The sequence below is a fragment of the Mycobacterium sp. ACS1612 genome, assembly GCF_001667505.1.
GTDB lineage: Bacteria > Actinomycetota > Actinomycetes > Mycobacteriales > Mycobacteriaceae > Mycobacterium.
In genome coordinates, this window is record NZ_LZHZ01000027.1 from 114,649 (window position 1) to 170,427 (window position 55,779).

59 protein-coding genes and 1 pseudogene (2 of these 60 cut by a window edge) are annotated in these 55,779 nt (G+C 65.7%); 27 read left to right on the forward strand and 33 right to left on the reverse strand.

Going from position 1 to position 55,779, the window contains the following annotated elements; translation table 11 throughout:
- The 3 genes in view from A5724_RS11430 to A5724_RS11440 are tightly spaced (at most 8 nt apart) and all read right to left on the reverse strand, a layout consistent with a single transcriptional unit that may run on beyond the window.
- On the reverse strand, positions 1–87 hold the beginning of the coding sequence (locus tag A5724_RS11430) for an ABC transporter permease (RefSeq protein ID WP_067801238.1). Its footprint begins 918 nt before the window's first position; only the first 87 of its 1,005 coding nucleotides appear in the window; the start codon lies at positions 85–87; its stop codon lies beyond the left edge, outside the window.
- Positions 88–95: 8 nt separating this feature from the next.
- Positions 96–962 carry an ABC transporter permease gene (locus A5724_RS11435; protein WP_067800961.1) on the reverse strand — a complete coding sequence of 289 codons (867 nt, stop codon included), beginning with the start codon at positions 960–962 and terminating at the stop codon, positions 96–98.
- Between the two features lies 1 nt (position 963).
- Positions 964–2,913: an ABC transporter ATP-binding protein gene (locus tag A5724_RS11440; protein ID WP_067800964.1), complete on the reverse strand. Its 1,950-nt coding sequence runs from the start codon at positions 2,911–2,913 to the stop codon at positions 964–966.
- A 170-nt stretch (positions 2,914–3,083) separates the two neighbouring features.
- On the opposite strand from A5724_RS11440, the gene A5724_RS11445 reads away from it, so the two are divergent.
- Positions 3,084–3,761, forward strand: coding sequence for a TetR/AcrR family transcriptional regulator (locus A5724_RS11445; protein WP_067800967.1), 678 nt, complete (start codon positions 3,084–3,086; stop codon positions 3,759–3,761).
- On the opposite strand, the gene A5724_RS11450 is transcribed toward A5724_RS11445, so the two are convergent.
- The 3 genes from A5724_RS11450 to A5724_RS33705 are packed head-to-tail and all read right to left on the reverse strand — an operon-like array spanning position 3,758 to position 6,168.
- A complete protein-coding gene (locus A5724_RS11450; RefSeq protein ID WP_067800970.1) occupies positions 3,758–3,949 on the reverse strand; it encodes a hypothetical protein in 192 nt (63 codons plus the stop codon). The two genes, A5724_RS11445 and A5724_RS11450, sit on opposite strands and share 4 nt — an antisense overlap.
- Before the next feature lie 33 nt (positions 3,950–3,982).
- Positions 3,983–5,293 (reverse strand): NAD(P)/FAD-dependent oxidoreductase, encoded by a 1,311-nt coding sequence (locus A5724_RS11455; RefSeq protein WP_067801241.1) that lies wholly within the window; start codon positions 5,291–5,293, stop codon positions 3,983–3,985.
- A gap of 17 nt (positions 5,294–5,310) precedes the next feature.
- Entirely contained in the window at positions 5,311–6,168 is an 858-nt protein-coding gene (locus A5724_RS33705) for a maleylpyruvate isomerase family mycothiol-dependent enzyme (RefSeq protein ID WP_156752231.1), read from the reverse strand.
- A gap of 69 nt (positions 6,169–6,237) precedes the next feature.
- On the opposite strand from A5724_RS33705, the gene A5724_RS11465 reads away from it, so the two are divergent.
- The 5 genes from A5724_RS11465 to A5724_RS11485 all read left to right on the forward strand — a co-directional run bounded on the left by A5724_RS11465 (position 6,238) and on the right by A5724_RS11485 (position 9,924).
- Positions 6,238–6,846 carry a TetR/AcrR family transcriptional regulator gene (locus A5724_RS11465; protein ID WP_067800973.1) on the forward strand — a complete coding sequence of 203 codons (609 nt, stop codon included), beginning with the start codon at positions 6,238–6,240 and terminating at the stop codon, positions 6,844–6,846.
- Positions 6,847–6,860: 14 nt separating this feature from the next.
- Positions 6,861–7,667 (forward strand): hypothetical protein, encoded by an 807-nt coding sequence (locus A5724_RS11470; RefSeq protein ID WP_067800975.1) that lies wholly within the window; start codon positions 6,861–6,863, stop codon positions 7,665–7,667.
- A gap of 151 nt (positions 7,668–7,818) precedes the next feature.
- Positions 7,819–8,124 carry a hypothetical protein gene (locus A5724_RS11475; protein ID WP_067800978.1) on the forward strand — a complete coding sequence of 102 codons (306 nt, stop codon included), beginning with the start codon at positions 7,819–7,821 and terminating at the stop codon, positions 8,122–8,124.
- A gap of 65 nt (positions 8,125–8,189) precedes the next feature.
- Complete coding sequence (locus A5724_RS11480) at positions 8,190–9,140, forward strand: ankyrin repeat domain-containing protein (RefSeq protein ID WP_067800981.1); 951 nt, start codon at positions 8,190–8,192, stop codon at positions 9,138–9,140.
- Between the two features lie 10 nt (positions 9,141–9,150).
- Positions 9,151–9,924, forward strand: coding sequence for an SGNH/GDSL hydrolase family protein (locus A5724_RS11485; protein ID WP_067801248.1), 774 nt, complete (start codon positions 9,151–9,153; stop codon positions 9,922–9,924).
- Here A5724_RS11485 and A5724_RS11490 read toward each other — a convergent pair.
- The 4 genes from A5724_RS11490 to A5724_RS11505 all read right to left on the reverse strand — a co-directional run bounded on the left by A5724_RS11490 (position 9,921) and on the right by A5724_RS11505 (position 11,951).
- Complete coding sequence (locus A5724_RS11490) at positions 9,921–10,256, reverse strand: DUF732 domain-containing protein (RefSeq protein WP_067801251.1); 336 nt, start codon at positions 10,254–10,256, stop codon at positions 9,921–9,923. The genes A5724_RS11485 and A5724_RS11490 overlap by 4 nt on opposite strands.
- A 41-nt stretch (positions 10,257–10,297) precedes the next feature.
- Positions 10,298–10,861, reverse strand: a complete 564-nt coding sequence (locus A5724_RS11495; RefSeq protein ID WP_067800983.1) for a hypothetical protein — start codon at positions 10,859–10,861, stop codon at positions 10,298–10,300.
- A gap of 67 nt (positions 10,862–10,928) precedes the next feature.
- A complete protein-coding gene (locus A5724_RS11500) occupies positions 10,929–11,111 on the reverse strand; it encodes a hypothetical protein (RefSeq protein WP_067800986.1) in 183 nt (60 codons plus the stop codon).
- Positions 11,112–11,150: 39 nt separating this feature from the next.
- On the reverse strand, positions 11,151–11,951 hold the full coding sequence (locus A5724_RS11505; protein ID WP_067800988.1) for a nuclear transport factor 2 family protein: 801 nt from the start codon (positions 11,949–11,951) through the stop codon (positions 11,151–11,153).
- A gap of 108 nt (positions 11,952–12,059) precedes the next feature.
- On the opposite strand from A5724_RS11505, the gene A5724_RS11510 reads away from it, so the two are divergent.
- Positions 12,060–12,488 (forward strand): hypothetical protein, encoded by a 429-nt coding sequence (locus tag A5724_RS11510; RefSeq protein ID WP_067800991.1) that lies wholly within the window; start codon positions 12,060–12,062, stop codon positions 12,486–12,488.
- Here the strand turns inward: A5724_RS11510 and A5724_RS35115 are convergent.
- Positions 12,489–12,898: pseudogene (locus A5724_RS35115) on the reverse strand (SRPBCC family protein).
- Positions 12,877–13,866: an esterase family protein gene (locus A5724_RS11520; protein ID WP_067800994.1), complete on the reverse strand. Its 990-nt coding sequence runs from the start codon at positions 13,864–13,866 to the stop codon at positions 12,877–12,879. Before A5724_RS11520 ends, A5724_RS35115 begins: the two are co-directional and overlap by 22 nt.
- A gap of 122 nt (positions 13,867–13,988) precedes the next feature.
- Here A5724_RS11520 and A5724_RS11525 point away from each other — a divergent pair, with 122 nt between their 5' ends.
- On the forward strand, positions 13,989–15,131 hold the full coding sequence (locus A5724_RS11525; protein WP_067800997.1) for an SRPBCC family protein: 1,143 nt from the start codon (positions 13,989–13,991) through the stop codon (positions 15,129–15,131).
- 2 nt (positions 15,132–15,133) lie between these two features.
- Here A5724_RS11525 and A5724_RS11530 read toward each other — a convergent pair whose 3' ends face one another.
- Complete coding sequence (locus tag A5724_RS11530) at positions 15,134–16,333, reverse strand: lipocalin-like domain-containing protein (RefSeq protein WP_067800999.1); 1,200 nt, start codon at positions 16,331–16,333, stop codon at positions 15,134–15,136.
- Positions 16,334–16,388: 55 nt separating this feature from the next.
- Here A5724_RS11530 and A5724_RS11535 point away from each other — a divergent pair, with 55 nt between their 5' ends.
- Entirely contained in the window at positions 16,389–17,852 is a 1,464-nt protein-coding gene (locus tag A5724_RS11535) for an aldehyde dehydrogenase (RefSeq protein ID WP_067801002.1), read from the forward strand.
- An 18-nt stretch (positions 17,853–17,870) separates the two neighbouring features.
- Here the strand turns inward: A5724_RS11535 and A5724_RS11540 are convergent, their stop codons facing one another.
- The 5 genes from A5724_RS11540 to A5724_RS11560 are packed head-to-tail and all read right to left on the reverse strand — an operon-like array spanning position 17,871 to position 21,915.
- Positions 17,871–18,293 carry a MaoC/PaaZ C-terminal domain-containing protein gene (locus tag A5724_RS11540; protein WP_067801005.1) on the reverse strand — a complete coding sequence of 141 codons (423 nt, stop codon included), beginning with the start codon at positions 18,291–18,293 and terminating at the stop codon, positions 17,871–17,873.
- Positions 18,290–18,763: a MaoC family dehydratase N-terminal domain-containing protein gene (locus A5724_RS11545; protein WP_067801254.1), complete on the reverse strand. Its 474-nt coding sequence runs from the start codon at positions 18,761–18,763 to the stop codon at positions 18,290–18,292. The genes A5724_RS11540 and A5724_RS11545 overlap by 4 nt, the downstream gene beginning before the upstream one ends.
- 53 nt (positions 18,764–18,816) lie before the next feature.
- Positions 18,817–19,230, reverse strand: coding sequence for a nuclear transport factor 2 family protein (locus tag A5724_RS11550; RefSeq protein WP_067801010.1), 414 nt, complete (start codon positions 19,228–19,230; stop codon positions 18,817–18,819).
- Positions 19,231–19,246: 16 nt separating this feature from the next.
- Complete coding sequence (locus A5724_RS11555) at positions 19,247–20,803, reverse strand: AMP-binding protein (protein WP_067801257.1); 1,557 nt, start codon at positions 20,801–20,803, stop codon at positions 19,247–19,249.
- Positions 20,803–21,915 (reverse strand): aromatic ring-hydroxylating dioxygenase subunit alpha, encoded by a 1,113-nt coding sequence (locus A5724_RS11560; protein WP_067801013.1) that lies wholly within the window; start codon positions 21,913–21,915, stop codon positions 20,803–20,805. Before A5724_RS11560 ends, A5724_RS11555 begins: the two co-directional genes overlap by 1 nt.
- Positions 21,916–22,019: 104 nt before the next feature.
- Between A5724_RS11560 and A5724_RS11565 the strand changes: the two genes are divergently transcribed.
- Complete coding sequence (locus A5724_RS11565; protein WP_067801016.1) at positions 22,020–23,261, forward strand: cytochrome P450; 1,242 nt, start codon at positions 22,020–22,022, stop codon at positions 23,259–23,261.
- A 3-nt stretch (positions 23,262–23,264) separates the two neighbouring features.
- Here A5724_RS11565 and A5724_RS11570 read toward each other — a convergent pair whose 3' ends face one another.
- Positions 23,265–25,538 carry a CoA transferase gene (locus tag A5724_RS11570; protein WP_067801018.1) on the reverse strand — a complete coding sequence of 758 codons (2,274 nt, stop codon included), beginning with the start codon at positions 25,536–25,538 and terminating at the stop codon, positions 23,265–23,267.
- Positions 25,539–25,627: 89 nt separating this feature from the next.
- Between A5724_RS11570 and A5724_RS11575 the strand changes: the two genes are divergently transcribed.
- Both A5724_RS11575 and A5724_RS11580 read left to right on the forward strand, forming a co-directional pair.
- Positions 25,628–26,437 carry a FadR/GntR family transcriptional regulator gene (locus A5724_RS11575; RefSeq protein WP_067801021.1) on the forward strand — a complete coding sequence of 270 codons (810 nt, stop codon included), beginning with the start codon at positions 25,628–25,630 and terminating at the stop codon, positions 26,435–26,437.
- Between the two features lie 10 nt (positions 26,438–26,447).
- On the forward strand, positions 26,448–27,176 hold the full coding sequence (locus A5724_RS11580) for an SDR family oxidoreductase (protein WP_067801024.1): 729 nt from the start codon (positions 26,448–26,450) through the stop codon (positions 27,174–27,176).
- Here the strand turns inward: A5724_RS11580 and A5724_RS11585 are convergent.
- The 4 genes from A5724_RS11585 to A5724_RS11600 all read right to left on the reverse strand — a co-directional run bounded on the left by A5724_RS11585 (position 27,154) and on the right by A5724_RS11600 (position 30,169).
- On the reverse strand, positions 27,154–27,579 hold the full coding sequence (locus A5724_RS11585; RefSeq protein WP_067801026.1) for a hypothetical protein: 426 nt from the start codon (positions 27,577–27,579) through the stop codon (positions 27,154–27,156). The two genes, A5724_RS11580 and A5724_RS11585, sit on opposite strands and share 23 nt — an antisense overlap.
- Complete coding sequence (locus A5724_RS11590) at positions 27,557–28,711, reverse strand: amidohydrolase family protein (RefSeq protein ID WP_082964971.1); 1,155 nt, start codon at positions 28,709–28,711, stop codon at positions 27,557–27,559. Before A5724_RS11590 ends, A5724_RS11585 begins: the two co-directional genes overlap by 23 nt.
- Positions 28,708–29,751, reverse strand: coding sequence for an amidohydrolase family protein (locus A5724_RS11595; protein ID WP_067801033.1), 1,044 nt, complete (start codon positions 29,749–29,751; stop codon positions 28,708–28,710). Before A5724_RS11595 ends, A5724_RS11590 begins: the two co-directional genes overlap by 4 nt.
- 61 nt (positions 29,752–29,812) lie before the next feature.
- Positions 29,813–30,169 carry a Rieske (2Fe-2S) protein gene (locus A5724_RS11600; protein WP_067801260.1) on the reverse strand — a complete coding sequence of 119 codons (357 nt, stop codon included), beginning with the start codon at positions 30,167–30,169 and terminating at the stop codon, positions 29,813–29,815.
- Positions 30,170–30,242: 73 nt separating this feature from the next.
- On the opposite strand from A5724_RS11600, the gene A5724_RS11605 reads away from it, so the two are divergent.
- Together A5724_RS11605 and A5724_RS11610 are read left to right on the forward strand one after the other, a co-directional pair.
- Positions 30,243–31,460: a cytochrome P450 gene (locus tag A5724_RS11605; RefSeq protein ID WP_369830623.1), complete on the forward strand. Its 1,218-nt coding sequence runs from the start codon at positions 30,243–30,245 to the stop codon at positions 31,458–31,460.
- A 2-nt stretch (positions 31,461–31,462) separates the two neighbouring features.
- Entirely contained in the window at positions 31,463–32,617 is a 1,155-nt protein-coding gene (locus A5724_RS11610; protein ID WP_067801036.1) for a Zn-dependent alcohol dehydrogenase, read from the forward strand.
- Positions 32,618–32,622: 5 nt separating this feature from the next.
- Here A5724_RS11610 and A5724_RS11615 read toward each other — a convergent pair whose 3' ends face one another.
- Positions 32,623–33,687 carry an amidohydrolase family protein gene (locus A5724_RS11615; protein WP_067801039.1) on the reverse strand — a complete coding sequence of 355 codons (1,065 nt, stop codon included), beginning with the start codon at positions 33,685–33,687 and terminating at the stop codon, positions 32,623–32,625.
- Between the two features lie 35 nt (positions 33,688–33,722).
- On the opposite strand from A5724_RS11615, the gene fadD1 reads away from it, so the two are divergent.
- On the forward strand, positions 33,723–35,318 hold the full coding sequence (fadD1, locus tag A5724_RS11620) for a fatty-acid--CoA ligase FadD1 (protein WP_067801042.1): 1,596 nt from the start codon (positions 33,723–33,725) through the stop codon (positions 35,316–35,318).
- On the opposite strand, the gene A5724_RS11625 is transcribed toward fadD1, so the two are convergent.
- From A5724_RS11625 to A5724_RS11645, 6 genes are read right to left on the reverse strand one after another with little or no spacing between them, the layout of a single operon-like run.
- Entirely contained in the window at positions 35,285–36,769 is a 1,485-nt protein-coding gene (locus tag A5724_RS11625; protein WP_067801045.1) for an AMP-binding protein, read from the reverse strand. The two genes, fadD1 and A5724_RS11625, sit on opposite strands and share 34 nt — an antisense overlap.
- Positions 36,770–37,636 (reverse strand): enoyl-CoA hydratase/isomerase family protein, encoded by an 867-nt coding sequence (locus A5724_RS11630; RefSeq protein WP_067801048.1) that lies wholly within the window; start codon positions 37,634–37,636, stop codon positions 36,770–36,772. It lies immediately after the preceding gene.
- Positions 37,637–37,644: 8 nt separating this feature from the next.
- Positions 37,645–37,881, reverse strand: coding sequence for a lipoyl domain-containing protein (locus A5724_RS11635; protein WP_067801058.1), 237 nt, complete (start codon positions 37,879–37,881; stop codon positions 37,645–37,647).
- Complete coding sequence (locus tag A5724_RS33710; protein WP_156752232.1) at positions 37,874–38,038, reverse strand: hypothetical protein; 165 nt, start codon at positions 38,036–38,038, stop codon at positions 37,874–37,876. The genes A5724_RS11635 and A5724_RS33710 overlap by 8 nt, the downstream gene beginning before the upstream one ends.
- A complete protein-coding gene (locus A5724_RS11640) occupies positions 38,035–38,343 on the reverse strand; it encodes a DUF4286 family protein (RefSeq protein WP_067801265.1) in 309 nt (102 codons plus the stop codon). The genes A5724_RS33710 and A5724_RS11640 overlap by 4 nt, the downstream gene beginning before the upstream one ends.
- 2 nt (positions 38,344–38,345) lie before the next feature.
- The gene (locus A5724_RS11645) at positions 38,346–39,212 is read right to left on the reverse strand and encodes a mycofactocin-coupled SDR family oxidoreductase (protein ID WP_067801062.1); all 867 of its coding nucleotides are present in this window, start codon (positions 39,210–39,212) and stop codon (positions 38,346–38,348) included.
- A gap of 156 nt (positions 39,213–39,368) precedes the next feature.
- Between A5724_RS11645 and A5724_RS11650 the strand changes: the two genes are divergently transcribed.
- Genes A5724_RS11650 through A5724_RS11665 form a run of 4 tightly spaced genes read left to right on the forward strand, consistent with a single transcriptional unit; the run spans position 39,369 to position 43,628 of the window.
- Complete coding sequence (locus A5724_RS11650; protein ID WP_067801065.1) at positions 39,369–40,502, forward strand: acyl-CoA dehydrogenase family protein; 1,134 nt, start codon at positions 39,369–39,371, stop codon at positions 40,500–40,502.
- The gene (locus A5724_RS11655) at positions 40,499–41,563 is read left to right on the forward strand and encodes an acyl-CoA dehydrogenase family protein (RefSeq protein WP_067801068.1); all 1,065 of its coding nucleotides are present in this window, start codon (positions 40,499–40,501) and stop codon (positions 41,561–41,563) included. The genes A5724_RS11650 and A5724_RS11655 overlap by 4 nt, the downstream gene beginning before the upstream one ends.
- The gene (locus A5724_RS11660; protein WP_067801072.1) at positions 41,560–42,780 is read left to right on the forward strand and encodes a CaiB/BaiF CoA-transferase family protein; all 1,221 of its coding nucleotides are present in this window, start codon (positions 41,560–41,562) and stop codon (positions 42,778–42,780) included. Before A5724_RS11655 ends, A5724_RS11660 begins: the two co-directional genes overlap by 4 nt.
- A gap of 14 nt (positions 42,781–42,794) precedes the next feature.
- Positions 42,795–43,628, forward strand: a complete 834-nt coding sequence (locus A5724_RS11665; RefSeq protein WP_067801268.1) for an enoyl-CoA hydratase-related protein — start codon at positions 42,795–42,797, stop codon at positions 43,626–43,628.
- Between the two features lie 60 nt (positions 43,629–43,688).
- Here A5724_RS11665 and A5724_RS11670 read toward each other — a convergent pair whose 3' ends face one another.
- Positions 43,689–45,353, reverse strand: a complete 1,665-nt coding sequence (locus A5724_RS11670; RefSeq protein WP_067801075.1) for an FAD-binding protein — start codon at positions 45,351–45,353, stop codon at positions 43,689–43,691.
- Entirely contained in the window at positions 45,347–46,708 is a 1,362-nt protein-coding gene (locus tag A5724_RS11675; RefSeq protein WP_067801271.1) for an SRPBCC family protein, read from the reverse strand. Before A5724_RS11675 ends, A5724_RS11670 begins: the two co-directional genes overlap by 7 nt.
- A 79-nt stretch (positions 46,709–46,787) precedes the next feature.
- Here A5724_RS11675 and A5724_RS11680 point away from each other — a divergent pair, with 79 nt between their 5' ends.
- From A5724_RS11680 to A5724_RS11710, 7 genes are all read left to right on the forward strand, one after another.
- Positions 46,788–47,036, forward strand: a complete 249-nt coding sequence (locus tag A5724_RS11680) for a DUF6457 domain-containing protein (protein WP_067801079.1) — start codon at positions 46,788–46,790, stop codon at positions 47,034–47,036.
- A gap of 44 nt (positions 47,037–47,080) precedes the next feature.
- On the forward strand, positions 47,081–47,734 hold the full coding sequence (locus A5724_RS11685; protein ID WP_067801083.1) for a TetR/AcrR family transcriptional regulator: 654 nt from the start codon (positions 47,081–47,083) through the stop codon (positions 47,732–47,734).
- 112 nt (positions 47,735–47,846) lie between these two features.
- Positions 47,847–48,275, forward strand: coding sequence for an MmpS family transport accessory protein (locus tag A5724_RS11690; protein WP_067801085.1), 429 nt, complete (start codon positions 47,847–47,849; stop codon positions 48,273–48,275).
- Between the two features lie 13 nt (positions 48,276–48,288).
- The gene (locus tag A5724_RS11695; protein WP_067801088.1) at positions 48,289–51,195 is read left to right on the forward strand and encodes an RND family transporter; all 2,907 of its coding nucleotides are present in this window, start codon (positions 48,289–48,291) and stop codon (positions 51,193–51,195) included.
- A gap of 17 nt (positions 51,196–51,212) precedes the next feature.
- Entirely contained in the window at positions 51,213–51,542 is a 330-nt protein-coding gene (locus A5724_RS11700) for a DUF732 domain-containing protein (RefSeq protein WP_067801091.1), read from the forward strand.
- Between the two features lie 10 nt (positions 51,543–51,552).
- Positions 51,553–51,993, forward strand: coding sequence for a DUF5078 domain-containing protein (locus tag A5724_RS11705; protein ID WP_067801094.1), 441 nt, complete (start codon positions 51,553–51,555; stop codon positions 51,991–51,993).
- Positions 51,990–52,628 (forward strand): class I SAM-dependent methyltransferase, encoded by a 639-nt coding sequence (locus A5724_RS11710; protein WP_067801097.1) that lies wholly within the window; start codon positions 51,990–51,992, stop codon positions 52,626–52,628. The genes A5724_RS11705 and A5724_RS11710 overlap by 4 nt, the downstream gene beginning before the upstream one ends.
- Here the strand turns inward: A5724_RS11710 and A5724_RS11715 are convergent.
- Positions 52,625–54,115 (reverse strand): hypothetical protein, encoded by a 1,491-nt coding sequence (locus A5724_RS11715; protein WP_067801100.1) that lies wholly within the window; start codon positions 54,113–54,115, stop codon positions 52,625–52,627. The two genes, A5724_RS11710 and A5724_RS11715, sit on opposite strands and share 4 nt — an antisense overlap.
- Before the next feature lie 1,645 nt (positions 54,116–55,760).
- Here A5724_RS11715 and A5724_RS11725 point away from each other — a divergent pair.
- Positions 55,761–55,779 carry the start of a hypothetical protein gene (locus tag A5724_RS11725; protein ID WP_067801105.1) on the forward strand. The gene runs 1,226 nt beyond the window's last position, so the window shows 19 of its 1,245 coding nt (coding positions 1–19); it begins with the start codon at positions 55,761–55,763; its stop codon lies off the right edge, out of view.

Genomic DNA, 55,779 nt, shown 5'->3' on the forward strand with positions numbered 1-55,779 from the left:
GATGTGCTGCAGCACAAACATGACCGCGATCAACGCGACCAGAATGGCCGCCATCGCGAGCACCCGGTACAGGATGAATTTCTGCATGCCCACGCCTAACTCGTCTTCATCAGGTTGCGCAGGCCGTCGCCTGCGAGATTGGCTGCGAGCGCGAGTACCAGCACCGCCACACCGGGCATCACCGGAATCCACCACTGCTGCAGGAAGTACGTCAGGTTGCGCGCCGTGTCGGCCCCCAATTCGGGGGCGGGCGCCGCCTGACCCAGCCCAAGGAACGAAAGCGCCGCGAGCGTGAGGATCAGGTTGCCGATGTCGAGGCTTGCCGCCACCAACGCGTTGGGCACCGCGCCGGGCAGCAGATGTCGGGTGGCCAGTCGGATCGGCCCGACTCCGGCCAGCCGGGCGGCCTCGATGTGTGGGCGGGCGGCCAGCCGAGCGACCTCGCCTCGCACCAGCCGGGTGTAGAACGGCCACCACACGATCGACACCGCGATCAGGGTGTGGACGAAGCCGGGACCGAGTGCGGCCACCACCGCGATCGCCAACACGGGGGCGGGCAGCGACAGGAACGCGTCGGTGATCCGCATCAACAGGCTGTCGAGCCATCCGCCCGTGGCGCCCGCGATGAGCCCGACGAGCCCGCCGATCAGCAACCCGACCGCAACCACGACCAAGGCCGCGAACCAGCTGGCCCGCACGCCGTAGAGCACCCGGCTGAAGATGTCGCGGCCGATCGCGTCCGTGCCGAGGAGGAAACCGCCCTTGCCCGGGGCCTGCAACGGCATGCCCGCAGGAATCAGCGGATCGTGCGGTGAGATCAGCGGCACCGCGACCGCGACGATCGTCACGATGAAGACCAGGCTGACGGCAGCCCAGTTCATCACCATCGGAGAGGGTTTCGGCAGCGACGGGAGGCGCAGTCGGCCCCGGGTCAGCGCGCCTGCCGGTAATGCGATCGCCATCTCAGCTCGCCTTCCGTTCGATACACGCCACCTGATGCGGGTGGCCCGGCTCGCCCTCGAGCCTGACGTCGAGCTGGGTGTCGGCGCAGGTGTCGATGGCGATCGGGCAGCGCGGATGGAATGCGCAACCGGTCGGCGGCGACAACGGACTGGCGGGTTCGCCTGGCAGCACGCGTGATTCACGTCCGAGATCGGGGATCGAGTCGACCAGTGCCCTGGTGTAGGGGTGCACCGGGTTGTTGATGACGTCGTCGGCAGGCCCGATCTCGACGATGCGGCCCAGATACATCACCGCGATCCGGTCGGCGACCACGCGAGCCACCGAGAGGTCGTGCGTCACGAACACCACAGACATGTCCAGGGTGCTGCGAAGGTCGCCGATGAGATTGAGCACCGAAGCGGCCAGCGAGACATCGAGCGCGCTGGTCGGTTCGTCGCACAGCAGCACAGACGGCGGCACCACCGTCGCCCTGGCCAGCGAGACCCGCTGCCGTTGTCCGCCGGACAGTTGGCCCGCCCGCGACTTCGCAACGTCCAGCGGCAGGCCGACACGCTGCAGCACCTCAGCGACCGCGTCCTGTCTTTGGCTGCGCGACAGGCCTTTTCCGCGCAGCCGTTCGGAGATCAGTTCGCCGACCGACAGCCACGGCGTCAGCGATGCGCCGGCGTCCTGGAACACCATCTGCGGTCGTTGGTCACCTGCCAGCACCACGGAACCCGAGGTCGCCTTCTCCAGCCCCGCGATGACGCGCAGCAGGGTGGACTTGCCCGATCCGCTCTCCCCCACCAACGCGACGGATTCGCCGTGTCCGACGGTCAACGAAATCCCGCGCAGGGCTTGCAGTTTCCCAAACGCCTTGGCCACGTCGTGCAGCACCACCACGGGTGGCTCTTCGGATTGGGTTCCGGCCGTCTCCTCGGCCACGTCGGCGGTACTCGTCGCCAATCGCGAACCCAGTTCGGTGGACACGGTTTCGAACGGCAGGATGCACGCGCTGACGTGGTCAGGTGCGATGGTGACGGGATCCGGTGGGGTCGTCTCGCAGGCCGGGGTGGACAGCACACAGCGCGGCGCGAACGCGCATCCTGGCAGCGGAGCGACCGGGCTCGGCACCGATCCGGCGAGTGCGGCGAGTTTGCGGTGCCTAGCGGTGTCCAGAGTCAGCCGTGACCTCAGCAACGCGTGCGTGTAAGGGTGCGCGGGGTTGCCGAGAACGTCGGCGGCAGGCCCGATCTCGGCGATGCGACCGGCGTAGAGCACGGCGATGCGGTCCGAGATCTGCGCCGCGACGCCCAGGTCGTGCGTGATGAACACGATGCTGCAGCCGATCTCGTCGCGCAGTCGCAGCAGCAACCGCAACACCTGTGCCTGCACCGTGACGTCGAGCGCGGTGGTCGGCTCGTCGGCAATTATCAACTCGGGGTCACCGGCGATCGCGATCGCGATCATCACGCGCTGCCGCAACCCGCCGGACAATTCGTGCGGATAAGCCCGGAAGCGCCGCTTGGGGTCGGGGATGCCGACGGCTGTCAGCAGCTTGAGTGCCTGCTCGTCGCTGCCGGCGGCCTCGGCGACCTGCTTGCCGATCCGCTTCGTCGGGTTCAACGACGTCATCGGGTCCTGGAACACCGCGCCCAGGTCGAGGCGGCGTACCTTGCGCAGGGTCTTCGCATCACCGGTCACCATGTCGGTGCCCGTCACAGCCACCGAGCCCTGCACCCGCGCCTGGGGTAACAAGCCCAGCATGGTGAAGCCGAGCACGCTCTTACCCGACCCCGATTCGCCTACCAAACCGAGGATCTCGCCCGGGGCGATCTCCAGCGAAACCCCGCGCAGCGCATGTACATCACGGCCGTTTCGGCGAAACGTGACGTGCAAGTCGGTGACCGTCGCCACCTGCGCAAAGGATGTCGACGACTGTGCGTCGACCTCGGACACCGCGCTACTCATCCACCGCTCCTAGCACCCCCGGCCTGTCACTTGACAGTTTTCAGGGCGGCCTGAGGCGGTGGGTGTCGCTGGCGTAACCAAACAGCGGTGCTGCGTAACCGATTCGTGTCGCGCGTTTCTGTCATGTGACAGAAACACATATCCGCTGTTCAGTAGGTCACGATGGGACCATGTCGATGACTCGCGCCGGCAGGCCGCGGCTGACCACCCAGCGTCGGCCCGGATCGACCGCGCGGGATGAGATCCTCGACGCCGCAGGCGAACTGTTCACGACGCTGGGATATGTGGGCACGTCGACGCGCACCATCGCCGAGGCGGTGGGGATCCGGCAGGCGTCGCTGTACCACTATTTCAAGACCAAGGACGACATCCTGTGCGCGCTGCTGAGCCAGACCGTGACGCCGACCCTGCTGCTCGCCGACCGGTTGTCAGCCGCCCAGCCCAGCCTGCGCCCGGAAGAGCATCTGCACGCGCTCGCCGTTTTCGACGGTCGCCAATTGTTGGACGGGCGATGGAACCTGGGCGCGCTGTACCTGCAACCGGAACTGCGCGGCGCCCGGTTGCAGCCCTTCTGGTCGGATCGGGAACGGCTGCGACTGCACTATCTGGCGGTCAGCAGATCCATCGTCGCGGTCACGGGAGTGGACGAGGCCGCCGCCGACCTGCCGTTCCGGTTGGTCGAATCGTTGGTCAACATGTGGACCACGCCGCCTGGCCGGGAGCGGGCCACCCTGCCGGAGCACGTGGCGGACGCGTGCATCAGGGTGCTGGGCATGCCGGACAGTACGGCGCAGGCATTGCGTGCGCGCAGCCAGTTGGAATTGGCGCGACACGCGGGCCCCGATTAGTACTTGCGGTCTCCTTCGCTGTCGTCGAAGAAAGCCCAATGGCCGTCGTCGGCCTTGACTTCCATGCGCCAGCCGAGTTCCGGCTCGGCCTTCTGGTCGACGAACCAGGCATGGGCGTCGTCGGCGCTTTCGATGTCTTTGGTGTCGACGACCTCACCCTTGGGGTTCAACACGCGATAGGTAGCCATGCCGGTAGCTTTCCCGGCCGCAGGGGATTTGAATCAGTCGGCTTTCGGCATCGGAATGCCTTCGCTGGCGGAGAACTGTGCGTCCTCCGCAGACGACAGGCCCATCGACACGACCGACCGGTCGAAGAACACGTCGGTCAGATATGCCAGCGACACGGCCCACCGATTGACGAACCGTGGGATCGCGTACAGGTGGTAGAGCCGGGTGACGGCCTTCGCCGGGAACCCGGACAGCTGGATGTTGAGTGGGTTCGCGACCGCCCTTCGCGGTCCGAGATCGACGACCAAACCCATGTTGCGGTGCTTGTAGGTCTTCATCGTTCCGTGGCCGAGGCTGGCAGCGACGTTGTGCGCCAACACCTTTCCCTGTCGGGTTGCGTGCTGCGCGGTGGGCGGGGTGATCTTGCCCGGCTGGGTGATGTCGGGCACCGCGGCCGCGTCGCCGGCGGCGAACACCCCGGGATGACCCGGCACCTGCAGATCGGTGTCCACCTTGAGCCTGCCCTTCTCGGTCGGCAGGCCCAGCTTGTCGATCAACGGCGCGCCGGTCACGCCGGTGACCCATGCCACCGTGTGCGTGCGGACCAACGAATCATCGCTGAGCACAACGTGTTCGGGGTGCACCTCTTTCAACGTCACACCGAGGCGGACGTCGATGCCGCGCGATTGCAGCACTCGCTGCGCGGCGGCGCCGAGCTTCTCCCCCACCTCCGGCATCACTTGCTCGGCCAGGTCCAGCAGGATGAATTTGACCGCGGCGGGGTCGAAATTGATTTGTTTGGCGGCCGAGTCGGCCAGCGCCCGCAACTGGACCGCCAGTTCGGTACCCGAGTAGGACGCCCCGACCACCACGATCGTGCGCCGCGCCGCCGCCCGACCTGGATCGTCGTCGACGTCGGCCAGTTCCAGTTGCTCGAGCACGTGGTCGCGCAGATACAGCGCCTCGGCGGTCGATTTCAGGCCGCGTGCGTGCTCGGCGAGGCCCGGCACGTCGAACAGTCTGGTCACCGATCCGGGTGTGAGGACAAGGCGATCCCACGGCAGCGTGCGGGCACGCTCTTCAGGGTCGGTGAACGTCACGGTGCGCTGCTCGAAGTCCACGCCGTCGACCCGGCCGCGAACCTGTTGAACGCCCCGAAGAGCGTTGGCCAACGGAATCGCGACGAACCGCGCATCCACCAGGCCGCCCGCGACATCCGGAAGCAGCGGGGTGTACAGCATGTAATCGACCGGCGAGATGATCGAGATCTCCACCGACGTGTCGTTTTTGCGAAGCTTCTTGGCCAGATGGCGGGCGCACTCAAAGCCAGTGAACCCGCTGCCGACGATCACCACAGACGTCATCGCCCCCACAGTACGTGCTACGGGCGTTGCAGCAGCGAGCCGAACTTCATCGCCAGCCACGGCTTGCGCCCACCCGGCCGAAGCTGGCCGCGTAGCACTGGTGACAGCTGTGGGACTCGGCCGAAGCCGAGCAGCAGGAACGCGACCGGATCCGCGGTGATCACGCAGTCGGCCCGTGCCCCGGCTCCAGTCACCACCCCCCTGCCGTCGTCGACCGCCAGTCGGTAACAGGGGCCGCCGCGCATCCGCAACTCGAAGCTCGTGTGCACACCTGCCGCCCGCCGGGGCCGCAGATACTGGGGCATCACGGTCAGCGCGCCGGGGAACACCAGCAACGCGTCGGCGTTGTCGATCGGCCACTCGATCTCGGCGGCGCGCGCGATGTCGAGACCGTGAATCAGTTGCTCGCCCAGCAGCAGCGCGGCCATGGTCGGCGGGCTGATCACCAAACCGTTGGGGGTCACGATCTCGGCGTGCGGATCGGCCGTCGCCGCGGCGTTCAGGTACGCCTCGGCGGTGGCCTCGAGCATGTCGGCCAGCCGGCCCAGGTTGCGCTCGGGGATCTCTTCGAGGTGGCGCGCGTTGACCTTGGCGCTGAGCGCCGACGGCGAATCGGTCGACGGAACGGCATGCGTCATGTAGCCACCCGCATGCCGGGTCAGTGCCTGGGTGTAGTCGCGTAGGTCGCCGACGACGTGGGCCGCGGTCTCGGCGGCGGTCCAGGCCAGGCCCGGCACCGCGGCGTCAGGTTTGTCGATGCGACGCCAGAGTTCAGCGCTTCGTGAAACGGCGGCGCGCAGGGCGCTGCGGGTGGGGCCGTAGGCGCGGCGGGTGTCTTCGGCCGGCCCGGTCACGTGTACGGGGGCTGATGTCATAGGGTAACTATTTCACATAATGACACTATGTCAATAGGGTGTTGTCGGTACGAGCAAGAGGAGACGGACATGTCGGACCAGCCCGCCTCGCTGCGCGCCGAACAGGTCGCGCAGACGCGGGCCGCCCTGATCGCGGCCGGTCGCAGGCTCTTCGGTGAGAACGGGTTTCGCGCCACCTCTGTCGAGGACCTGGCCCGCGAGGCGCGCGTCACCACTGGGGCTCTGTATCACCACTTTCCTACCAAGACAGCGCTTTTCGAAGCGGTCTTTGTCCACGCGCATACCGACCTGATGACTGCCTCCACCAAAGCGGCGCAAGGTGCCTCAGACGGCATCGACGAGTTGGCCCGCGGCTTCGAGGCGTTTCTCGACGGTGTGCTGCAGCCGGATATCCAGCGCATCCTGATCGTCGACGGGCCCGCGGTGCTGGGCCTGGCCCGCTACACCGAACTCGACGAGCGGTACGCCCACAAGGTGATCGTGCACTCGCTGACAGCGGCCGCCGAGGCGGGCACGATCACCGTCGACGACCCCGAGACCGCCACCCGGCTGCTGCTCGGAGCGCTCACCCGGGGCGCGATGTTGATCGCCAATTCTTCCGATCCGCTGCAGACGCGGCACGCGGTGGCCAAGAGCATGCGGGCGCTGCTGTCGAGCTTCACTCCGCCGCGCAGATGAGGGAGGCTGGGCGCATGACGCGTCCGCTGCGCCGGTTCGACCCGTTCCGGCCGCTCGACATGCTGACGTCGCTGTGGTCGACGGCGGCGGTCACTCCGGTCAGCACGGGCGCGGCTGCGGCCTACCGGACACTGTTCATGACCGTGCGGCGACTGGTAGTGGGCAGGCGGTTGACCGCCCGGCTGAATGACGGTGACCTCACGCTGACGATCACCGAATTCGATTCCCGGCTGGACGTACGCGGACTCTCGGTCGGGCAGCTCAATGACGTCCGCCTCGCGGCGCGCGACATCCATTGGAACGACAGCCGATTCGAGCGGGCCGCGGCGGTACTACACAACGTGCACATGAAGCCGACCGCGCCGCCAGTTCTGGTCGCCGCGCCGGTGGAGCTGACACTGGAGATTCCCGCGCCGGTGCTCGACGAGCTGTTTCGGTGGGCGGCGCCGCGACTGGCAGGCGAAGTCGGCACCGACGGTATCGCGCGGCTGCGGCTGGCCAACAGGCCGCTGCTGGGCAACATCGAAGTCGACGCGCAACTCGACGGCTCGACACTGTGGCTCAAGCCGCGCGGTCTGGTCATCCGTCGTTCGCGATGGCAGTTGCCCGAGCGGACTCCGGCGTATCCGGTGCGGCTACCAGAGCTGCCTCACGGGCTGATGCTGACAGGCATCAGGTTTGCGCCCGGCGTCGTGTGCCTGACGGGCACGCTGACCGAATGGCGGATGGACATTCCGCGAAAACGGTTGGAGGACATCCTCAATCAACTCAGTGTGGTCGGCGTGCCGCTCAACCTGACCAGAATCGGGCGGTTCTTCTAGACGCACCTGACAGCGTGCAACCTCGGTGGCTATCTCAGAAGTGAGCGGTTGAGCGGGGTCCGGTGATGGTTGTCACGAAAGGGCCCATCGCCGGAATCAAATCTCCGACCTGCCGAGTTCAAAGGTCTAGACATATGAGGGAAGGACCGAAATGACGAAGTTCGGGATCGCCGCTGCGATCGCCGGTGGGGCCGCCGCATCGATCATTGGGCTGGCAGTTCCGGCAGCCGCGGCACCGTCCGGCCCGGGCAGCGCTGCGCAGACCATCAACGAACTGCAGGCCGACGGCTACACGGTGATCGTGAACCGGATCGGCACCACCCCGCTCGATCGGGCCACCGTCGTGGCGGTTCGACCGGGCCAAACCTTCTCCCGCACGGACACCGGTGTGGCGGGCGCAGGCAACGACCTCTTCACGACGGTCACCGACAAGACGGTGTACGTCGACGTCAAGTAGGACGTGGCGTCAGGAGGGTCACCCGATTCGGCGCCCTTCCTTCACCTTTCGGCAATGCTGTAGCCGTGATCGAACTCGCGCGCTACCAGGAGGGCCCGGCCAGCGTGACGGTGTCGCGGGACGGCGACGACCTGGTGTTCTGGTCCTCCTACGACGACTACGGCAGGACGATCACCGACGAGTCGCGCATCCCGGTCGCCGACTTCGTGGCCAAGGGCCAAGGGCCGTGGCCCTGGTACGACCTGGGTGACAAGCGGGCAGGCACGCTGATGGTGCTCGACGCACTCGGCGTCGAGCCGCCCGGGTGGACGACGCCGTTGCCGACCGAGGTGCTCGACCTGTTCCGGCGGGCGCGCAGCGGAAGTACGGAAGTGATCGAATTGCTCGCCTGGGGCGCCGAGCCGGATCCGCTCGATCCCTGTGGTGCAACGCCGCTTTGGTACGGGGTGCGTTCCTCCAGCGCGGGCATCGTGGTCGCGCTGATCGACGCGGGCGCCGACGCGGGCCGTCGTATCGCGCTGTCAGCGCGCGGCGAGAGGTTCACCACGATCCTGCACGAGATCGTCCGGCTCGGCCGAACAGTCGCGCTTTCGCATGCGCTCGCCCATGGCATCAGCCCCGGGCTCACCGACTCCGACGGCGCCACGCCGCTGCACGTCGTCGACGGCAACAACGACCACGTCAACCCCGAACTCGTCCGCGCGCTGGTGCGGGCCGGGGCCGCAGTCGACGCGGCGACACCGAGTGGCACACGACCGATCGAGCAAGCGGCGCGCCGAATTCTGCCCGCCACCGTGGCGGCGTTGGTCGAGTTGGGTGCGGACCCCGGCGCCGGCCTCGACGCGCTGCTGCCGTGGTGGGCCGGCATCGGCGCGCGCTACTCGGGCCACCGGGCGGCCGACGTCGCCGCCGTCATCGAGATCCTGCGCTCCGGCGGCGCCGAGGTGACCGACCGGCACCGCGAATTGGCCGCTGAAGCCGGAGCGTCACAGGTAGAGGCGGCGCTGGACGGCTAGAGTGCCCGGTGTGCCGGGGTATTCGCGCTATGTCGCCATCGGCGACAGCCAGACCGAAGGGCTATGGGACGGCGACGACTCGACGGGGTTGCGAGGGTTCGCCGACCGGCTGGCAGAACTCCTCGACGCCCACTACCCCGGTTTGGTGTACGCCAATCTCGCCGTGCGCGGGAGGCGGATCCGCGACCTACTGGACGAGCAGCTTCCGCAGGCGCTTGCCATGAGCCCCGACCTCATCACGGTCTGCATCGGGATGAACGACGTCACCCGCCCTGGCCCGCATTTCGACGATGCGATGACCGAACTCACCGACCTCCACGCACTACTGGCGGCGTCCGGCGCGACCGTCGTCACCACCACCTTCCCGGAGCTGTCGAAGATCCTGCCGGTCGGCAGGATGCTGGCAGCCCGGGTGTTGCGGATCAACGCCGAGATCCGGGCAGCCGCCGACCGGTACGGCTTCCGGCTCGTCGACCTCTACAACGCCCCGTCTATGACGGACGCCGACACCTGGAGCGCCGACCGGGTACACGGCTCCCCCAAGGGTCACGAATTGTTCGCCGCCGCAGCCGCCGAAGCCCTGAATCTGCCTGGCAGTAACCATGATTGGGCAGAGCGCATTGGGGTCGGGCCGAGTCGGCAGACGCTGCGTTCCCAAATGCTCTCGCAGGCGCTGTGGACGCAAAACATGCTGATGCCGTGGCTGTGGCGGCACCTTCGCGGCAAATCGTCGGGAGACGGCCGCGGGCCGAGACGGCCACGGCTGCAAACCGTCGGGGTCTAGAAGCCCAGGAGGCTGAGCGGGATCGGCGGCTGCCCGTTGGCGATCGACGACACCGCGGCCGGGCAGAACAACGAGATCGCGATACCGGTGAACATGGAGGCCGGGCCGAGGGACATCCCGCCAGCGTCGGCGACCTTGGCGGCCACGTCGGCGGCCGTCTGACCCGGCTGGGCGAGCATCGGACACACCTGCTGCCCGAGTGCCGCCGCGTTCGAAGGATCGACCGACCCTAGGCCGGCGTCCGTCAGCGCGGACAGGAATGCATCGTCAGTCGTGTCGGCCTGTGCGGGCGCGGCCCACACCAGTCCGGACACCAACACACCGGCGGACATGGCGAGGGCGGTTCGTCTGCGCAACACCAGGGCAGCGTACGTCAAACACCCGTCCAGGCCGCATCGATGCTGGTGGCGACGTCGATGACCTTCGCTTTCTGCGACGCCGGGCTGTCGATCTCACTCGCGACGTGCGCGGCGATGAAACGCCTGACCTCGGCGTCGATATTGCCGAGGATGCGCACCAATTCGGCGCGCAGCGACTTCGACGTCACGTGAATGGAGATGTTGGACGAACGGGGTTTGTCGAAGTCGAGAATCAACAGCAGCGGCTCGGCGGCCCGTGCCGTGGCGCGCAGCGCGATCTCACCGAACACCATGAACTTCGGCCGGTCGATGCGCAGGTCGACGACCATGTCGATCTCGAGCGGAATCCGGATGTCGAAGGTGATCAGCTCACCCACCGTGCGCGTCACGCGGGGGTCCATGATCCTGACCTTGGCAGTGACCTTGGCGAACTTGCCCGGCCCCTGGGCGATCGGACCGATCTCGAAAGCGTCTCCGGCGATCTCGGCGATCGCCCCGCCGACCCGTTCTTCGCTTACCGCGGTCTCGAAGAACTTGCGGCCGAACTGTTCGTAGGTGATGTAGTCAGCGGCGTCCATGGTGCTGTAACCGTCTCACGTCCGCCGTCACAACCGCGACAACGCGACCGAATCGAGACACCGGCAGCTAGCCGCGCCGTTCGCTGCGGGCCTCGGCACCGGTCTCGCCTGCGTCGATCGCGTCGTCGGAGCCCGTCCGGCCCACGTAGGTGCCGTCGTCGTCGTCGCCCTTGCCGGCGCGGGAGGCGGCGACGCCGTCGTCCGTCGCGACATCCTCTTCGCTGGCGTCATCGTCCTTGTGCCGGGTCATGCCGACCGGTCTACCCAGGCAGGCAACCGGTGAAACGGCTCAACCCGCCTCGCTGAACACGCGGATCCGCGTGATGGCAAGGGGTTCGGCGGCCACCTCGGCGAAGACGACGCTGCGTTGACCCGCCCGCTCGGTGGCCGCGACGACCACGGGCCCCGACCCGATGAGTTTGCGCCAGCGTGCCCCCGACAGGTGCCGGCTGAGGTCGCCCGCGCTGAGGGGCACGTCGTCGCCGCTGGCGATCCGGACCTGGCCGGCAAGGCGTCTGCGCATCCCGACTTCGTCGCCTGCGCAGGCCGCATCCAGGAACCGCGCCACCACCCCCTTGGCCCCGCTGCCGACACCGCGCAGACCGCCGAGGAAACCCAGCGTGCCGACCAGGCCCTGATTGCGTAGCAGCAGTCTCGACAGCTGAAGACCCGCGGGCACGGCACGGACACCCCCGCGCAGGAACTGCATCACCATCGCGCGCAGCTCCCAAAACGCTGAAAGCGCAACGATTTTCAGCTCTGCCCCGTCCTCGGTCAAGTCGTAGCGGATGTACACCGGCACCCTCAGGGTGAGCGTCGACGCCATCGTCACCTCCAGTTCCCCGTCGCGCACCACGGTGCGGCCGACCACGATGTCGACGTCCGGGTGGAACCGAATCACGCGTGGGCCGATGAATGTGTCGTAGAAGCGCCCGATCGCGGCGACCCCACGATGCGGTGCGGAGCCGACCGGGTCCTCGACTCGGCCGTTCGACGTGAAAAGACCGACCCAGGCCTTGCGGTCGTGCGCGCCCGCGGCCGCCGGGGAACGCTCGGCGGCAGCCAACACGTCGGCGCGCGTGAATGCCATATGGGTTGCCTACCACCCGCCGCCACGGTCGGTCGACTAGTTCGCCGAGCGCGGGCACACTGGGTATTGCCGCAACGCTGCGGTGCATGGCTGGCAGGAGGAACCGCAATGAGCAGCAACGGGCCTTTCGGGATTGATCCCGAGGAGTTCGACCGGGTGGTCCGTGAGGCGGGCGAAGGCCTCCGCGACGCGCTCGACGGAGTCAGCAGGTTTTTCACCACTTCCGGGGAGCGCGCCGGCTGGGCCAACCTCTTCGATGAGTTCACTCGGCAATCGCGGGGCAGAACCGAACCGGAGACCACCGGCGAAACCGGTGACGGTGTGTGGGCGATCTACACCGTCGACGACGACGGAGGCGCGCACATCGAACAGGTCTATCCGACCGAACTGGACGCGCTTCGGGCGAACAAGAACAACACCGATCCGAAACGCAAGGTGCGCTTCCTGCCGTACGGCATCGCGGTCAGCGTGTTGGACGCCACCCCCGAGACTCCTGAGGCCCCCGAGACCCCGGAATCCACCGACTCCGGCGAGTAGCTAAACAAAGCACTTTCGCATGCCCGCCAGCATGGCGGCGTGCGCCTTGACCGCCTCGCTGACCGTCATCGCCGCCAACAGGCGCGGCGCCAAGATGCGGATGTGTTCGGTGATCCGCGTGCCGTTGTCGATCGGCTCGAAGGTCACCGTCGTCCGCAGTCGCACCCGGGGGAACCGGCGGGCCTCTGCGGTGACGGGGCCGCTGTCGGGCACATGCAGACTGCCCCGTACCTGATCCGTAAATGCAACGGGCCCAACGGAATACGGTCCTTCACCTGGTAGCTGACCTGGTAGCCGTCGGCGGTTTGTTCGCGACCCATTGCACACACCTCGACCACCAGCGGATGCACTTGCTTGATGTTGTGCAGGTCGACGTAGAACTCCCGGCTCACGACTGCGCGGCAGGCGATGCGCCGAGCACCCGCTGGATATCGGGCTTCATCTGTTGCAGTTGCTGACCCGCATAGCCCCAGGCGTGGATGCCGTCGGTGAAGTTGAACACCGCATTGTTGCCGCCCCCGGCGATGTAGGCGTCGGCGAACGCATGGTTGGAGTCGACCGCCATCCCCTCCAGGAAGCCCAGCCCGCCGATCGGCGCGTCCGGGCTGGCCAGCGCCGGATCCGTGGGCGTGCCACTGCCGCAGTAGATCCACAGCCGTGTGCCGTTGGCGGCAAGCCTGCCTGCCTGCACCGTGGGATCGTTGCGAGCCCATGCCGGGTCGCCGGGCGGACCCCACATCGCTTCCCGGCTGAAGCCGCCGTTCCACATCATCGCGATGCCGACCTGGCCGGGGTCGGCCGACAGGTTCAGGAATCCCGAGATGGATCCGGCGTAGGCGAACTGCTGCGGATGGAAGGCGGCCAGGATCAACGCCGACGACCCGCCCATGGAGAACCCGACGACGGCGTTACCGGTCTGCGGTGTGCCCCTGTTCGCGGCCAGCCACGCAGGCAGTTCCTGGGTGAGAAAGGTTTCCCACTTGTACGTCTGTGTTCCGCCGTTTCCGGCGGCGGGTGCGTACCAATCGCTGTAGAAGCTCGACTTGCCGCCGACGGGCAGCACCAGCGACAGCCCCGAGCCGTTGTACCAGTCGAACAGTTGGGTGTTGATGTCCCAGCCGTTGAGGTCGTCGCCGGCCTCCATGCTGTCGAGGACGTACACAGCGTGGGCGGACGGACCGCCGCTGGAGAACTCGACCTTGACGTTGCGGCCCATCGCCTGCGACGGCACCTCGAGGTATTCGATGGGCAGCCCGGGACTGGAATACGCATTGGCCGCTGGTGTCTGGCCCGCCAACCCGGGGATCAGCGTGGCCGCGAACGCCGTGACCGCCAACCGTCTGACCCAGCCACCGGACTTTCCGCCGAGAATCGCCATGGCCGCCCCTCCATCTCAGGCCCCGACCCGGATTCAGCGGACAATACGCGCCACACGGCGTTCGCCAGCCGATATTCGACGACAGTTGGCTTTTGTTATAAAAACAACAAGAATGGTGGGCCATGGAGCGCGACCAGCTCATCGATCTCACCCGCCGCGCGGTCAAGCTCGCACGGGACAAGACGACGGACCTGGTGCCGGCCGAGCACAAGGTGGCCGCGGACACGTACACATCGGTCGAGCGTCACGCGCAGGACACCGCGATGGTGATGGCCAGCCCGCAGCTCGTCGGCTATGCCTCCGAACTACCCCGTCCCGGCACCTACTGCACCAAAACAGTGATGGGCCGGTCGATTCTGCTGACGCGCGGCGCCGACAACGCGGTGCGTGCGTTCGACAACGTCTGCCTGCACCGCCAGTCCCGCATCGCCGAGGGCTGCGGTGCCGCGCGCCGGCTGGCGTGCCCCTACCACTCCTGGACCTACGATCTCGATGGCAACCTGGTCGGCGTGCCCGGCAAGGAAGGATTCCCCGAAACATCGTCGAACCTCGAGAGATTGGCCGAACTACCCGCCACGGAATGCGCGGGATTCCTGTGGATCTCGTTGGACCGCGAGGCATCGCTCGACATCTCGGCATTCCTGGGACCGCTCGCCGAGGAACTCGAAGCATGGGGCGTCGGGCGTTGGTCACCGCTGGGTGAGAAGGTGCTGGACAGCCCGATCAACTGGAAACTCGCGATCGACACCTTCGCGGAGAACTACCACTTCGCGACCGTGCACAAGACCACCTTTGCGACCATCGCGCGCAGCAACTGCACGGTGTTCGACTCGTTCGGCCCGCACCATCGACTCGTCTTCCCCCTCAACGGAATCGAAGACCTGATGGACATGCCCGAGGAGCAATGGGATCCGCTGCAGGCCATGGTGGTGATCTACGCCCTGTTCCCGAACATCGTGCTGTCGTGCACGATCGCCAACGGCGAATTGTTCCGCGTCTACCCGGGCGATGTGCCAGGGCGGTCGATCACGGTGCACCAGAATTCCACGCCGCTCGACCTGTCCGACGAGGCGACGGCCGCAGGCGCGGCCGCGATCTTCGACTATGCCCACGCGACGGTGCGCGACGAGGACTACGCGCTCGTGGCGGGCCTGCAGGCGAACCTCGAAACCGGTGCGCGTGAGCATCTGGTGTTCGGCCGCAACGAACCCGGCCTACACCACCGCCATCAGATGTGGGAGGAGGCGCTGCTCCGCCGAACGTGAGCCTAAGTGCGAGATTTCGCGATTTCTTCGAGCACGAGTTCACGTTCGGCGGGGTTTGCCACCGCAATCACGTCGGCCAGTTCCCAGTCCCGGTACAGCGCGAGCGATCGCTCGTAGAAGGCGAACCCGCAAACCGGGTGTCCGCGGTGTGTGCCGCGGTAGCGAAACGGTCCCTCCATGTACTCCAGGGGCAGGCCGTGCGCCGGAGCGGGCACTAGCGGTTCGCCGACCACATCCAGGTCCAGTTGCTGCGACGTCAGGCGGTGCCGATCAGGCATGTAGCGCACCGTCGACGGCGGCGGCACCAGGGTCTTGACGTCGTCGGGCCAGCGTACATAACTGTCTACGGTGACCTCGATGTCGTCTGCGTATTCCGGGGCGCTGTCCGGGGAACTGGTCGTGGCGCCCGAAAATGGTTGTAACGCATTGTGATCGGTGCGATCGAACTGGCGCCAGATGGACAAGTCGACGCCGTTGTCGAGGTTGATCGTGCGCCACTCGTGGGCCCGCGACCTGATGTCGCCCGTGGGTCCGCCGTCGTTTGCGACGAACGGAAACCACTGCCGGTCGACGTGGCCCGTGTGTCCGGACACCTTCTCGTCGACCGCACCCCAGCGCAGTGTGCCGGTCATCGCCATCCGGGTCTGGAAATAGGAGTAGGTCGCAGGCTGGCCGAAGCACTCGATTTTGCCGTTGTACGCGGCGGCGCCAAGCGGAACGGGCGCGCGCGCGGGAGTGACGTGTAGATCCAGGCACATGGCATCGGTCCCCACCAGGCTGACGTCGTAGGTATACGGGATCAACCGGCCCTGCTGGTCGCGACAGGTCCGCCACGTCGCGCGTCCCGCACTGCTGTCGTAGGTCATGTCGAGATGGCCGGTCTCGGTGGACAGTTTGGGGTGCGCCCCCGGTGCCATGTTGGCAGGCGGCATGTCGTAGTCGGTGTACGTCGCGTACTCGCCGGTGTCGAGGTCGAACAAGGCAAAGGTGTGGAAGTCCGCCACGATCCCCCCGCCGGGCCGGTTCTTGTTGAAGATCGTCAGGAACGCGAAGCTTCGCCCGGAGGCGGCGGTCAGGTCACCTGCGATGAACCAGGTGTCGGATTCGAAGTCGGGGTGGTTGCCTTCGGCGCTCGGAAATGACAACTGCGGGTCGTCCGGCACCAGGTCGAACGGATACACACGCCACTCGGTGTTGTCCACGGCACCTGCCTTTTTTGCTATGTTTACAGCAATAGCAACTTTAGCGGTTCGGAGTATGACCGTGAAATCCCTTGTCTACGACAAGCTCTATATCGGCGGCCGTTGGCAGCAACCTGCCACCGATCGGCGCATCTCGGTGATCTCACCGCACACCGAGGAACCGATCGGCGAGACGCCCGAGGCGTCCGCCTCCGATGTCGACAGGGCGGTGCTGGCGGCAAGGGCCGCGTTCGACGAGGGACCGTGGCCGCGGCTGACGCCGTTCGAGCGGATGGAGAAGATCGAGAAACTCGCCGCGGTGTACAGCGGCCACACCGACGAGATGGCCGACCTGATCACCGCCGAGATGGGCTCGCCGCGGAGCTTCAGCAAGCTGGGCCAGGCCACCGGCGCAGTGGCGCAGATGCATCTCAACCTCGCGACGGGACGCGACTTTCCGTGGGTCGAGCGGCGGCAGGGCCTGTTCGGTGAAGTGCACGTGCGTCGGGCCCCCGTCGGGGTGGTGGGCGCGATCGTGCCGTGGAACGTCCCGCAGTTCCTGATCATGCCCAAGCTCATCCCGGCGCTGATCGCAGGTTGCACCGTCGTGGTCAAGCCGGCTCCCGAAACTCCTTTGGACGCACTGTGGTTGGCGGAGATGCTCGGCGAGATCGACTTACCGGAAGGCGTGGTGTCCATCATTCCTGGCGGACGCGAAACCGGTGAAGCGTTGGTCCGCCATCCCGGGGTGGACAAGATCTCGTTCACCGGGTCGTCGGCGACGGGCAGGCGGATCGCCGCGTTGTGCGGCGAACAGCTCAAGCGGGTCAGCCTCGAACTCGGCGGCAAGTCGGCGGCGATCATTCTCGACGACGCCGACATCGACCGCACGGTCAAGCGTTTGAAGATGGCGAGCCTGATGAACAACGGGCAGGCGTGCGTGGCGCAAACCCGAATTCTGGTCAGCGAGCGGCGCCACGACGAAGTGGTGGACGCGCTGGCCGACATGATGGCCGGCCTGCAGGTGGGTGATCCCGGCGACGACGCCACCGATATCGGACCGCTGGTCGCCGCGCGTCAGCAGGACCGCGTGCAAGCCTACATCCGGCACGGCGTCGACGAAGGCGCGCGAATGGTGTTGGGCGGTCCGGAGAAACCGCGCGATCGGGGTTGGTACGTCCAGCCGACACTGTTCGCGGACGCGAACAACGAGATGCGGATCGCGCGTGAAGAGATCTTCGGGCCGGTGCTGACCGTGCTGAAGTATGCCGACGAGAAGGACGCCATCCGCATCGCCAACGACAGCGACTACGGGCTGGCCGGATCGGTGTGGACGGACGACGTCGCACACGGTCTGGAGATTGCGGCCGAGATCCGGGCGGGCACCTACGGCATCAACATGTACACGCTCGATACCAGTTGCCCGTTCGGCGGATTCAAGCAGTCCGGCATCGGGCGTGAGTTCGGCCCCGAAGGATTGTCGGAGTACGTCGAGTTGCAGTCCACGGTCAGCGCGGGCAAGCTGCCGGAACTCAGCTAGCGTCAGTACTCGCCGAGCCTAGCCCGGTAGTTCCAGGGTGACCTCTGCGGGACAACACAATTCGTCGCGCTGATTGAAAATGGCGATCTCCAGGTCGACCAGATGCTGGGGCGCGCCGCCTGCGCTGTCGATGCGTTTGCCGACCACCCGGCCCCGCCCCACCATCGAATCGCCCGCGTACACCGACCCGAGCAGCGACACCTTGCGCCGCACCACCCTGCTCGTCGGCCCACCGAAATCGGTGGCGATCCGGTCGATGAACCCCGCCAGATGCATGGTGTTGACGAAAATCGTTGGATGCCCATGGTCTTTCGCGTACTGCGGGTTGTAATGCCATGGCACGTAGTCCCATGTGGTCCCGGCATTCATCACCACCCGTTCGTAGCTGATCGGGTCGACGACGTCGGGCAGCTGCCGCGGGGCCACGTCGTCCCACTTCATCGGTCGCCCGCTGGGATATACCGGAACAAGGTGTTGGTGCAGATCGCTACAACCGCGCCGTCCGCGCGGGAGTACGTCTCCTTGGTCTCGACGAAATGCCCTGCGCCGAGGCGGGTGACCTTCTCCGGCGACACCATGGTGACCTCCTCCACCACGCTGAGCATGTCGCCCTCCAACACCGGTGTCAGGAATTCGGCGTCGTTGGATGCGTTGATGATCGCGGTGCCCGGCAATGGAACGCGCACGGCGATCGACGCCGTCGGCGGCTCGCCGTCGGGCCTCCACGGCGGCGGCATCAACAGTCCCACCAACAGCGCAGGCGGTGCGACCAGGCCGCCCCATATTGCTGTCGCGAATTCGGCATCCCAGTAGGACGGGTTGGGGTCACGCACCATCGAAGCGAAGTGCTGGATGCGAGCACCGCTGACGGCCGTGCCAGCGAACCGCGGCGCCGTTTTCGTGCCCACCATCTGCAGCGCGTCCTCGTAGCTGCCGAACGCGAGTTCATAACTCAGATCCGTCGTCACACCGGCAACGCGCTCTCGCGCGTGGCGAGATCCCACACGAGTTTGCGCGACGTGAAGTACCAGCCGCCGCGCTCGTAGGCGAGGGCGTCGGTGAAAGTTCCGGTCGCTTGCAGGTCGGCCCCGACGAACACCAATGCGACGCACTGCTGTGTTGCGTCCACACCGTCGACGGTTATCTCGTGGTCGACGGTCACCAGTCGCTTGCCGTCGCCGCCGTCGAACGCCGCACGCAGATCGGTGAAGCTCTCGCCGCCCCGCAGCACGGTCGCTCCCGAGTGCCGGAACGTCTTGATCCAGCCCTCCAGATCCCCCGCCGAGTACGCCCTGTTGTATCGCGCGTCCAAGTTGATAATCGCGGCCCGCCCCGCCAGACCGTCCAGCACAAACTGCTGTTGGTAGGTCAACGTCATCTGGTTCTCCCCCTTCCTATCGGGTCAGCACGTAGCCGTGCGCTTCGCGGTCCCATGCGGCCTCACCCAGTCCTCTGTTGCGGAGCATGTCCTTGCGAACGCGCCCGATGATGTTCTTCGGAATCTCGTCGACCACTTCGAGGTACCGCGGCACGCAGAAGTAGGGCATGCGAGCCGAGCAGAAGTCGAGCAACTCGGCATGGTCGACCACTGCGCCCGGCCGCAGGGTCAGCACGACGAGGATGTCATCCTCGCCGAGATCGCTGGGCACACCGACGGCGGCCGCCTCCGACACGGCAGGGTGGCGCATCACGGTCTGTTCCACCTCGACCGAGGAGACGTTTTCACCGCGGCGCCGGAGCGAATCCTTCACCCGGTCCACGAAGGTCAGGTTGCCGTCGCTGTCCAGGACGCCGAGATCGCCGGTCCGGAACCACTCAGAATGAGGGTTGACCTGCAAGGAGGGCCCGCCGGACGCCGACGCCACATACCCCTCGCTCATCGCATGCGGTGACCGCGCCCGGCAGGCAATTTCTCCCACCATACCCTCAGGTACGGGTTCGCCGAGCAAATCGACAATGCGGACCTCGAAATCGGGGTTGACGTGCCCACTCGCACCCGGTCTGCCGTCCTCCGAAACCGTTTTGTACGCGATCGGGAAGGCCTCCGTCAGCCCGTACATCGTCACGACGCGGCACCGGTAGCGCTCTTCGATGGCGTGGTACATGTCGGCGGCGATCGGGGCCGCCGAGATGAACCGCAGGCCGGTGTCCGCGTCGCTCGGATCGGGCGGCAGGTTCCACAGCATCGAGACCATGGCCCCCGCGCCTGCGAACCCGACGGCGCCGCACGCCCGGATCTCGTCCCATACGGTGCCGGGATGGAACGCCGCGGCCAGCACGCTCGTTCCGCCGACCAGCAGCGGTGCCAGCACGGTGGGCGCGGCGCTCAGATGGAAAAGCGGCATCGCGGTCCACAGCACGTCTCCCGCGCCGAACTCCCACGTCGCCGCGACGGTGCAAGCCGCGGTGAAGAGGTAGTGCCAGGTGGTCACGACGGCCTTCGATGGTCCTGTCGTGCCCGATGTGAAGAACAGCGCGAAATCGAGCGGGTCCGCGGTGGCGACCGGCGGTTCGGAGGGCGCGGAAGCGAGCGCGTTGCCCAGCGAAACGCCCTGCACCAGAACGGACCTCAGGGTGTCGACGTGTCCGGCCACTTCGGCGAGGCGACGGTGACGATCGACGTCGGTGACCACCACCGCGGCCCGCGACAACCGCAACGCGCGCAGTAGGAAATCGCCCTTGCTCGCCGCGTTGACCGCTGCGGGTACCGCGCCGAGGCGCGCCGCACCAAGCCAGAAATACACCCATTCCGGGCAGGTACCGGTGAACAGCGCGACCGTCTCGCCCCGCTTGACGCCAAGGCCCGCAAGCACATTCGCCGCCGCGCAGGACCGATCCCGCATCTGGGCGAAGGTGACGGGTGTCCCCGCGATCGACGTCAGCACGCGGTCGCCGAACTGCTGCGCGCGCGCGTCGAGCACCGCCGGGACGGTGTAGCCCGCGTCGGGCATCACACCCTCGCTGCCGCCGGGTCGGGTTCGCCCTCTGCGGTGTAACCGAAATCGTCGGCCGACGGTTGTTCGCCCGGGTAGAACCGATGCGCCCACCGCCGTAACGCGGCGTAGTCCCGCGCCTCCTCCGGGGCGAGGTTGGGCTTCTCCAGGTACTTCATGTTCTCCCAGGTGAAGAAGTCCTGCTTGATGACCTCCTGTTGCAGCGCAAGGAATTTCGCGGCGCGACCGGTCGGCTTGTCACCGGCGTCGCCGGGTTCGCGGATGGAGGCTTGGGTGTAGAAGTAGTCGGTGTAGTCCTCGTCGACCGGCGTCTGACCGGTCACCTGAACGGTGGCCACCAGATCCGACGGGAACCGGACGACACCGAGCCCGAGCGAATAGTTGTCGTAGATGATCTTGGCCTCGACGGGGCCGTTGGGTGTCAGCCATGTCTTGGCCCGGCCTCCACCGAAGTCGGCGTTGACCGTCGCATGCAGGTGATATCCGCTCACCTCGAAAGAGGCGGTGTTCGCGGGATTGGCGGCTTTGTGCACATATTGCACGTGGTATGGGTCGGCTGCGTTCTCGATGATCATCTGCGCGTGCACCTTGACCCGGTTGACCATCCGGGTGTGCGGGTGCAGCGGGTAGTACTCGTCGGTCTCCAACTCGGCCAGCACCGGCGGCTGCCAGTACGGCGCGCGGCCGTGCCGCTCATGCCACACCACGATGAACCCGTACCACTCCGCAACCGGATACGCCTTGATGCGTACGTTCTGTTTGCACCCGATTTTGCTGTACGGGATCAGCGCATTGGTGCCGTCGCCGTTCCAGTGCCAGCCGTGCCATGGGCAGACGATCCGCTCACCGTCCACGGTGCCGCCGACGCCCATGTTCGCGCCGAGGTGCTGGCAATACGCATCCAACACGTTGATCTGGCCGGACTCGGCGCGGAAGATGACCAGTTCCTCGCCGAAATAATGCGCGCGCTTGACCTGACCCGGCGCCAGGTCCGAGGCGAACCCGACGATGAACCATCCCGTCGGGAACCGGTACTTCGAGAGGCTGATACCGCTCGGTCCGAATTCGCGCTCCGACGGATCGGTGGTGTCCGCAACCGTGTCCGCCACTGCTGTCTCCGTCCGCGCGCCATCTGGGCAGGTCAAAACCTGTCCGTTGCCTATTTTTACTATTTTAGGCATTCTAGGTCAAGGTCAGCGAAACGAGGAGCGGCATGGCCACCACGATTCCGGTCGACTTGTCAGATTCTTCGTTGTGGCAGAACGGCTTTCCCGACGATTTGTTCGCCGAGTTGAGGCGCGAACGGCCGATCTTCCATCACGAACTGACCGACGGCGTCGCGAAATCCGTCAAACGCGACTTCTGGATGACGACGAAGCACCGGCATGCGCAGCGGATCCACCGCGACACCGACTCGTTCACCGCGGCGGATGGTCCGTTGATACAGCCCATCGGGGTGATGACGGATTTTCCGACCATCATCCACATGGATCCGCCCGAACTGACCAAGCGGCGCAGGGTGATGTCGCATGCGTTCACCCCAAAGGCGATCGGCAGGCTCGAAGACGGCATCCGCACACGCGCAGCGTCGTTGATCGACCGTGTGCTGGAGGCGGGCGGTGGGGATTGGATCGCCGACGTCGCCGACGTGCTGCCCATGACGGTCATCGGAGACATCATCGGCATTCCCGACGCCGACCGTCCGGAGATCTTCGACACCTTGGACCGCATTCTGAAGACGGCTAATTCGCCGGGCCTCCAGGCGAGCGAAGCCGAACAGCTCGAACTGTTCGGGAAGATCTTCACTTACGCGCTCGAACTCACCGCGGAGAAGCGGCGCCATCCGGTCGACGACATCTGGAGCACATTGGCCACCGCCGTCGTCACCGATGACAACGGTGAGCAGCTGTCCATCCCCGCTAATGAACTTGAAATCTTCTTCTACGTATTGACTTTCGCGGGCAGTGACACCACGAAGAACGCGTTGGCGTCGGCACTGCAGGCGTTCGTCGCCAACCCCGCCGAGATCACCCGCTACCGTGCCGACGCGGCGCTACGGTCGAGTGCGGTGGAGGAAGTGTTACGGTGGGCGACTCCGGTGGCGTTCTGGACGCGCAGCACCAAGGTCGACGTGGAGATCGGCGGGGTCACCATTCCGAAAGGTGCTCGAGTGGTGTCGATGCTGCGATCAGCCAATCGCGATGAGGATGTGTTCGGCGATCCGTTCGCCTTCGACATCGGCCGCACCGAGAACCAGCACGTGACGTTCGGTGGTGGCGGCCCGCACCATTGCCTCGGTGCGATGCTCGCGCGCGCGGAGATCCGCGCCGTGCTCGACGAATTGCTCTGTCGCGCAGCCGACATCACACTCGGTACGCCGACCGTCAGCCACCCGAACTTGACCAACAACATGTCGATCTACGACGCGTTGCCGATCTCGGTGCGGCCGCGCTAGCTATCACAGGCCTTTCGGCCGGGTGCCGATCACGCCCTGATCCGCCAACCGTTCCAGATCGGCCTCGGTCAGGCCGCAGAGTTCGGTCAGCACCTCGCTGTTGTGTTGCCCCAGCGTGGGTGGCGGACGGTGCAGCCACCTCGCGGCGCCATCGAGCGGAGTGAACGGCGGGGTCGGGTACAGCGTCTCCCCCGTGCTCGGATGAGCCAAGCATTCGAAGAAGCCGCGGTCCTTCAGTTGCGGATTCTCGACGACCAGCGACGGCGAAACCACCGCGGCCGCCGGGATGCCCGCCGCGGCAAGCGTTTCGACGGCGGCGTCGCGCTCCTGGGCGGACACCCACGATCCGACGTCGACACCGTCAGTCAACCGCGACAGCGCCCCCCGCTGCTCGTCGGTGCGCGCGCAGATCGCGATCCAGTTGTCGTCACCCGCGCATGCGTACAGATCCTGCAGGGCAGTCGGGTGGCCACGGTTGCCGCGGCGCGCCAAAACCTTACCGAACACCTCGAATTCGATCGTCTGCACCGCGGTCACGTTGAGGACCGTTTCGATCATCGGCACTTCGACGAGTTGACCGCGGCCGGTGCGGTCGGCGAACTCCAGCGCCGCCAGCAGGGCGAAGGCGGCATGTGCACCGGCGAGCGGATCGCAGGCGCCGCGCGGCGGGACCGGCAGACCCTCGGGTAATCCCGTCACCCACGCCAGACCAGCGATCTGTTCCATCGTCGGGGCGAAGCCGACGCGATCGCGCCAGGGGCCCGTCAGCCCGAACGCAGGCATCCGGACCACCACCAAATCAGCTTTGAGACCTAGCAACTCGTCTGCGCCCAGCCCGAAGTGGTCCATCACCCGCGGCGAGAAATTCTCGACGACCGCGTCGGCCTGACTGACCAACCGCTTGAACAGTCGGATGCCGTCGTCGGACTCGAGATCCAGCGTCACCGACCGCTTGTTGGTGTTCATCGCGTGAAAGACCCACCCGTACTCCCACCAGTCGTCGACGTCGGTGCGCATGCCACCGGAGTATCGGATACCGTCTGGCCGCTGGATCGACTCGATCTTGATGACGTCGGCGCCGAACGCGGCCAACGAATGCGTCGCCGCCGGCCCGGCCCAGAACGCGGTCAGATCGACGATACGCACCCCAGCCAACGGCAGCCCGGCCAACACCCGCGCGCTCAATCCCTTTGGTTGCCAGCGGGTTTCACCGTCAGCCTCGCCGACCGCTGGTGCCTTCCGCACCACCGCTGGCGCCACGTCCGACATCAGCCAGGGCGGACGCGGTTGACGGAAGCCCGCCGGGTTGTCGACGTACACACCGCGCTCACGCAGATGGTCCATCTGCGGAATTGTCGACCCGTTGCCCAGCGGTGCGATCGGCAACCGGAACAACTGACCGAGTTCGACGATCTCGTCGACGGTGTGTTCGCGCATCCAGGGCCCGATGCGTTCGCGGATCCAGTCGCGGTAGTCCCAGCGGCCGATCTGGAAACGCAGATCGGGGATCTCCGTCAGTTCGGGGCAGTCCACCATCGCGGCGAAATCCAGCCATTGCTGGCCGGTCACCATGCTGATGCCGACGTAACCGTCGGACGCCTCTTCGATCGACGGCACCTCGATCGAGCGGCGAATCGGGGGCACCTGCAACAACTGTGAGTGCAACCACTCGCTGGACTGCATAAGCGTGATCGCTTCGAGCATGGACATGTCCAGATGACCGCCCGGGCCGCCGCCGCGCACCCGCCGCCGCATCGCGAGCGCACCGTAGGCCGCCCACGCCCCGCCCATGTATTCGCCCAACTCGCCGCCGATCGAGATCGGCGGCCCCGCCGGATCACCGCGGAAGCCCGTCAACCCCGACGCGGCCTGCAGCGTGAACTCGGTGGCCGCGCGCTGCGACCACGGTCCGGTCAGGCCGAAATCCGAGATGGTCACGACGACGCAGCCAGGTGACTGGTCGAGCAGTCGGCGCGGATCGGCCCGTCGGGTGGTGACCACGACATCCGCACAAGCGAGCAGGTCATCGGATGCCGCTGTCACGCTGCGCTTCCCGGCATTGAGATAACTGAACAGTGGCGCATCGGTGCCCGCATGCGGTACCGCGCCGGTTGCGGTGAAGCGGCGCAACGGATCTCCCGACACCGGCTCGACCTTGACCACGTCGGCGCCCGCGTCGACGAGTAACTTGCCGCAATACGCGCCTGCGATCCGGTCACTGATCTCGACGACGCGCAGATCGTCCAGCGGGGTAGCCGAAGCGCCGCTCAACCGCACATCCTCCTTGGTTTCTTTGTCATCTTAGTAACTTTTGGTGGATAGCGGTCGCTCCTAGCAGGCATATCGCTGTTAGCATTAGCACGACTATGACAACACTGGGAATCGGACCCGAGGCCCGTCGCAGGCTGTCGGCGCGCAGGACGGCTGAAATCGTCGCCGACGAGCTTCGGCGGCAGATCATCGACGGCGAACTCTCCGACGGCGACCTGCTGCCGCGTCAAGAGGTGCTCGTCGAACAGTTCAACGTCAGCCTGGTGTCGTTGCGCGAGGCGTTGCGGATCCTCGAGACCGAAGGCCTGGTGTCCGTGCGGCGCGGCAACCGCGGTGGCGCGGTAGTGCACGCTCCGGCCAAGGCGAGCGCCGCCTACATGCTCGGCCTGCTGCTGCAAAGCGACTATGTGCCGTTGGCGGATCTCGGTACCGCGTTGCAGGAACTCGATCCGATGTGTGCGGCGCTGGCCGCCAAGCGCCCCGATCGCGGTGAGACGTTGGTGCCCAAGCTCAAGGAGCTCAACGATGCGATGGCCGCGCACATCGAGGACGGGGCGCGCTTCACCGAGATCGGCGGCCAATTCCACGACGAGATCGTGCGTGGCTGCGGCAACCACACGATGATCGCCGTGGTCGGCAGCCTGGAAACGCTGTGGAGCAGCCATCTGCAGTGGTGGGCCGACGAGACCGCGGCCAAAGGCGAGTACCCGGCGCTGAGCAAGCGCCGCATCGCATTGAGCGTGCACACCAAGATCGCCGACGCGATCGAGGCAGGCGACGCCGAGCGGGCCCGCAAGCTGTCGGCGCGCCACCTGGCCGACACCCAGGCGTACTTCATGGCCGAGGATCCCGAGCGGCGCATCGTGGCGCTTTCGCCGCAAGCACTTGCTCGACGTCAACGCTGAAAGGTGTTGTGTGCGTAAGGCCTTGATCACCGGTGGCAGCGGCGGCATCGGCAAGGCCTGTGGCCGCAAATTGGCCGAACTCGGCTACGACGTGATCCTGACCGCACGTCGTGAAGAACCTTTGCGCGCCGCGGCCGCCGAGATCGGCGCGCGCTACGTCGTCGCCGACGCCACCGACCCGGAGAAGTTCGAACCCGCGGTGCAGGCGGCGGGCCAGATCGACCTCGTCGTCCACGCCGCGGGCATCCTCGGCGGAACATACGCTCGCAAACAGACTTTCGATCAATGGCGGGCGATCATCGCGGCCAACCTCGACTCCTGTTTCGTCGTCACCTCGGCCGCGCTGCCCCGGATGACGCCCGGCTCCCGATTCGTGTTCATCTCCTCGTCGGCGGCGCATGAGCCGATGCCCGCGCGTACCGCCTACTCGGCGTCGAAGGCAGGCATGAACGCGTTCGCGCTGGCGTTGGCCCAGGAGGTCGACCGCGACGGGATCAACGTGCACCTCGTGACCCCGGGCCCGGTGGAAACCGACATGCTGCAGGACGTGCCGTTCGAGATGTACGCGATCCGCGCCGCCGACGTCGCCGAGGCCGTCGCGTGGCTGGACACCGTCGACCCGTCGGTGGACATCCCCGAGATCCGGCTGCACGCGATCACCCGCGGACCGTCGGCGCGAGAACCGGTGGTGCCGTGGGAAGTCGAGCGCCGTGGCGCTACACCCCTTCGCCGGCACTGAGGTAGACCTGGCACTCCATCTGATGGAAGATCCGCAGCCGATCGCCGTCGCGGACCAGCAACCACGTGATCCAACTGGCGCCGGTGCGCTCGGCGTCCGACTCCCTACCGGTCAAGTTCCAGCGGCTCAGTAGCAGCGCCCGCACCACGGAGTCGTCGACGACGTCGCATTCATGCAGCGCCGACGACACTGACGCGGTCTTGAGCCTGCCCGCGATCCTTGCCCAATGCCGCTCCAATTCGTCGACGCCGATCAGTGGAGCGGCGTATTCGTCACCGACATAAATCGGCTGCGGATCACCGCGGACCCAGAGTTCGGCCATGCCAGCGAAATCCAGGCCCGACCAGAGCGCGTCGTACTGCCGGACCAGGTCCACGACCTCAGGCAGGTGGTGGCTGTTCACCCGGCAACGCCTTGACCGTGGACGGCAGGCCGTACAGTGCAGTGGCGTTGCCGCACACGATCCGCTCACGCTGATCGGCGGGGAACCGCCTGATGGCCCACTCCGGCGAGTCGTAACTCCAGTGCGGATAGTCGGTCGAGAACATCAGGCAGTCACCGAGATCCATCATCTCCAAATATTCGCGATACGTCGCGACGGTGACGTCCTCGAGCGGTTGCGTGGTGAATCGCACGTGTTCGCGGACGTACTCCGACGGCTTGCGGCGCACATGCGGCAGATCGCCTCTGCGCTGTTCCCAGATCCGGTCCATCCGCCACATCACCGGCATCGCCCATGTGAAGCCGCCTTCGACGAACACGACCCGCAAGTCGGGGTGCCGGTCGAACGCGCCGTCGAACACCAGGCTCATCAGATGCGATACATACAGCAGCGGCCATGAGGCGAAGAAGTCGTGCCAGTGCGCGGGGTTGCCCACCGGGTAGATCGGGATCAACTCGAACGGCGTCTGCCCCATCAGGTGCGTGGCGACCGGAAGCCGATGCCGCGCTGCCGCTTCATAGAGCGGATCGAAATGCGGGCTGCCGAATGGGATCCCGCGGGTCTGGGGTGTCATCAACACCTCGGCCATGTAGGGATGGCCGGCCCAGCGCTCAATCTCCCGTGCGGCCGCGGCAGGGTCCTGCGCGGTGACGCTGATCGCTCCCCGCCACCTGCCGTGCCAGTTGCCGTCGCCGAGCCACACGTCGGCAAGCCAGTCGTTGTAGGTGGCCTTCAGCACGTGTTCAGCGTGCGGCAACTGCGCGTCGCACATCGGTTCCAGCATCGCGATGCTCACGCCCGCGTCCACCAGAAGTTGCTTCGCCGCGAAGTCGGGATCGCTGCCGGCGGCACCGCCACCGGGAGGCGCGGCGTCGACGCGAAGCGAATTTGTCTTGTACGCATCGGGGGTGTCGTAGAAGTACGACAGTGTGGAGACCGAGTTGCCGGTCGGCCACAGCTTGTCCTTCCACGCTGCAGGGGCATAGGACTTCAACACTTCTGCCGACACCGGCAGCGGGTGAACGTCGGTGTCGACAAGGGTCACCGCCATGTCCTGGGCGGCGTGCTGGTGCGCGCGTTCGATGGTCGTCACGCGGGACTCCCTTCGGTGACGCCGTAGCATTCACTGGCGTTGCGCCACAACACCTTCTCGCATTGTTCCTCGTTGAGACCCGCGACCACCTCGCCGGGCGCGGTGGTCGACCAGTGGGGGTAGCCCGATCCGTACATGAGCAGGTCGGCCTTGTCGGTGAAGTCCAGCCATCGCTCGGCCAGCCCCGCGTCGGTCGGCCCGTCCAGTGCCGACGAGCAGAACCGGACATGGTCGCGCAGATACTCGCTGGGATACCGTTCCACCCAAGGGGTTTGGTCGCGCATCGACATCCAGAACGTGTCCAGCCGCCACATCAGTGGGGTGAGGATGTCGTAGCCGCCGTCGGCGAAGACGAACCGCAAACCGGGAATTCGCCCGAACATGCCCTCGATGATCAGGGTGGCGAGATGCACGAACGAGTTCAGCGGCATGAACGCCGCGTAGCCGGGGTAGGTGTGCGCGTGACCGGCGAACGTGGGTGCGTAGTCAACTCCATTGCCGCCGTTGATGTGTACGGCCACCGGCAGGCCGTGCGCGGCGGCGGCTTCCCAGATCGGCTCGAACATCGGCTTGCCGTAGGGCTCTCGCGACTGCAGCGGGACGCCGACTTGCACCATCTTCGGATGCCCGGCCAACCGCTCGATCTCGGCGACCGCTCCCCTGACGTCTTCCGGGTTGACCCTGATGGTGCCGCGGAAGCGGTCAGTGGTGTCGGGTTCCAGCCAGCGGTCCAGCAGCCAGTCGTTCACGGCCGCACAGATCCGGCTGTTGAGCAGATAGTCGGCGATGTTGCCGCGCGTCAGCGGATTGAGGATCGCCGAGTCGATACCGCCCTCGTCGAACAGGTGCCTGGCCACGGTCTCGGGATCGGAACCCGGATATCCGTCGCCGTACAGGTCCTGACGGTAGTCACCGCCCGGCGCCTGGTACCACTGCTGTTCGACGTCGGGGATGGCACGTAATTTGTGTGCGGGCGCAAGGTACTTCCGGATCTCCGCGTTGTAGCGGAAATGCGGTTGCACGTTCGCGTCGATGATCATGCGCCGCCCCTGTAGGCGCGGTCGGCGCATTCTGTACCGATTATTGGCTCGCAAGCTTCACTCATGCCGTCAAATACACCTGCCCGTCGCTCACATCCACCTCGTAGGTGCGTACCCGCTTCTTCGGGTCGGCGAGGTTCATCCCCGTGGTGATGTCGAACTCCCAGTTGTGCCACGGGCACCGCGCAATCCGGCCTTCGCGGACACGGCGCAGCTGTCCCGGCAGATCCGGTGCGTACTCGTTGGTGCCGACGACGTAGCCCGCGCACAGCGGCGCGCCTTCGTGCGAGCAGTAGTTCGCGATCGCGTACAGCGAGCCGTCGATGTTGTAGACGCCTACGCCGAACTTGCCGGCCTGGACCAGCTTCATGCTTCCGGGAGGCAGGTCTTCGATCGCGCACACCGGTCGGCGCTGCATCATGTCCCTTCGGTTTCCTTGACCTAGAATACCTAAAATAGTAAAGATAGGGCGACACAGCCGCTAGATGCTGCTGCCGGGAGGCACAGTGACCACCAGCACCGATTCGCAGAGCGCCCGAGATCTCGCTAGCGATCCGTATCCGTTCTTCAACCACATGCGCACGACGACGCCCGTGTGGCGCGGCACGCTCATGGAGAGCCACCTGCTGCCCGACGAACTCAAGAACCCCGAGAACTGGACGTTGTTCGACTTCGAATCCGTGTTCACCGCGTTCCGCGAGGACACCGTGTTCGCCTCGGAGATGTACAACAAGACCATCGGCCTCGTCTTCGGCCCGACGATCCTCGGCATGGCGGGCAAGCAGCACCACGACCATCGCAGCCTGGTGAGCAAGGCGTTCAGACAGAGCGCGCTTGCCATGTGGGAACCCGAGGTGATCGACCCGATCTGCGATCAACTCGTCGACGAGTTCAAAAACGACGGCGAAGTCGACCTCGTCAAGGCGCTGACGTTCGAGTTCCCGACCAGGGTCACGGCCGCGCTTCTCGGCCTGCCGCAGGAGGATCTGGAGATGTTCCGGCGGTTGTCGCTGGACCTGATCTCGATCAGCGAGAACCTCGAAATGGGTCTGGCCGCATCCGTCGAACTCGGTACCTATTTCCAGGAGCAGGTGGATCAGCGGCGCAGCAAGATGACCGACGACATCATCGGCGTCCTCGTCGCCGCGGAGATCGACGGCGAAAAGCTCACCGATGAGGCGATCATCTCGTTCCTGCGGTTGCTGCTGCCCGCGGGGTTAGAGACCACCTACCGGTCATCGGGAAACCTGTTGCAACTGCTGCTGACTCACCCTGATCAGCTCGAGGCGGTGCAACGGGATCGCGAGCTCATCGCGGCCGCGATCGAGGAGGGCATCCGGCACGAGACTCCGCTGGTTCTGGTGACACGCAACACCACCCGTGATGTCCAGATGCACGGCGTCACCATCCCCGAGGGTGCGCAGGTCAACCTGTGCATCGGCGGGGCCAACCGCGATGAGAAGCGGTGGGACAACCCCGACGTGTTCGACATCCACCGGCCACGGCGCGCACACATTTCGTTCGCGGGCGGCATCCACAGCTGTCTCGGCATGCACCTGGCCCGGGTCGAGACGAAGGCCATGCTCACCAGCCTGTTCGACCGCGTCACCGATTTGGAGCTGATCGAAGACGGCGACACCAACATCACCGGGATGCCGTTCCGGTCGCCGAAACACCTGCCGGTGACGTTCCGACCGGCGTCGGCCTGAGCATGCGGAGTCGCGCGGCGATCCTGCACGACGTTGGCGGGCCGTGGTCGGTCGAGGATTTCGAATTGGATCCGCCGCGCGCAGGCGAAGTGCTCATCGAGATGGCCGCCGCCGGGCTGTGCCACTCCGACGAACACATCCTCAACGGCGACATGTCGGCGAGCAACGAGGTGATGCAGTCGTTCGGCCTGCCGTCGATGTTCCCGATGATCGGCGGACACGAAGGCTCGGCCGTGGTGCTGGAAGTCGGTGACGGCGTAACGCAGTTCGCGCCCGGCGACCACGTCGTGACGTCGTTCGTCGCGGTCTGCGGACAATGCCGGTGGTGCAACTCGGGTATGGAGTACATCTGTGACATGGGCGCGCAGGTGATGGTTCCCGGGATGCCGACGGACGGCACCTTCCGGCATCACACCGTCGACGGGCGTCAACTCGGGCATCTGTCCAAGGTCGGAGCATTCTCCAAACACACTGTCGTATCGACAGATTCGATCGTCAAGATCGACGAGCGCTTACCCCTGTTGCCGATGGCGTTGCTGTCCTGCGGCGTGCCGACCGGGTTCGGGTCGGCGGAGAATCGCGCCAAGGTGACCGCCGGTGACACCGTCGTCGTCATCGGTTGCGGCGGCATCGGCACCGGCGCGATCCAGGGCGCGCGCATCAACGGCGCCGCGCACATCGTCGCGGTCGACCCCGTTGCGTTGAAACAGAAGTCCGCTCTGCAGTTCGGTGCCACGCATATCGCCGCCACGGCCGATGAAGCGTTGCCGGTGGTCAGCGAGTTGACGCACGGGCTGATGGCCGACAGCGTCGTCCTCTCCCCGTCGCTGATCTCCAAGCATGACGTGCAGGCGGCGCTGAACCTCACCCGCAAGGGCGGCACCTGCGTGCTGACCGGAATGACAAAGCAGACCGACCATTCGATCGCGATCAACCTGCAGGAGTTCATCCTGTGGAACAAGAACCTCGTCGGCACCGTCTACGGGTCGTGCAACCCACGAGTCGACGTCGCCCGGTTCGCCAAGCTCTACGAAACGGGTCAGCTGCAACTCGACGAGATGATCACCAGACGCTACCCGCTCGACGACATCAACGACGGCTACCGGGACCTGCTGAACGGCGAGATCATCCGCGGTGTCATCGATTTCAGCCTTTAGGTCCCTCAGTTGAGGCCGTAGAACCGCTCGGCGTTCTCGCCGCCGATCTTCGCGCGGGTGTCCTCATTGATGTCGGGCCGGGTGCGCAGATGCTTTGTGCTTTCCGGCCATTCGCCGTCCCAGTGCGGGTAATCGCTGGCGAACATGATGAAGTCGTCGCCGAGCACGTCGACGACCCCGGGCAGGATGGGCTCCTCGGGCTCGCAGGTGGTCCAGATGTTGCCCGCCTGGAGGTATTCCCCGGGATCGCGCTTCCAGCCGTCGGCGATCCAGTCGCCGCGCTTCTCGAAATGCTCGTGCAAGCGGTCGATGAAGAATGGCACCCAGCCGACGCCCGCCTCGAGGAACGCGACCCGCAACCGCGGGTGCCGGTCGAAAACTCCGCCGGAGATGATCGCGGTCATCGCGGTCATCTGGTCGAACGGAAAGCTGATGCAGTGCACTTGGATGTAGTTCGTGAAGCGGTCGACACCGATCTTGGGAAGGTGCATACCGGGTGCGCCGTGAATGCCCAACGGCATATCCAGTTCCTCGGCGGCGGAGTAGAACGAGTCGAGGTCGGGATGGTCGAGGTTGCGTATCTTGAGCGCAGGCGGGATATGGGTGGCGACCAGGCCGAGGTCCTTGGCCTCCCGCATCACGTCGACGGCGACGTCGCCGTGCTCGATCGGAGTCACCGCCACCCCGCGCAACCGTCCTTCGGACGCCGCGCAGTAGTCCGCGATCCACTGGTTGTAGAGCCGCGCGAAACCTGCTGCGAATTCCGGGTCTTCGAGACTCGCCGCGCACAGCCCCAAGCTCGGATACAGCACCATCGTGTCGATGTGGTCGCGGTGGGCGTCACGGAGCACGCCCTGCGCCGACGTGTAGTCGATGCCCTCGGCGCTGCTCAAACCGTGCTCACGCGGACACCCGGCGCCTGGCCCGTCGGGCTCCGGATAGTTGCGACCCTCGATGACCAACGCCCTGCCGTCCGCACGCGGCACCACGTGTTCGGGCCAGCGTCGCATCGCCTCGACCGCCAGCGACTGCCCCTCTGCTACGTGCCCGTCGGCATCGACGATCCTCATCCTTCACCTTCCGTGCTGTTTGCTAAAACTAACGGGTGCCGCGCGACACCATCCAGCAATTGCTCCGAGAACATGCCGCCTCTGACGCGATCGCGGTGAAGTACGGCGACCGGCAATGGACCTGGCGGGAACACTTGGCTGAAGCGTCGGCACGCGCCGCCGCGCTGCTTTCCCTGATGGACCGGCAACGACCGGTCCATGTCGGCGTGCTGCTCGGCAACACCCCGGAGTTCCTGCACCAGATGGCGGCCGCGGGCCTCGGCGGTTACGTGCTCTGCGGGCTGAACACCACCCGACGCGGTGCCGCTCTGGCCGCCGACGTGCGCCGCGCGGACTGCCAGATCGTCGTCACCGATGAAGAGCACCGCGGACTGCTCGACGGGGTGGACCTCGGGGACGTGACGGTACTCGACTCCTCCACTGACTCGTGGGGCCGCCTTGTGCAGTCCGCCGGCGAACTCACGCCGCACCGCGAGGTCGCGGCGCTCGACCCGTTCATGCTGATCTTCACCTCGGGGACCAGTGGTGACCCCAAGGCGGTGAAGGTGTCGCACTTCATGGTGTTGATGTCGGGCGCAAACCTGGTGCAGAAGTTCGACGTCACCGCCGCCGACACCTGCTACCTGTCGATGCCGTTGTTCCATTCCAACGCGTTGGTCGCGGGCTGGGGCGTGGCGATCGCCACCGGCGCGGCGATGGCACCGGCGAAGTTCTCGGCGTCGGGGTTTCTGGACGACATTCGGCGCTACGGCGCGACCTACATGAACTACGTGGGTAAGCCGTTGGCTTACATTCTGGCCACCCCGGAACGACCCGACGACGCGGACAACCCGCTTCGCGTCGCTTTCGGCAACGAGGCGAGCGACCGCGACATCGAGGAATTCCAGCGCCGGTTCGACACCCTGGTGTGGGACGGTTTCGGCTCCAGCGAGAACGCCGTGATCATCACCAGGGAGGAAGGCACCCCGAAAGGCTCTCTGGGCAAGGGTTTTCCCGGTGTGGCGATCTACAACCCCGACACCGGTACCGAATGTCCGGTCGCGCGTTTCGACGCGGACGGCGCGTTGATCAACGCCGACGAAGCCGTCGGCGAGTTGGTCAACACGTCCGGTGCGGGTTTCTTCACCGGCTACTACAACAGCGAAGAGGCCACGGCGGAACGCATGCGCGGCGGCATGTACTGGTCGGGCGATCTGGCCTACCGAGACGCCGAGGGCTGGATCTATCTCGCGGGCCGCACCGCCGACTGGATGCGGGTGGACGGGGAGAACCTGGCGGCGGCACCGATCGAACGCATCCTGATCCGGCTGCCCGACCTCAGCCGCGTTGCGGTGTACGCGGTGCCTGACGAGAACGTGGGCGATCAGGTGATGGCCGCGGTGGTGCTGCACGACGAATCCACCCTGACGCCACAGGCTTTCGAACACTTCCTGTCCGAGCAACCGGACCTGTCGCCGAAGGCCTGGCCGCGGTATGTCCGCATCGCCTCCGACTTGCCGACCACCGCCACGCACAAGGTCCTCAAACGCGAGTTGGCCGCCCAAGGCACCACCGCGGGCGATGGTGAACTGTGGGTGCGAGAACCGCGCGGCACGCGCTACACGATCCTCGACGCCCGACCCTGCCAGTAGCGCTCACGGATCCGCCTCTTGTAGAGCTTGCCGTTCGGGTCGCGGGGCAACCGGGAATCGAAATCGACTGTACGCGGGCACTTGTACGATGCGAGATGCGCCCTGCAGTAGGCGATCAGTTCGGCTGCCAACTCAGGCCCGGCGTCCACCCCGTCGGCAGGTTGCACTACCGCCTTGACCTCTTCGCCGAACTCGTCGTTGGGAACGCCGATCACCGCCGCATCGACGAGCTTGGGATGCATCACCAGCAGGTCCTCCATCTCCTGCGGGTAGATGTTCACCCCGCCCGAGACAATCATGAACGTCGACCGGTCGGTGAGATATAGGTAACCGTCGTCGCCGAGGTAACCCATGTCGCCGAGCGATCGCCAACCGTGTTCATTGCTCACCGACGCCGTCTTCTGCGGATCCTTGAAGTATTCGAACGCCGGGCCGCCTTCGAAATACAACTCCCCCGTCTCGCCGATCGCACACTCGGTGCCGTCATCTCTCAGCACATGTACAGCGGTGAACGGTTTGCCGACCGAGCCGGGATGGGCGAGCCATTCCTGAGGTCCGATTGCTGTGCCTGCGAATCCCTCAGTGCCGCCGTAGTACTCGTGGATGATCGGCCCGAACCACTTCATCATCCGGTGCTTGACGTCCACTGGGCAGGGCGCCGCCGCGTGGATCACGCACTGCAGACTCGACACGTCGTAGCGGTCACGGACGTCGGCCGGCAGTTTGAGCATCCGCGCGAACATGGTGGGCACGAACTGGGCGTGGGTGACGCGATGCGTCTGGATCAGTCGCAGTACCGTTTCGGCGTCGAACCTGGGCATCACGATCGCGGCAGCGCCGACCCGGTGGACGGCCATCGTGTAGTTGACGCCCGCCGCATGGTACAGCGGCGCAGGCGACAGGTACACGCTCGACGGCGTCAAACCGTAGCGCTGAATCAGGCTGTACTCCAATACCTTCTGCGCCCACGATCCATTGCCACCCTCGGGCAGCGGTCGGCGCACCGCCTTCGGCCTGCCGGTTGTGCCCGACGAGTACAGCATCTCCGAACCGTCCGAGATCGGCGGCGGGTCACCGGCGTCCGCCAGCGCGTCTTCGTACCCGCGCACATGACGTCCGACGCGCACGCGGACGCCGGTGCCCGCTGAGTCAAACACCGCCTTGGCTTCGGAGTCCGCGATCACATAGGCCACCTCATCCGCGGTGAAGTGCGTGTTGATCGCGCTGTAGTACAGACCGGAAAGCTGGCAGGCCCAGGTGATTTCGAGGAATTCGGCCCGGTTCGGCAGCACCAGCGCGACCCCATCGCCGCGCCGCAGGCCCGCGTCGTGCAGCACCGCAGCCACCCGCCGACTTCGTTCGTACAGCTCACCGTACGAACGGATCGGGCCGTCTACGACGATCACCGCAGTCGACTCCGGCGCGCTCAGCGCGTGGTCGCCGAGGTCCACCTACGGCGCCCCGTTACCGTCGGCCGACGCGGCCGCCTGCCGCTTCGCCATCTCCGACGGCAGGATCTTGTCCTTGAACACCTGCTGGATGAGTTCCTGTACGTCCCTGCTCACCGAGGCGAGCGCGACCAGGTCGTTGGAGCTCTGCCAGTGCACCCGCATGCCCATCATCTCCCACGCCCGCTTGATATTGGCCTTGGTCGCGAGCAGCGTGGTCAGCGGAGCCTGGGCGATGTGGCGGGCGATGGCCTCCACCCGCGCGTCCAGCTCTTCCCGCTGGACCACCTCGTTGATGAGGCCGTACTCGAGTGCCTTGTGCGCGTCGACGGTCTCGGCGGTGTAGAGGTAATATGATGCCCGCCGCCAATTCATGAAAACCCAAGGCTCGATGGAGCATTCACCGGACGGCATGCCGAAGCCCTGCAGCGGCGGATAGGAGAAGTACGCGTCGTCGGAAGCGATGACGATGTCGGTGGTCAGCCCGTAATGGGTTCCGCCGCCGACGCAGTACCCGTGCACCTGCGCGATGGTCGGCTTGGAGAACTCCCACAGATTCAGGATCGGTTTGACGAACAAGTCGGTCTGCGGCTTCCACGGCATGCCGGTGGCCTTGAAACCTTCGACGAACTCCGGATAGTCGACCGCGTTGTTGCCGATGGCATGCCCCGAGCAGAACCCGGGGCCGTTGGCCTTCATCACCAGAACCTTGATGTCGTAGTCGCGGTCGGCGTCCCGCAGTGCGTCGTCGATCTCCTCGACCTGCTTCTGGTCCTGAGCGTTCGCCTTCTCGGGCCAGTTCAGCGTGATCGTCGCGATGGGACCGTTCTTTGCGTAGATGATCCGTTCGCGGGTCTCGTTGAGATCCATACTCTCTCCTATGACGTGATGACGCCGATCTGTGCGCCGATGTCGTACGCCGTTCCTGCTTGTCCGGTCCACTGCACGGTGCCCGATGCACCGGCCTCGATCTCCTGTTCCACCTTCTCCGTCGCGATCACGTAGATCAGTGCGCCCTCCTCGACGCGCGCACCGTCGGCGACCAGGAATTCGATGAGCTCGGCGTCCGAAACCGCGACCGAGACGCGTGGAATGCGAATGACGAAGTCAGTCATGCGCATCCGCTGCGGAAGCTTGCAGGGTGGCCTGCACGGCCGCCACGATGCGGGCCGGCGACGGGTACAGCTGGGCCTCGAGCCAGTACACGTCGGCTCCCTTCATCAACGCCGTCAGCGCGTAGAGGCGTCGTTGTACGTCCGCGGGGTACGTCACGGGCCGAGCGACCCGATCTCGCGGTAGACGTGCGGAACCGGCTTGGGATCCATGGAGATGTTGTCCATGCCTGTCAGATGAACTTCGCCCATCCGCTTCGCGGCCGCATCGAGGTCGTCGCAGTCAAGTTCGTAGATCGCGATGAACGGGCCGTCGCCGCTGGTGGGTGCGAAGCGGCGTGCTGACACGATGCCGTCTACGGACAGGATCTGCGCGAGATGGGTTTCGTTGTACCACTTGTGGTATTCCGCTTCGCGGTCCGGCGAAGCCGGCATCGTTTCCACGTAGATGATCCCCCTGGGCATGCTCACACCCCCGACCATGGCTTGATCTTCAGGTAGCCGCCGGCGTCGACCCGCAGCTGCTGGCCGGTGACGTATCGGGCGGCGTCGCTGGCGAGGAACAGCACTGCCTCGCTGATGTCTTCCGGCTCGACGTAGGGGATCGGAAAACCCTGGAGCATCGGGAAGACGACTTCGGCTTCCTCTCGGGTCGGGTTCTCCAGATCGGGCCGGAACGCCTTGTACATCGGCGGACTGTGCAGCATGTCGGTATTGCAGTTGGTCGGGTGAATCGCGTTGACCCGGATCTGCTCAGGGGCCAGCGTCCGCGCGAGGTCGTTGACATAGTGCGCGACAACCTGTTTCGCGAACGCATACCCTGCGCCGCCAGGACCGCCGTCCATTCCGGCGGTGTTGACCGCCGTCGCCATGAACGCGGCCACTGAACCCGTCGCGATGATCGACGCGCCCGGGCGCAGGTGCTTGATACTGGCGTGGATCAGGTTCATCACCCCGAGCAGGTCGACGTCGACGGCGTCGACGAACGCCTGCGGCGGGAGCCCGGCGGTCATCGGGCAGATTCCTGCGTTGGCGACCACGATGTCCAGCGCGCCGAACTCGGCGACGCCGCGGTCGATGGCGGCGGACAGCGCCGCGCGGTCGCGGACGTCGGCGATCTCCGTGTGGGCGCGTTGCCCTTCCTTCTCCACCAACCTGGCTGTTTCGTCGAGATCCTCTGGCCTGGCGAGCGGGTAGTCGTTGGTCTCGATGTCCTCGCAGATGTCCACGGCGATGATGTCGGCGCCCTCAGCGGCCAGCAACCGCGCGTGTGACCGGCCCTGGCCGCGGGCCGCACCGCTGATCAGCGCCACCTTGCCGGTCACCCTGCCCATGGCTCGTCCTCCCTCGCGATGATTCGCGGCATGCGGACGACTCGGCAGCACAGCCGGTTTGGGCGCCGCGACATTGCAGCCAACTGTATCTGGTGCGGTGGCTATACTACCTAAAATTATAAAGAAACCAATTCAGATCGATCCCGACAGGACGCCGTGGACTTCTCATATCCGCCGGAGGTCGAGCAGTTCCGCAAGGAGCTTCGTGCCTGGTTGGCTGCCCACCTGACCGACGAGGTGGTGGCCGCCGGTCGCGGGCGCACACGTGACGCGCAAACCTTCGACATCTTGCGGGCGTGGGACGCCACCTTGGCCGACGCGGGGTGGGCCGCGGTGTCGTGGCCACCGGAGTACGGCGGCCGCGGCGCCGGCGTGCTCGAGCAACTGGCCTACGCAGAGGAAACCACCCGTGCGCGAGCGCCGGTGCCGCTCAATGTGATCGGGATGAACAACATTGCGCCTGCGATCATGCAGTACGGCACCGAGGTGCAAAAACGTGAGCTGCTCCCCCGCATGGTGCGCGCCGACGACATCTGGTGTCAGGGCATGTCGGAACCCGAGGCGGGCTCGGATCTCGCCTCGTTGCGCACCCGCGCGGTGTTGGACGGCGACGAGTATGTGGTCAACGGACAGAAGGTGTGGACGTCGCTGGGCCACCGGGCGCACTGGTGCCAGCTGTACGTGCGCACCGACCCGGACGCGCCCAAGCACAAAGGCATCTCCTGTCTGATCGTCGACATGACGCTGCGCGGTATCGAGGCGCGCCCGCTGGTCACCATCAACGGCGCCACCGACTTCGCCGAGGTGTTCTTCAACGACGTGCGGGTGCCCGCCGACGCGCTGCTCGGTCCGCTCAACGGGGGCTGGCGAGTCGCCACCACCACGTTGAGCCACGAGCGGGCCGGGGCAGCGCGACTGTACGCACAGTTGGAGATGCAGTTGCGTGATCTGGTGTCCGACCTGACGGCCGCCGAACTGCTCGACGACGCCGCGACGTTGCAACGGCTTGGCATTCTGGCAGTGCGGATCAAGTACCTCGAGGTGCTCTGTCAGCGGTCCATCTCGGCGACACTGCACGGCGGCGAGGCGCTCGGTTCAGCCAGCCTGGCCAAGAGCGTGTGGGCCGAGATCGGCCAGGACCTCGCCGCGTTGGCCTTCGACGTACTCGGTGACCACCGACGGTGGCGGGAGTACCGGCTGACGTCGCGCTCGTTGACCATCGCAGGCGGTACCACGCAGATCAACAAGGGTGTCACCGCGACACGGGTGCTGGGGTTGCCGCGGCCATGAATCTCGAACTGACCGACGAACAGGCCGCGCTGCGAGACACCCTCCACCGGTTCCTGGCCGAAAAAGCCGGTCTGGCAACACATGTGCGGCCGGCGCTCGACGATCCGACCGGCATCACCACCGAGACCTGGCGAGCGCTCGCGGACCTCGGTGCGACCGGTGTGCTGGTGCCGCAGGAATGCGGCGGTTCGGGCATGACGATGGTCGAAGCCGGCGTGGTGGCCGAGGAACTGGGCGCCGCACTGCACCCGGGGCCGTGGTTGTCGACGGCGGTGGCCGCTCCCCGGGCGCTCACGCGAACGGGTGCCGCGGCCGACTCGCTGCTGACCGGCATCGCCGACGGATCGGTCATCGGCACCGTGGGCCCGTTGCAGGGCCCGCGCCCGGTCGTCGAGGGCGCGATCCTCGTCGGGGATATCCCGGCGCTGCCCGACGCGGCCGCCGCCACCGTTATTCTCGTGCTGGCCGAGGACGATTCGGGCACCGGCCTGTTCACCGTCGACGCCACGGCGCCGGGGTTGTCGATGACCGAGCGGTCACACATCGACCCCACCCGCAAGCTGTTCGACGTCCGATTCGACGGCGTGGCCGTGCAACGGGTGGCATCCGCACCGGCCGACGCCATCCGGGGACTCGTCGACGACGTGCTGATCGCCAACGCGGCCGACGCGTTGGGCGCGGCCTCCGCGGTGATGAACCTCGCCGTCGACTACGCCAAGGTGCGGCGGCAGTTCGACCAGCCGATCGGGAGCTTCCAGGCAGTCCAGCACCTGTGCGTCGACATGTACGAGACCGTCGAACTCGCGCGAAGCGGTGTGCTGCACGCGTTGTGGGCGGCCGACGCCGCGCACCCCGAGGAGCGTCATCTGGCGGCGGTGCGCGCCAAGGCGTTCGCTTCGAACCTGGCGGCGGTCGCCGACACCGCGATTCAAGTGTTCGGTGGCATCGGCTACACCTGGGAGCACGACGCGCACTTCTATCTGAAGCGACTGCTGGGTTGGAGCACATTCCTCGGCGGCCCGGACAAGTATCTGCAAGAAGTGGGGAGAGCATTGCGATGACGCGAGTGCTGAGCGGAGTCCGTGTGGTCGAACTGGCGTCGTGGACGTATGTGCCGTCTGCCGGTGCAGCCCTTGCGGATTGGGGCGCAGACATCATCAAGGTCGAGGACGTGAAGGGCGGTGACCCCGGCCGCGCGCTGGTGATCGGGGGCTTCACCCGGCAGAACGCGCGCGCCGACGTCGACTTCATCCTCGAAATCGGTAACCGCGGCAAGCGCAGCATCGCCATCGACATCAAATCGGAAACCGGCCGCGAATATCTGGGCCGCCTGCTGGCCACCGCGGACGTGTTCCTGACCAACTGGTTGCCCGGCGCGCTGGAACGCGCCCGGTTGACGGTCGCCGATGTGCGCGCGTTCAACCCGAACATCATCGTCGCCCGTGGCACCGGCACCGGCGTGCGGGGACCGGATGCCAACAAGGGCGGATTCGATGCCGCCACATACCTTTCCCGCGGCGGGGTGGCGTATACGTTGACGCCGTTCGGCACCGAGACGCCCGCGGTGCAGGGCCCCGGTTTCGGCGATCTGCAGGGCGGCATCACGTTGGCCGGCGGCGTCTGCGCGGCGCTGTTTCACCGCGAGCGCACCGGTGAGCCCTCCGTCGTCGACTCGTCGCTGCTGGCCCAGGCGATGTGGGCCATCGCGCCGTCGATCTCGGTGGCCGACCTGTTCGACATCGACGGCATCCCCGGCGCGCCTCCCGGGGTGGCGATCAACCCGCTGGTCAATCGGTACAAGACGCGGGACAACCGGTGGATCCAGATGGTCTTCCTGCAACCCGACCGGTTCTGGGCCGGATTCTGCGAGCGGATCGGCCTGCCGGAACTGGCGACCGACGACCGATTCGTGCCCTCGAGCAACCTGATCGGCAACGCCGCCGAAGCGTGTGCGCTCGTCGCAGACCGGATCGCCAGCGAGGATTTGGAGTACTGGCGTAAGGCGCTAGCCGACGAACCGGGGGTGTGGGCGGCGCTCGCGACGCCGAAGGAGACGTTGCACGATCCCCAGGTCAAGCCGAACGGTCTCACCGTCGCCAACGTCGACGACAACGGCGTCGAGTATCAAATCGTCGCTGCCCCAGTGCAATTCAACGAAACCGCGCCCGGTCCGGCGCGCGCTCCAGAACACGGTCAGCACACCGAGGAGATCCTGCTCGAACTCGATCTGGACTGGGACGACATCTCGGCAGCCAAGGACAGCGGCGCGATCCTGTAGGAGGGCCTGTGACTATCGAGCGGCGCACCCTGGAATCGGTGATCTACGAGCGCGAGCCACCGATCGCGCGGATCATCCTGAACCGTCCCGACAAGGCCAACACCAAAGACGCGCAACTGGTGCAGGAGGTCGACGCCTGCCTACGGGAGGCCGACCGCGATCGCGACATCAAGGTCGTGATACTCAAGGCCAACGGTAAAGGCTTCTGCGGCGGGCATGTCGCGCGCTGGGGTCCTGACGAGAACCCCTATCCGGATTTCGGCGACACCTTCGAAGATCTGTACAAGGGCACCGCCGACCTGTTCCTCTGGCCGACGCTGTATCTGTGGGAGTTCCCGAAGCCGACCATTTCGCAGATCCACGGCTACTGCATGGGCGGCGGCATCTACCTGGGTCTGCTGACGGACTTCTGCGTCGCATCGGAGGATGCGTACTTCCAGATGCCGCTGGCGCCGAGCCTCGGCGAACCCGGCGGACATACGATGATCGAGCCGTGGCTGATGATGAACTGGCATCGCACCATGGACTGGTTGCTTTTGGCGCCAACGCTTTCCGCGCAGGAAGCGCTCGACTGGGGACTGCTCAACAAGGTGGTGCCGCGCGACGCGCTCGAGGACACCGTCGAAGAGATGGCGCGCAAGATCGGCCAGATCCCACTGACCACGCTGATGGCGGTGAAGAACAACGTGAAGCGGGCGTGGGAGTTGATGGGTATGCGGGTGCACCTGCAAGTGAGCCACATCCTGACCAACATGGTCGGCGCGGCGTCCGATGTGCAGGCCCGCCGCGCCGAACTCATGCAATCCGGCTTGAACCCCAAGGACTTCCTCGAGCGCGAGCAGACCTGAACCTGCCTATTTTCCCGGGGCGGTTCTCAAGGCGGTTTTGCGTCTGCTCGCGCGGAAAAGTCAGCCCCCTGCCGCGTGACGGGCGGCCACATAGCCGAACACCATCGTGTTGGCGATGCTGCCGCCTGCACCGAGATAGTGCCGGCCCATCACGGTGGCGGTGATGTTCCCCGTCGCATACAGCCCGTCGATCACCCGGTCGTCGCGGTCGAGCACCTGCGCGTGCTCATTGGTGATCACTCCCCCGCATGTGCCGACGTCGGCCGGGAAGACCCTGGCGGCGTAGAACGGCGGACGATCGATCGCCCCCAGCGCGGCGTTCGGTTTGTGCCCCGGATCGCCAAGGCAGATGTTGTATGCGGACTGGCCTCGCCCGAAGTCGGGATCCAGACCCTTGGCCGCGAACTCGTTGAAGCGCGCCACTGTCCGCTCCAAAGTTTCAGCGGGGACGTCGATCTGGTGTGCGAGGTCCGCCAGCGTGTACCCCCGCACGACAGCACCGGACTCGATCACCTCTTCGGGCAACCGACGCCTCTGCAGCGGATTGGCGCCTGAAACATACCGTCGCACAAACCCTTCGTCGCATATCTGCCAACACGGGACGGCCTTGGCGGCGTACATCGCCTTGCCGACCTCCACGTAGGAGTTCGACTCGTTGCAGAACCTCCTGCCGGTGCCGTCGACGTAGATGGCGCCCGGTCGCTGCCTGCCCTGCCCGAGCGCGCGGGCGCGGGGGTCTGCGACGAAAACCGAAGGCAGCCACCACGCCTCGTCCAGCAGGTCGGTCTTGGCACCCAACCGCATCGCCGTCTGCAGCACTTCCCCTGTGTCGCCCGCGTTGGACAGCGACCACTTCGCTTCGTTGGGCTGGTCACCGCTGTACTGGCGGCGCATGTCGGCGTTACGGCTGAACCCGCCCGCCGCGAGCAGGACACCCTGCCGCGCTTCGATGTGCACAGGCGTGCCGTCGCGAGTGACCCTGGCGCCGACGACGCGACCGCCCTCGACGATCAGATCGTCCATCGCGGTGCTCGTCCACACCGGCGGTTCGCCGCTCTCGCTGATGAGCGCCTCGAGGATCTGACCGATGATCGACGCTCCGTTGGTGAGCATCGTGCGGCGACGCAGCCTTGCGGCCCAGGTCCGCAGGAATACCCTCATCGCGATGCCGAACGCGCGCGGAGACCGGTTGAAGTACTGCACCGAGCGCAATTCGCTGGTCTTCACCACGAATCCGCGGTTCCAGTTCTTGTCCATCGTCTGGACCTTGTCGCTCCAGGTGCCCAACGCTGCCGCGTCGTAGGGAATGCCCTCGACCGAGCGGCCGACTGCGTTGCCGCCCTTGTGATTCGGATAGTAGTCGGTGTAACCGGGGCACCGCACGAGGCGTACGCCCCTGCCGAGCAGAAACTCGATCATCTGGTGGCCCGCGGTCAGGAACATCTCGCGGCGCGCGATCGACGACGCTTCCCCGATGTCCCCGACGACGGCGTCGAAGTAGGCCATCCCGTCGTCATGCGAATCGGGTATTCCGTCGGCGACCATCAACGGGTTGTTCGGCAGCCACACCATGCCGCCCGACATCCCGGTGGCTCCGCCGATGAGGTCCTGCTTCTCGACGACGAGCGGTTCGAGCCCCGAGTCGACAGCAACCAACGCAGCGACCATCCCGCCGCCACCGCTGCCCGCAATGAGAAGGTCGACGGACTTGTCCCACATCACCATGCGCGCGCCCGCTCCGACAGCCCGAGGTCGGCGATGGGCACGTCGATGGTCGTGTTCGTCTTCTGGATCGCGCGGACAAGTTGGTCGTGGGGCACCCCGGCGAGGAAGGCGTCGATCACCCGCTCGAAGTTCGAGATCAGTCCTTCCACCTGAGTCGACAGGCGCATGAAGTCAAATCCCCGGGCGTGCAGGCCTTTTTGTTGGCGCGGCAGATTCGAGAAGTCTTGAGCCGGGATGGTCGGCCAGCTGGGGTCGTCGGGCGGCAACGGTTGCGGCGGTGTCGGCTTACCCGGCGAGCGATCGTTCGGATAACGGGTGAGCGACCAGATCTCGAAGAGCGTCTGTTCAGGTCCCAGCGGCCGGATGCGATACGACGAGGCGCTGCTGTATTGCGGCAGGATGAAGTAGTGCGGGAAGCAGAACCCGATCGGGTCGATCACCCCGCGACGATCCAGGTCATTGAGATCCGGAAAGTCACATCCGCGGGCCCGGTGCCACGCCGTGACCGCGTCGTTGACCGCGCCGCGCCAGGTCGCCATCGCCGCGGCGGGGTCGTCGGGCAGCGACATGTTCTGCAGCCCTTCGGCGATCCGCACGTCGTTCTCATGGGTCATGCCGCCCATGCCGGAACCCAGCGTGCGCATGAAATGCAAACTGGTCTCGATGAGCGGGTGCACCGGCGAGTCGTCGGGGCGATGCGACGACGGCAGCAACTGCGGGTGGGTCTGCGGGACGTGATACCCCTCCATGAAGGCTTCTGTCGCCAGCTTCCAATTGACCGGTAGCAGGCACGATTTCCACCATTCGGTGCGCAGCGCGCCGACGTTCCACTCGTCATGGCGGGACGCGAACGGCTCGATGCACTCCCGCAACGGCGGCGCGTCGTCGTCGAGGTTGATCCACGCACAGCCACCCCACAGCTCGCACCGCACCGAAACCAACGCGAGATCGGTTGCCTGCAGGTTGCTTTCGCCAAAGATCTCGGGCCGCAGGACGAAGGTATTGGCCCCGTCGAGGCTCCAGCACCACCCGTGGAACGGGCAGACGAAGTTGCGGCGCGACCCGCAGCCTTCGACGATCTTCATCCCGCGATGACGACACGAGTTGTGAAACGCGCGGACATTGTCATCGCCGACTCGCACCACGATGACGGACTGGTCGAGGATTTCGTACTCGACGAAGTCGCCGCTCGACGGTATCTCTTCGAGTCGGCATGCCATCTGCCACACGCGCGGCCAGAACAACTCCGCTTCGAGCGCATAGAACTCGCAGTCGTAGTAGCGCTGTTTGGGGATCCGATCCACCGTCTGCACCGCCCACGGAATCCGAAACGGTGTCCAGTCCACTTCGGTCAACGACATCACCCTTTGGTGCGAGCTCGTATCTTAGTAAAAATAGCAAGTTCTCCATCGGTGCGGCGTCGATACTTAAGCCATGGACAACTGGATCGACGAACTCGCGCGCGCAGTCGGCGAGGAGCCCCTCACGTCCGACGAGATGACGAAACTGCTAGGTGCGGCGGGCGATGTCGCGCACCGGGTGGAGCGCAAGATGACGCCGCTTTCGACGTTTGTGCTCGGCTGTGCCGTCGGGCGCAGGCTCGCCGACGGCGCGGATCGCGCGGACGCCCTCGGCGACACCCTGGGCCGGCTCGACGCGCTTCTCCCGCCGCCACAGGGCTAGACGTAGCAGTTGTTGGGCGGTCGCCCAACCGTTAGTCTGCCTCCATGTCGAGCAAGCCCGCTGACGAGCAGCCACGCGTCGGCCGTGAGGCGACACGGGAGGCCCTGATCGAGGCGACCGCCCAAATCATGCTCGACGAGGGTTATGCGGCGGCGACGTCGCGGCGGGTCGCGGCCAAGGCGGGGGTCAAGCCCGCGCTGGTGCACTACTACTTCCCCAGCATGGATGACCTGTTCGTCGCCGTGCTGCGCGACAAGGCCGAGCACAATCTGCAGCGTCAACGCGAGGCGATCGCCGATGCGCAGCCCCTGCACGCTTTGTGGCTGCTCAACAGCGCGACCGACGCCCAACTCTTCACCGAGTTTCTTGCGATGGCCAACCATCGTAAGGCCATCCGCAGCGAGATCTCGGCCTACGCCATGCGTTTCCGCGACGTGGAGGAGGGCGTGGTGACGCTGGCGTTGAAGGCCCGCGGCGTGGACCTCGAGCAGTTCCCGCCGGTGGTCATGTCGATGATCATGGGTGGCTTGGCCCGGATGGTGATGCACGAGCAGGGATTGGGCATCACGCACGGTCACGAGGAGGCCACCGCCTTCATCGAACGCTGCCTGGAGCGCTTCGAGATGCCGGTTTGGGACAAGTCGAGTGACCCAGCGCCGGCAGGTGGCCAGGAGGTGACCAGCAGCACAGTTACTTGAGGTAATTGCTTCGCGATGAGAAGTTATACCGGCTAAGTTATAGCCGCAGCGCTGTGAACAGGCATTAGAAGAGGGCATGAATGAGTAGCAAGGGTCGGGAGCGAATCGTCTGATGTTGCGTTTCGCCAAGCGCAGTTGGGTCGTGCTGGTCATCCTGCTGGTGGTGGTCATCGCGGTATTCGTCGTGGACCGCTTCCGCGGCTTCTTTGGACACACCGTGCTCACCAAGCCGGGCGCAGGCCTGGTCAACGACCCCGAACCGTTCAACCCGAAGGTCGTCAAGTACGAGATCTTCGGCAACGGCAGCACCGCCACGATCAACTACCTCGATCTTGACGCCCAACCGCAGAAGGCACTCAATGCCCCGCTGCCGTGGGAGCTGACCCTGACCACCACCGCGCCCGCGGCCAGCCCCAACATCATCGCCCAGAGTGACGGCAGCAGCATCACCTGCCGCATCACCGTCGACGGCGTGGTCAAAGACGAGAGGACCACTGACGGCGTGAACGCCCAGACGTTCTGCTTGGTGAAATCCGCATGAGCGAGGTCGCCGCATGAGCAATACACATGTCGGGGCGCACCCGATGATCCCGCGCTTCATCCGACTGTTCTCCGTGCCAATCCTTTTGGGCTGGATCGCGCTGACTGTCCTCGTGAACGTCATCGCCCCGCAGTTGGAAAAGGTCGGCGAGGCGCACGCGGTGTCGTTGGCGCCCAATGACGCACCCTCGCTGGAGGCGATGCAGCGGGTTGGCAAGACGTTCCAGGAGTTCGACTCCAACAGCTCGGCGATGATCGTCCTGGAGGGTGATCAGCCACTGGGCGATTCGGCGCACAAGTATTACGACACCCTGATCGACAAGCTCGAGACCGACAAGACGCACGTCGAACACATCCAGGATTTCTGGGGCGATCCGCTGACCGCGTCCGGCGCGCAGAGCGCCGACGGTAAGGCCGCCTACGTCCAGGTGTACCTCGCGGGTAACCAGGGCGAGAGCCTGTCCAACGAATCCGTCGAAGCCGTCCGCAAGATCGTCGATGACACGCCGCCACCGCCGGGGATCAAGGCCTACGTCACCGGGCCGGGACCGCTGATGACCGATCAGCACCATGCAGGCGACAAGAGCATCCAGCTGATCACCATGATCACGATCGCGGTGATCTTCGTGATGCTGTTGTTCGTCTACCGGTCCATCGTCACTGTCCTGCTGGTCCTGGTGATGATGTTCATCGAGTTGGCCGCGGCCAGGGGAATCGTTGCCGCCCTTGGTTATTACGACCTGATCGGGTTGTCGACATTCGCGGTCAACCTGCTCACCACGCTGGCGATCGCCGCGGGAACCGACTACGCGATCTTCCTCGTCGGTCGGTATCACGAGGCGCGGGAGAACGGCGAGGACCGCGAAACCGCGTTCTACACCATGTATCACGGCACCGCGCACGTGATTCTGGGCTCGGGCCTGACCATCGCCGGCGCGACGTTCTGCCTTACCTTCACGCGACTCCCGTATTTCCAGACGCTGGGCATCCCGTTGGCCATCGGCATGCTCGTCGCAGTCGCGGCGGCGCTGACCATGGCGCCCGCCCTGCTGACGGTCTGCAGCCGGTTCGGCTTGTTCGACCCGAAGCGCGCGATGAAGACCCGTGGCTGGCGACGGGTCGGTACCGCCGTGGTGCGCTGGCCGGGACCGATTCTCGCCGCGTCGGTGGCGCTGGCCCTGATCGGGTTGCTGGCCTTGCCGTCGTACAAGCCCAGCTACAACGACCGCAACTATCTGCCCAAGGACATTCCGGCGAACCTCGGCTACGCGGCAGCGGATAGGCATTTCCCGCAAGCCCGGATGAATCCGGAGATGCTGCTGGTTGAAACCGACCATGACGTGCGCAACTCGGCGGACATGTTGGTGATCGACCGGATCGCCAAGAGCATCTTCCACGTCCCCGGCGTCGGACGGGTGCAGTCCATCACCCGGCCGGAGGGCACCCCGATCGAGCACACCTCGATCCCGTTCCTGATCAGCATGCAGGGCACCAGCCAGCAGATGAATCAGGACTACATGCAAAAAGTCATGGACAACATGCTGAAGCAGGCCAATGACATGCAGACGTCCATCGCCACGATGGAACGCATGCAGAACATCACTGTGCAGATGGCGGCCACCACGCACAGCATGGTCACCAAGATGAAGGGCATGACGGTCGACATCGAGGAATTGCGCGACCACATCGCCGATTTCGACGACTTCTTCCGGCCGCTGCGCAACTACTTCTACTGGGAGCCGCACTGCTACGACATCCCGGTCTGCTGGTCGATCAGATCGATCTTCGACACCCTCGACGGTATCGACACGATGACCGACGACATCAAGAACCTGCTTCCCGACATGGAGAAGCTGGACACGTTGATGCCTCAGATGGTGGCTCTGATGCCGTCGATGATCGAGACGATGAAGAGCATGCAGCACATCACGCTGACCATGTATCAGAGCCAGAAGAGCCAGCAGGACCAGATGAAGGCGATGCAGGAGAACCAGGGCGCTATGGGCCAGGCGTTCGATGCATCCAAGAACGACGACTCGTTCTATCTGCCGCCGGAAGTCTTCGACAACCCCGACTTCAAGCGCGGCATGAAGATGTTCGTCTCCCCCGACGGAAAGGCCGTGCGCTTCATCATCTCTCACGAGAGTGACCCCGCGACTCCAGAGGGCATCGCGCTGATCCCGCAGATCAAGAACGCGGCATTCGAGGCGATCAAGGGCACGCCGATGGAGGGCTCGAAGATCTACCTGGCCGGTACCGCGTCCACTTACAAGGACATGCAGGAGGGTTCGAACTGGGACCTGCTGATCGCCGGGATCTCCTCGCTCTGCCTGATCTTCATCATCATGCTGTTGTTGACCAGGGCGGTGATCGCCTCGGCGGTCATCGTCGGCACGGTGCTGTTGTCCTTGGGTACGTCCTTCGGATTGTCCGTGCTGATCTGGGAACACATCCTGGGCATACCGCTGCACTGGATGATCCTGGCGATGTCGGTGATCATCCTGCTGGCGGTGGGCTCCGACTACAACCTTTTGCTGGTGTCCCGGTTCAAAGAAGAGATACCCGCGGGCATCAAGACGGGTATCATCCGGTCGATGGCGGGTACCGGCGCCGTGGTCACCTCGGCAGGCCTGGTGTTCGCGTTCACCATGATGTCGATGGTGGTCAGCGACCTGATAGTCGTGGGTCAGGTGGGTACGACGATCGGTCTTGGCCTGCTGTTCGACACTCTCGTGATCCGGTCGTTCATGACGCCCTCGATCGCGGCCCTGATGGGCCGCTGGTTCTGGTGGCCACAGAATGTCCGGACGCGGCCCGTACCATCGCCATGGCCGAAGCCGGTGCGGCATTCGGCTGACTCCCCGGTCCGCGTCGGCGCCAGCGGTGCCGACGACGAAAACCCAACGGGTCCAATCAGATAGGTGTATTGATGAAGGGAATGAGACTCGCTACGTTGGCCGCCGCGGCGGTAGCGCCCGCCCTGGTGTTCGCTGCTCCGGCGCACGCCGACCCCGACACGGATTTCGCGAACGAACTCCACACGTACGGCATCTACGGCCAGAAGGATTACAACGCGTGGATCGGCAAGATCACGTGTAAGCGGCTCTACAACGGGTTGGATGCGGACGCCGACAAGTCGGCGAAGTTCGTTTTCCTGCAGCTACCCAAGGGCAGCACCACCGAACAGGCATGGCAGTTCCTCGGTGCATCGCTTCGCACCTACTGCCCGGATAAGCTGCCGGTGCTCGACGCAGCCGCCCACCAGTAAGGAGTCAGACATGTTCATCAAAGCGAGTGTCGCGGCGGTTGCGGTCAGCGTGGCGGCGGTAGCCCTGCCCGCGGTCGCCTCCGCCGACGCCAGCGACGACTACCCGATTCCCAATCGCATCCTGAAGACCACGTGCACAGTCGACCAGTACATGGCGGCCGTGCGGGACGTCGAACCGGTCTACTACGAGCGCTACATGACCGACTACAAGAACCGGCCCGCCGACGTTCAGGACGCCGCGCGTGACCGCATCTACTGGTTCTTCTCGTTGGATTACGCCGGTCGGCGGCAGTATTCGGAGAACACCGCGACCAACGTCTACTACGAGCAGGTGGCCACGCGTTGGGGCAACTGGGCCAAGCTGTTCTTCAACAACAAGGGTGTCGCCGCGCACGGCACCGACATCTGCATGAACTACCCGCCGACCGACCCCACGGTCTGGACTTGGTGACGTCGGCGCCCCGACGAACACTCAACGAAGCGGTCACGCGGTTCTGGAGTCTGGCGGCGCCGCTGTACGACTCGCCTGCCCTGCAGCAGTGGGTGTACCGCCCGGCGCAGGACGAGGTGATCGCGGTGCTCGGCAGTCGCGGCGCCCGCCGGATCGCCGACGTTGCCTGCGGCACAGGCATTCTCGCCAACCGAATCGCGGACGAGTTGGATCCTGACGAGATCTACGGCGTCGACATGTCCGATGGCATGCTCGCCCAGGCACGGGCCCGCACATCGAAGGTGCTGTGGCGCAAGGGACCTGCGGAGCACCTGCCGTTCGAGGACGGCACGCTGGACGCGGTCGTCACGACGTCGGCGTTTCACTTCTTCGATCAGCCGGCCGCGTTGCGCGAATTTCATCGCGTCCTTGCGCCAGGCGGTCTGACGGCGGTGGCGACATTGAGTCCCCGCCAGCGGCTGCCGCTGCACCGGCTATCCGCGAATCGACTGAACCCGGCGCACAATCCGACGCCGGCGGAGATGCGAAAGTTGTTCGCAAACACAGGCTTCCGCGTCGAAGATCAGCACCGCGTGCACCGTCCGGTCTGGACTCAGCTGCTGTCGGATCTGATCACCATCGGCGTCAAGCCCTAGGGCAAGCCGCTGAACAGCGTGCTCAAGGCCTGCTGGATGGGATCCGGTGTGGGCGATTGCGGTACTCCGGCGTCGGCCGGAGCAGCAGGCCCGACAGGACCCGGAGGCGGCCCGAAGGGGCCGGGCGCGGTGGCAGGCGGAACCACCCCAGCCGGCGGAGCGACAGGCGGCGGAGCGACGAGAACCCCAGGAGCAGCCACCGGCGGCTCCGGGACGGGCGCAGCGGGTGGCGGCGCAACGGGTGCCGCGAGTGGCGCCACCTCAGCGGGCGTCGAAACCGGCGCGGTGACCGGAACCGGAGTGCTCGGCACTGCGGACGGGGTCGGAAGCGCAACCGGTTGCGGTGTCGGGTGCGGCACCGGAACGGCGGTCGATTCCGGTGTGGTGATCGCCGCCTGCGCGGCAGGAACCGGCGATGTTTCCGGCACGGGTGGCGGCACGACGGCCAGCGGTTGAAGCTCCGGAGTGGACAGCGTCGTCGCCTGCGCGGGCACGGGGTGGACACTCGCCGACGTCACCGAAGCGCCTGAGCCCGAGGTGTCCGCGGCCTGTGCGGTGTCGGTTTCGACGTTCAGCGCCGAACCCGCGGCAAGCGAGAGTGCCGCGCCGAAAACCGCTACGGCGGCGGCCCCGATGGTCAATTTCTTGGCGTGCGCGCGTGCCCACGGCCGGTCCTGCTGCGGGGACTCGACGCGTGGTGTCGTGATGACCGTGGTCACCTCGGCGTCGACGACGGGCTCCGACGGCGGTACGACATTTTTCTTCGGACGCGTAATGCGCCAGGGCTTTTCGGTCGGTGCCTCGGTGGCCTGCACGGAACCGCTGGCGGCCGGCTCCACCGTGGCCAGTGCTGCGCCACGCGCTAGTGCCAGCTGGGTGTCGACCGAATCAGACACTGGGATGGGCAGCGCGTCAGCGACGGCCTGCGTGAGCTCATCCAAATCGGCATGCGCCCCAATGAGGTAGAGGCTTTCAGGCAACCAGCCGTCCTTACGAAACACCGTCCGTAACCACTCGACGAGATCCTCGGCGGACTCGAGGTGGTCCGTGACTGCGGTACGCACAGTGCCCGCACCGGTGGCGATGACCATCATCGTCGCCGCGTTGGGTTCGAGGATGCACAGCCCGGACTTGGCGTGCTCGCTTTGCCGTCCGGTTTCGATACCCCAGAATTGCGCGGCCCGGCTGACGGCAACCGCGTGCACGTTGTCGAAGCCCAAGTCCCCCAAGGAGTTCAGCAGAGCAGCCGAGCCCGCCTCGACCTCCTGCGTCCAAGTCACATGAACCCAGCCCACCTTGTGCCCGCTGGCCGCCGCGATGGCTTGCGCGCCGCGCGCCGCCGCCGTGTGCGGTGCCGAGGCGGGGTCGGCGCCGTTTACAGCCGACGGCACGTCGAATACGTCGTGGTCGAGAACTGCGGGATCGGAGCCTTGTCCGTCGAGCAGCACCCAGCCGACGCTGGTGGACGTCACGGACAGTCCCAGCACTGATTGCACCTTGGCTCCACTCTCGTCGCGAAACCGATGTCGCCGTCACGGGTCAAGCGCTCACCCGAGGCGAGCATAGTTTGCTCACCCTCGCCCGTCATCTCGTCGTCTCCAGACGGCGGGCGCAACGACTTGCAGCGTTTATCGAGCCGCAGCCAGACGGCGTTACCCGATCCCCCCGCTGGGGAATATTGACGTTCCACATGGACACTCGCCTACCGGTCCTTCGCCATGCGCGTGCAGCGAGTTCACCGCTTGTACGCACTGCGTACGAGCTCTGTTCATGATTTGCTGGGCACCCACTCGAACGGCACGGCCTTCGTCCGTCGGCACTATGACCTCAGGATCCCTCCGCGACGACGTAATCCTCGTACGGGGTCAGGTACTCCCACGCCCCCTGACCGGCCGTGCATGCGCTCAGTGATCGACGTGTTTCCGTTCGGCAGGCGCTGTGCGTTGCTGACGAATGAGCTGACGAACGTCCAACGCGGACGCCCGGAGTCCTCAGCGGTGGACTGTCACACGATCCGGGCGGTGGACCGGTCGCTCAGCGCGACCGTGTTAGCTCTACGCGAGCTGATCAGAAGGTTGTCGGAAGGGTTCCGCGCGACGGGTCCCGCAGATAGTCGAAACCTTCTGCGGTGAAACCGAATTCGTCGCGATGATCACCCACGGCGTGCGGGCCGGGCGCGGGCACTTCGCGCGGGAGCGCCACCAGGATGAGCCGGTTGCCGTTCTCCAGCAGTTCCCAGTCGTGATTCTGTCGGGCCGCGCCGCCAGGCGCTTCGACGCCCCACTTCCAGACCGTCTCGCCGTTCCACGTCAGCTGACCGACCGTGCGGTTGTCGTAGATGCCGCCAGCCGAATCCGCCGTTGAGCACAGGATCGATGATTTGGGCAGGCACTCCGGGCTGCGGCCACTCGTTGTGCACCACGCCGTTCAGCTCGATCAGTCGGGTGACACCGTCGGCGGCGCTGGAGAGGACATAGCAGCCGAACGGCAGGCTGGGGTCGTGATACGTCACGCCACTGACCTGAACGAAAGCCATTGCGGGTAGGTCTATCAGTGTTCACCGGCGCCGTCCGAGAGTTGAACTCGCAATGATCGCCAGGAATCACTTGCCGGCGGACGCATGCCGGGCGCGCGTGAGCTGGCAAACTTGCTGATAGATAGGCGGCCAGTTGCATTTGATCTTGAGGCCGGTTTGCAGCGTTATCGCCGCATATATGCGAACGGAACGGAACGAATTTCGATTCCCTCTCCGGAATGCCGTGACGCTGCTGTGATTCGAACGCCTTTATTTACGCTAGCGAAGAAACTGGCTCGTCAGTTGCGTTCGCCCGGCTATCCCGAGCAGGCCGACCGTCCGCTGCCACCCCAGCATCCACGGAGGAAGCAGCGGGACGCGCCGTCGACAGCAAACCCATTTCGTGCGCTGTGCGGGCTGGCCGACAAAGCTGCTTTTCGGGCCGCCAAGGGAAATTGTTTGCTACCTATTCTCATCTGGGCCGATTGCCTGCACAATCGTGTGAATTGGGGAGGAAAACTGTGCGAGAATGTCGCACGTTACCTACCGACGAGATCGCTTGCTGGTGGGAGGAGATCAAGATTTCGACGCAATTGCGCCTAGCAGCGGGTGTCTGCGTGCTCACGACCGGCCTCC

Excerpts from the sequence above, each read along its gene's own strand:
- A5724_RS11475 (WP_067800978.1), top strand. The coding sequence starts at position 7,819 with ATGACGAAGTTCGGGATCGCCGCTGCGATCGCCGGTGGGGCCGCCGCA.
- A5724_RS11535 (WP_067801002.1), top strand. The coding sequence starts at position 16,389 with ATGACCGTGAAATCCCTTGTCTACGACAAGCTCTATATCGGCGGCCGT.
- A5724_RS11640 (WP_067801265.1), bottom strand. The coding sequence starts at position 38,343 with ATGCCCAGGGGGATCATCTACGTGGAAACGATGCCGGCTTCGCCGGAC.
- A5724_RS11435 (WP_067800961.1), bottom strand. The coding sequence starts at position 962 with ATGGCGATCGCATTACCGGCAGGCGCGCTGACCCGGGGCCGACTGCGC.
- A5724_RS11610 (WP_067801036.1), top strand. The coding sequence starts at position 31,463 with ATGCGGAGTCGCGCGGCGATCCTGCACGACGTTGGCGGGCCGTGGTCG.
- A5724_RS11550 (WP_067801010.1), bottom strand. The coding sequence starts at position 19,230 with ATGACGTTGACCTACCAACAGCAGTTTGTGCTGGACGGTCTGGCGGGG.
- A5724_RS11700 (WP_067801091.1), top strand. The coding sequence starts at position 51,213 with ATGAGACTCGCTACGTTGGCCGCCGCGGCGGTAGCGCCCGCCCTGGTG.
- A5724_RS11525 (WP_067800997.1), top strand. The coding sequence starts at position 13,989 with ATGGAGCGCGACCAGCTCATCGATCTCACCCGCCGCGCGGTCAAGCTC.
- A5724_RS11615 (WP_067801039.1), bottom strand. The coding sequence starts at position 33,687 with ATGAGGATCGTCGATGCCGACGGGCACGTAGCAGAGGGGCAGTCGCTG.
- A5724_RS11635 (WP_067801058.1), bottom strand. The coding sequence starts at position 37,881 with ATGACTGACTTCGTCATTCGCATTCCACGCGTCTCGGTCGCGGTTTCG.
- A5724_RS11630 (WP_067801048.1), bottom strand. The coding sequence starts at position 37,636 with ATGGATCTCAACGAGACCCGCGAACGGATCATCTACGCAAAGAACGGT.
- A5724_RS11470 (WP_067800975.1), top strand. The coding sequence starts at position 6,861 with ATGACGCGTCCGCTGCGCCGGTTCGACCCGTTCCGGCCGCTCGACATG.
- A5724_RS11595 (WP_067801033.1), bottom strand. The coding sequence starts at position 29,751 with ATGATCATCGACGCGAACGTGCAACCGCATTTCCGCTACAACGCGGAG.
- A5724_RS11500 (WP_067800986.1), bottom strand. The coding sequence starts at position 11,111 with ATGACCCGGCACAAGGACGATGACGCCAGCGAAGAGGATGTCGCGACG.
- A5724_RS11670 (WP_067801075.1), bottom strand. The coding sequence starts at position 45,353 with ATGGTGATGTGGGACAAGTCCGTCGACCTTCTCATTGCGGGCAGCGGT.
- A5724_RS11545 (WP_067801254.1), bottom strand. The coding sequence starts at position 18,763 with ATGGTGGGCACGAAAACGGCGCCGCGGTTCGCTGGCACGGCCGTCAGC.
- A5724_RS11660 (WP_067801072.1), top strand. The coding sequence starts at position 41,560 with ATGACGCGAGTGCTGAGCGGAGTCCGTGTGGTCGAACTGGCGTCGTGG.
- A5724_RS11695 (WP_067801088.1), top strand. The coding sequence starts at position 48,289 with ATGAGCAATACACATGTCGGGGCGCACCCGATGATCCCGCGCTTCATC.
- A5724_RS11645 (WP_067801062.1), bottom strand. The coding sequence starts at position 39,212 with ATGGGCAGGGTGACCGGCAAGGTGGCGCTGATCAGCGGTGCGGCCCGC.
- A5724_RS11520 (WP_067800994.1), bottom strand. The coding sequence starts at position 13,866 with ATGGCGATTCTCGGCGGAAAGTCCGGTGGCTGGGTCAGACGGTTGGCG.
- A5724_RS11690 (WP_067801085.1), top strand. The coding sequence starts at position 47,847 with ATGTTGCGTTTCGCCAAGCGCAGTTGGGTCGTGCTGGTCATCCTGCTG.
- A5724_RS11455 (WP_067801241.1), bottom strand. The coding sequence starts at position 5,293 with ATGACGTCTGTGGTGATCGTCGGCAGCGGGTTCACTGGCTTTGAGTGC.
- A5724_RS11445 (WP_067800967.1), top strand. The coding sequence starts at position 3,084 with ATGTCGATGACTCGCGCCGGCAGGCCGCGGCTGACCACCCAGCGTCGG.
- A5724_RS11440 (WP_067800964.1), bottom strand. The coding sequence starts at position 2,913 with ATGAGTAGCGCGGTGTCCGAGGTCGACGCACAGTCGTCGACATCCTTT.
- A5724_RS11490 (WP_067801251.1), bottom strand. The coding sequence starts at position 10,256 with ATGTCCGCCGGTGTGTTGGTGTCCGGACTGGTGTGGGCCGCGCCCGCA.
- A5724_RS11465 (WP_067800973.1), top strand. The coding sequence starts at position 6,238 with ATGTCGGACCAGCCCGCCTCGCTGCGCGCCGAACAGGTCGCGCAGACG.
- A5724_RS11680 (WP_067801079.1), top strand. The coding sequence starts at position 46,788 with ATGGACAACTGGATCGACGAACTCGCGCGCGCAGTCGGCGAGGAGCCC.
- A5724_RS11565 (WP_067801016.1), top strand. The coding sequence starts at position 22,020 with ATGGCCACCACGATTCCGGTCGACTTGTCAGATTCTTCGTTGTGGCAG.
- A5724_RS11705 (WP_067801094.1), top strand. The coding sequence starts at position 51,553 with ATGTTCATCAAAGCGAGTGTCGCGGCGGTTGCGGTCAGCGTGGCGGCG.
- A5724_RS33705 (WP_156752231.1), bottom strand. The coding sequence starts at position 6,168 with ATGACATCAGCCCCCGTACACGTGACCGGGCCGGCCGAAGACACCCGC.
- A5724_RS11685 (WP_067801083.1), top strand. The coding sequence starts at position 47,081 with ATGTCGAGCAAGCCCGCTGACGAGCAGCCACGCGTCGGCCGTGAGGCG.
- A5724_RS11505 (WP_067800988.1), bottom strand. The coding sequence starts at position 11,951 with ATGGCATTCACGCGCGCCGACGTGTTGGCTGCCGCCGAGCGTTCCCCG.
- A5724_RS11600 (WP_067801260.1), bottom strand. The coding sequence starts at position 30,169 with ATGCAGCGCCGACCGGTGTGCGCGATCGAAGACCTGCCTCCCGGAAGC.
- A5724_RS11510 (WP_067800991.1), top strand. The coding sequence starts at position 12,060 with ATGAGCAGCAACGGGCCTTTCGGGATTGATCCCGAGGAGTTCGACCGG.
- A5724_RS11450 (WP_067800970.1), bottom strand. The coding sequence starts at position 3,949 with ATGGCTACCTATCGCGTGTTGAACCCCAAGGGTGAGGTCGTCGACACC.
- A5724_RS11575 (WP_067801021.1), top strand. The coding sequence starts at position 25,628 with ATGACAACACTGGGAATCGGACCCGAGGCCCGTCGCAGGCTGTCGGCG.
- A5724_RS11540 (WP_067801005.1), bottom strand. The coding sequence starts at position 18,293 with ATGAAGTGGGACGACGTGGCCCCGCGGCAGCTGCCCGACGTCGTCGAC.
- A5724_RS11495 (WP_067800983.1), bottom strand. The coding sequence starts at position 10,861 with ATGGACGCCGCTGACTACATCACCTACGAACAGTTCGGCCGCAAGTTC.
- A5724_RS11655 (WP_067801068.1), top strand. The coding sequence starts at position 40,499 with ATGAATCTCGAACTGACCGACGAACAGGCCGCGCTGCGAGACACCCTC.
- A5724_RS11555 (WP_067801257.1), bottom strand. The coding sequence starts at position 20,803 with ATGCCCGACGCGGGCTACACCGTCCCGGCGGTGCTCGACGCGCGCGCG.